Genomic DNA, 57,479 nt, shown 5'->3' with positions numbered 1-57,479 from the left:
ACCGCCCCGCAGCCCAGGTCCGCGCACTCGGGGCAGCCGTAGATGACGAACCGGCCGTCCGGGAGCGGCGGTTCGGCCTCCAGCAGCAGTGCGCGCACCTGTTCCGTGAAGATGGCGGGCGGGACGTCCGAGGCGAGTGGGGAGACGGCGTCAAGGTCGGACAGTTGGAAGAGCAGCGGACGGCCGTCCACGACGAAGTCCACGAAGTCGCGGTGGACCTGGTAGCCGCCGTCGGCGAGCACACCGCCGGCGCGGATCGCCGGAGCCAGGCCGAAGGTCGCGTATGCGCCAGACATGCTGTGAGTATCCCCACAGCGGCACGGTTGTGAGCGTGCCGGGCGAGAGTCGGCCGGACCGGACCGGTCCCGCCGGCGTGGACAGCGGGCCGAGCGGCGAAGTGACCGTGGTCGGGAGCGGAGAACCGGCGGACCGGCCCGGACAGCCGGGCGTACGCCTGGTCGACGGTGTACACCGCGGGGCCCGGCTGGACGAACCGGGCGCGTGGGCGGGCCGGACGGCGCAGCTGCGGGCGGTGGCCGGCGGGCCGGACGGCGCAGTTCCCCAAGGGGCGCGGGGAACTGCGCGACCGGCCACGACGGACCCGCGCCCGGCAGCGGTCAGGCACGCCTGAGACGCGAGCCGTTCAGCGCCTAGGCCGGGATGTGCCGGGCCGCGCGGGGCACGCGGACCCCGTCCAGACCGCCGGCCACGGCACCCGCGGCCGGGCCGCCGGACGTGGCTCGGGTGAACGCCGACGCGCCGCCGACCAGCGGCAGCCGGGCCGTCGTACCCGACAGGGACAGCGTGAGGGCCGGCGTCGTGGACGGCGGGTCGATGAGGTCCTTGTCGGTGCCCGCGATGATCAGGGCCAGCCGGTGGCCCTTGGGGACGACGTGGTCGGTGGCGGCGAGGCTGAGGGTGAGGGTGTAGGCCTTGCCCGGGGTGAGCGGGACGCCCTTGGCGAGCGAGGCGTAGTGGCCGAGGTCGGCCCAGCCGCGGCTGAACACGGTGTAGTCGACCTTGGCCGTCTTGGCCTTGGTCTCCTTGAAGCAGGCGCTGTCCCCAGCCGTGCTCGCGCCCCAGCAGGTGCGGTCGGTGAGGGTGGTGATGCCCTCGGCCGCGTCGGCGTAGTCGCGGATGGTGTCCGGGCCGAGGTCGACCAGGACGGCGGACAGGTGGGCGGAGGTGGTGGTCGGGGTCGCGGTCACCGTCACGGTGGACGAGCCGGACAGCCGCAGGTCGTGGGTGAGCGGCCCGGTGAGGAATCCGGACTTCTCGGGCGTGGACGTGGTCAGGTGCGCGGCCCAGTCGGTCTCGCTGAGCTTCGGGTCGTCGGTGAAGGTCTCGGTGCCGGTCGCGGGCCGCAGGCCGAGCGTGCCGACGCCGGCCCGGGTGCCGGGCGCCGGGTGCAGGACGGTGCCGCGGGTGGCCTGCGGGGGCCAGACGCGAGAGGTGACCCACTGGTCCGGGTGGCGTTCGATGTCGGCCATCGGCTCGCGGTCGATGCCGTTGTCGTAGCCGAGCAGTTCGTGGTCGAACCAGCGGTGCAGGGTGTCGACCCAGGCGCCGCGCCGGTAGTCGAAGGGGTCGACGTGCCCGGTCTGGGACAGCCAGATCTTGCGCTCCACCCCGTGCTTCGCGAGGGCGTCCCACCACTGGCCGAAGTGCTTGGTGCGGACGTTGAGGTCCTGCATCCCGTGCACCAGGAACACGCTGGCGCGTACCTTCGCCGCGTCCTTGACATAGTCCCGCTCGGTCCACAGCGGGGTCCAGTCGCCGCTGCGCGGGCTGCCGTCGGTGAGTTTCTTCTGTACGGCCGCGCAGTGGGGTTTCGCCGCGTCGCTCTCGACGTAGCCGGCGAGGTCGGCGGGCCCGCCGTCGTACAGCGGGGCGCCCTGCGCGAAGTAGTAGTCGTACCAGGAGGAGATACCGCTGATCGGGACGATGGTCTTCAGACCCTGGACGCCGGTCGCGGCGACGCCGTTGGCGATCGTGGCGTCCCAGCTCTTGCCGATCATGCCCGTTCTGCCGTTGGTCCAGGTGGCTTTGACGGTCTGTGTACCGGTCCTGCTGGTGTACGCCGTGGCGCGGCCGTTCAGCCAGTCGATCACGGCCTTCGCGGACCGGATGTCGGAGCGGCCGCCGACGTCGACACAGCCGTCGGAGCGGTTGGTGCCGGCGAGGTCGACACCGACGAAGGCGTAGCCGCGGGGCACGAAGTAGTTGTCGTAGAACAGCGGCATCTGGACGACATGGCCCTGTGCGTCGTACGTCTTGCGCTGGTTCTCGTTGCCGCGTCCGCAGCAGGAGTAGTAGGGGCTCGCGTCCATGATGACGGGCACCTTGCGGCCCTGCTGGGCGGGTTCGGCCGGCCGGACGATGTCGGCGGCGACCCGGTCGGGCTTCCCGTCGCCGTCGCCGTCGAGCCCCGTGTCCACCCAGACGGACTCGCGCAGGGCGTGGGCGTAGGAGTAGACGGGCCGGCTCTCGCGGACCGACCGGCCTGGGTGGCCGGCGGCCTGGGCGGCGGCCGGGGTGAGGAAGGCGGCCGTCATGAGGACGGCGACCACGGTCGCGAGCGGTCTCCAGATCGTGAAGCGCCTGCGGATGAGAGTGCGAATCGGCATGCGGGGACGTTACTCCGGTGAACTCCCGTACAGAAGAGCACCCTACGGCGGCGCCCGGGCTCATGACGGCTGAATGGCGATCGTGTGACAGCAGGGGCCATGGACAGGTCAGGGGCCACAGGGACTGAATAGGCTCCGAACAGAGTTCTCCGAACGGACCTGCACTCCACACGACTTGGAGCTGACGTGCACCGCAGAATCATCGCGCCGGGCGCGCTCGCGGCGGCCTCCCTCCTGCTGGCGATCCCGGCATCGGCCGCGAGCTACTCCCCCGGCGCGCCGGGCATCGGCGACCCCTACTACCCCGACTACGGCAACGGCGGCTACGACGTCTCGCACTACGACCTCAGGCTGCAGTACCAGCCGAAGACGGACGAGTTGCAGGGCACGGCGACGATCCTGGCGAAGACCACACAGGATCTGTCCAGCTTCGATCTGGACTTCCTGCTGGACGTCAGCGAGGTGCGGGTCAACGGCGCCAAGGCCGCCTTCACGGCCTCTGGCCAGCACGAACTGGTCGTCACCCCGAAGACGCCGCTGGCCGAGGGCACGCCGATCACGGTGGTCGTCCGCTACAGCGGGGTGCCGTCGACGAAGAGCGCCTACGGCTTCAACACCTGGCACCGCACGCCCGACGGCGCGGTGGCCGCCGATGAGCCCGAGGCCGCCTGGTGGTGGTTCCCGAGCAACGACCACCCGAGCGACAAGGCCACCTACGACGTGTCGGTGGCCGTGCCGGACGGCACCCAGGCCATCTCCAACGGCACACTGCAGGCGACCAGTTCGAAGGCCGGCTGGACCCGCTACAGCTGGCGGCAGAACAAGCCGCAGGCGACTTATCTGGCCACGCTCGCCATCGGCAGGTTCGACATCACCACGGGCACCTCCGACGGCGGCGTGCCGGTCATCAACGCGTACAGCAAGGACCTCGGCGACAACGACGGGGCCGCGCGGGCGAGCGTGGAGCGCACCGGGGAGATCGTCGACTGGCTGAGCGGCTACTTCGGGCCGTATCCGTTCAGCTCGGCCGGCGGGTATGTGCCGAACACCACCACCGGGTACGCGCTGGAGACCCAGGGCCGGGTCTACTACAGCCCGAAGCAGTTCGCGAAGGGCTCCAACGTCTCGGTGGTCGTGCACGAACTGGCCCACCAGTGGTACGGCGACGATGTGTCGCTGAAGGGCTGGAAGGACATCTGGATCAACGAGGGCTTCGCGACGTACGCGCAGTGGCTGTGGTCCGAGCACGAGGGCGAGGGCACCGCCCGGGAACTGGCCGACTACGTGTACGCCTCGCACCCGGCCGACGACCCGTTCTGGACGGTCAAGCCCGGCGACCCGGGCCCTGACAAGCAGTTCGACAGCGCGGTCTACGACCGGGGCGCCCTCGCCATCCAGGCGCTGCGCAACGCGGTCGGTGACGATGCGTTCTTCGCCATCCTGAAGGGCTGGCCGCAGTCGCACGCGTACGGCAACGCCTCGGTGGCCGACTTCGAGCGGTACGCCGAGCAGGTCTCCGGCAAGCCTCTCGCGGCGCTGTTCGACACCTGGCTGTTCCAGCCGTCGAAGCCGGCCGCTTCGGCCGGACATGCCGCCTCGGCGGCGAAGGCGGGCGTGACGGTGGCCCGGCCGAAGTCCTGGAAGAAGATCGAGGCGGCCCACGACGGCCAGGAGGCTGTACGGCAGGCGCGGGGACGCTGACGCCGCCCCTCGGTCAGGTCGCCCCGCCGGCCCTCGTGCGGGCGGGCTGCGGGGTGGCCGGTCGCGGGGAGCACGACGCGCGGCGGTCGAGCTCGGCTCGCTCCGGGGCGGTCCGGGGCGGTCCGGCCTGTGTGCCGTCCCGGCGCCGTGACGTTCGGCCCCTGCCTCCGGACGGACGACGGGAGTTTGACGACGGGGCCTGGGGCCTGTCCGGCGGATCAGGGCGCGGGAAAGTGACGGTGCCTCATCGGCGCAGGTGAGCGGGGCGTGCCGGCCCCCGCGTCCGCGACAGGATCCGCCGGAGAGGCCCTAGGGTCTCGGTCCGGTGGCCGTCCGCTGGAGCAGTTCGTCCCGGCCTATCGAGTCCGCTAGGGAGGCCGGGACCGTGCAGGCGTAGGCGCCCGCGATCGCGCCGTAGTGGGCGCAGCGCTCGGGTGGCTCGCCGCTGAGGCGGCCGTAGAGGAACGCGGCGGCGAAGGCGTCGCCCGCGCCGTTGGAGTCCACCACCGGTGCGGGCGGCGGCACGGCGGGCACGCGGGTGAGCTCGCCGTCGGCCAGCAGATACGCGCCCTCGGCTCCGGCGGTGGCGACGACGGCGCGGGCCCGGCCCCGCTCGGCGATGCGCCGCAGGGTCCGCTCGGGGTCGCTCAGCGCGGCGGCCGACAGGAAGACGAGGTCCGCCGCGTGGGCGAACGGCTCGTGGTACGGGTTCTCGCCGTCCCAGTCGTGCAGGTCCGTGGAGAGGGGGACACCCGCCTCGGCCAGCGTCGGCAGGGCCTCGGCGCAGGGCTGGGTGATCGTCACATGGATGTGCCGGCTCGCCCCGGCCAGCCCGCGCAGCAGCTTCGGTGGGAAGCGGTCGCCGGGGCGGGCGCGGCTGGTGTCGTACAGGGACAGGCGGCGGCCGTCCGGGCCGACGAGGTTGACCGCCCGCTTGGTCCCGGCGGGCTGCGGCAGTGCGGTCAGCGCGATGCCGTGCTCACGGTGCAGGGCGCGCACCAGGTCGCCCTCGGGGTCGTCGCCGACGAGGTCGAGGTGGTGGGTGCGCAGGCCGAGTGCGGCGAGGCCCAGCGCGACGAAGTCACCGGTCTGCCCGGCCCGGGTGCGGATGCCGGTGTCGATCATGTAGCTGTCGGCGTACGGGAGGGGCAGTTCGGGGACGTGGATGATCGTGTCCACGCCCGATCCGCCCAGCACCAGGACGTCCGTCGCAGGGGTACCCGAGCTCATCCGCCGTCCTCCCCGAGGTCGTACACCGTCACCGTGGCGCCCTTGGCCGACGGCACGGTGGCGCCACCTCGGACACACAAGATCTCCGACATGACGCCACCGTAGGCGATGCCACTGACAGTGGCTCTCGGGTTCTCCGGGCTGCTGCTTCTTTCCCGGGCTGCTACTTCTTTTCCCCGGCTGCTACTTCGTCAGCTCGGACAGCTCCTGCTCGGTGTTCTGCGACACCCGGCGGCGGACGGCGTACCAGCCGACGACCAGCATCAGGGCGATCACCGGGATGAGCAGGAGGGTCTTGCGGCCGACGTCGGGGTCGTTCCACATCATGCCCAGGCAGACCAGCAGGAAGGCGATCGTGGCGATCTCGGTGACCGGGCTGAACTTCAGCTGGAAGTGCGGCCGGGTCACCAGGCCGGCACGGGCGCGGCGGACGAAGACCATGTGGCAGATCATGATGATCACCCAGGTGCTGATGATGCCGAGGGAGGCGACGTTCAGCACGATCTCGAAGGCCTGGCTGGGCACCAGGTAGTTCAGGCCGACGCCGAGGACACAGACACCGCAGGTCAGCAGGATGCCGCCGTAGGGGACCTGGCTGCGGCTCATCACACGGGTGAACTTCGGCGCGGAGCCGGCCATGGCCATGGAGCGCAGGATGCGGCCGGTGGAGTACAGGCCGGAGTTCAGCGAGGACATGGCGGCGGTCAGCACGACCAGGTTCATCACATCGCCGGCCGCCGGGATACCGATCTTGGACAGGACCGTGACGAACGGGCTCTGGTCGGCGGAGTACACCGAGCCGGGCAGCAGCAGCGCGAGCAGCACGACCGAGCCGACGTAGAACAGGCCCACCCGCCACATGATCGAGTTCACCGCGCGCGGGACGACCTTCTCCGGCTCGGCGGTCTCGCCGGCGGCCACGCCGACCAGCTCAAGGGCGGCGTAGGCGAAGATCACGCCCTGCATGACCAGGACGACCGGCATCATGCCGTGCGGGAAGACACCGCCGTGGTCGCTGATGACGCTCAGGCCCGGCGTGGTGCCGTCGACCTTGTGCTGGGTGGCCAGCAGGAAGATGCCGACGAACATGAAGCTCACCAGCGTGGCGACCTTGATGATCGCGAACCAGAACTCCATCTCGCCGAAGATCTTCACCGAGATCAGGTTCACGGCGAGGACCACCGCGAGGGCGATCAGCGCGAGCACCCACTGCGGGATGGAGGTGAAGAAGCTCCAGTAGTGCGTGTAGAGCGCGATCGCGGTGATGTCGGCGATACCGGTGGTCGACCAGTTCAGGAAGTACATCCAGCCGGCGACGTAGGCGCCCTTCTCGCCGAGGAACTCGCGCGCGTAGCTGACGAAGGAGCCGGAGGACGGGCGGTACAGGACCAGCTCGCCCAGGGCGCGTACGACGAAGAACGCGAAGACGCCGCAGACCAGATAGGCGAGGGCGAGCGCCGGGCCCGCGTTGTGCAGGCGGCCTCCGGCGCCCAGGAAGAGACCGGTGCCGATGGCGCCACCGATGGCGATCATGTTGACGTGGCGGGCCTTGAGGTCCTTGCTGTAGCCGGCGTCGCCCGCGTCCGCGGGCGCCTGGGCCGCTCGGGGGGCTGCGGCCTGTGCCGATTCCACGGCGTCGTTGCTCACGGGTGGTTCCACTTCCTGGTGCGCCCGGGCCTTGTGGGTCCGGGGGTCGTGCAGGGATCGGCCCGCACCACCCTGTCGAACGGCGGCACAGACCAAGGCAGCAGCTTCCCAGAAAGATCCGCGGATAAGCGGTGGCCCATGTCACAGAGCGTCGCTTCTCACACGATCCGCCCGGAGGTCACCTGACGTTCACCGACGGTTTCACGCCATGGGTGAGACAGCGATACTGCTGCATATGACGACCGATGCCGGGCAGACGCCCCTCACCATCGACGAGCTGGCCGCCCGGGCGGGCGTCACGGTCCGCACCGTCCGCTTCTACGGCAGCAAGGGTCTGCTTCCCCCGCCGGTGATCGGCCCGCGCCGGGTGGGGCACTACGGGCCGGAGCACGTGGCGCGGCTGGCCCTCGTCGAGGAGTTGCAGCAGCAGGGCATGACGCTGGCGGCGATCGAACGGTACGTGCGGCAGCTGCCCGCCGATCTGAGCCCGCACGATCTGGCCATTCACCGTGCGGTGGTGGCGTCCTGGGCGCCGGACACGGTGGACACGGTGTCCCGGCGGGAACTGGAACGGCGGGCGGGCCGGCCGCTCACCTCCGAGGACCTGCAGCGGCTCGCGGCGATGAACGTCGTCATGCCGGCGGACGACGGCGCCTTCCGTGTCGACTCGGGACTGCTCCGGCTCGGGGTGCAGCTCCTCGACGTACCGCTGTCGCAGGAGGCGATCCTCGCGGCGCGCAAGGTGCTCATCGAGCACTCGCGCGCCGCGGCTCACGAACTCTCCCAGCTCCTGCGCGGCGAGGTGGCGGAGCGGGACGCCCAGGACGTGAAGTTCCTGTCCGCGCACATGCACCCCTTGGTGGTGCAGGCGCTGCTGACCACGTTCCAGCGCTCGCTGCGGGAGGAGCTGGGCGAGTGGGTCAGCGGACCGGACGTCAGCGGGCCGGACGTCAGCGGATCCGACGCGGACGTCAGTCGCTGAAGCGCTCCCCCTTCTCGGCCTTCGCCACGAGCAGCGCGGGCGGGGTGAAGCGGTCGCCGTAGGCCCCGGCGAGTTCCCGCGCGCGGGCTACGAAGCCGGGCAGGCCGCCTTCGTAGCCGTTGATGTACTGGAGCACACCGCCGGTCCAGCCCGGGAAGCCGATGCCGAAGACCGAGCCGATGTTGGCGTCGGCGACCGAGGTCAGGACGCCTTCCTCCAGGAGCCGTACGGTGTCGAGCGCCTCGGCGAAGAGCATCCGCTCCTGCATGTCGCGGAACGGGATCTCGTACCCGGGCTTGCCGAAGTGCTCGCGCAGGCCGGGCCAGAGTCCGGCGCGCTTGCCGTCCTCGCTGTAGTCGTAGAAGCCGGCGCCCCCGCTGCGGCCGGGGCGGCCGAACTCGTCGACCATGCGGTCGATGACCGCCTCCGCCGGGTGCGACGTCCAGGTGCCGCCCGACTCCTCAACAGCCCGCCTGGTCTCCTTGCGGATCTTGCGCGGGAGGGTGAGGGTCAGCTCGTCCATGAGGGAGAGGACCTTGGCGGGGTAGCCGGCCTGGGCGGCGGCCTGCTCCACGGACGCCGGCTCGATGCCCTCGCCGACCATGGCGACGCCCTCGTTGATGAAGTGGCCGATCACCCGGGAGGTGAAGAAGCCCCGCGAGTCGTTCACGACGATCGGCGTCTTGTTGATCTGCCGGACCAGGTCGAAGGCACGCGCGAGGGCCTCGTCGCCGGTGCGCTCGCCCTTGATGATCTCCACCAGCGGCATCTTGTCGACCGGCGAGAAGAAGTGCAGACCGATGAAGTCGGCCTGGCGCTCCACGCCCTCGGCGAGCGTGGTGATGGGCAGGGTGGAGGTGTTGGAGCACAGCAGCGCGTCCGGGGCGACGACAGACTCGATCTCCTGGAACACCTTGTGCTTGAGCGAGGTGTCCTCGAAGACGGCCTCGATCACGGCGTCGCAGCCCGCGAGGTCGGACGCCTCGCCGGTGGGCGTGATCCGGGCGAGCAGCGCGTCCGCCTTCTCCTGGCTGGTACGGCCCTTGGCGACGGCCTTGGCGCACAGCTTCTCGGAGTAGGCCTTGCCCTTGGCGGCGGCCTCCTGGGAGACGTCCTTCAGGACGACGTCGATGCCCGCGCGGGCGCACGAGTAGGCGATGCCGGCGCCCATCATGCCGGCGCCGAGGACGGCGACCTTGCGGACCGGGCGGGGCTCGATGCCCTTCGGCCGGTTGGCGCCGGAGTTGACGGCCTGGAGGTCGAAGAAGAACGCCTGGATCATGTTCTTCGAGGTCTGACCGGCGGCCAGCTCCACGAAATAGCGGGCCTCGATGACCTGGGCGGTCTCGAAGTCGACCTGGGAGCCCTCGACGGCGGCGGCGAGGATGTTGCGCGGGGCGGGGTAGGGCGCGCCGTTCGTCTGCTTGCGCAGGGTGGCCGGGAAGGCGGGCAGGTTGGCGGCGAACTTCGGGTTGGCGGGCGTACCGCCCGGGATCTTGTAGCCGGGCTTGTCCCAGGGCTGCTGCGACTCGGGGTTCGCGTCGATGAAGGCGCGGGCCTTCGCGAGCAGTTCCTCGGGGGTGGCGGCGACCTCGTGGACGAGACCGCCCTCCTGGGCGCGCCGCGCGTTGTACTGCTGCCCCTGGAGGAGCACCTTCAGCAGGGCGTCGGCGATGCCGAGCAGCCGCACGGTGCGGACGACTCCGCCGCCTCCGGGGAGCAGGCCGAGGGTGACCTCGGGGCAGCCGATCTTGGTGCCGGAGGTGTCGAGGGCGACCCGGTGGTGGCAGGCGAGGGCGAGTTCGAAGCCGCCGCCGAGGGCCGCGCCGTTGATCGCGGCGACGACCGGCTTGCCGAGGGTCTCGATACGGCGCAGATCACGCTTGATGGCGAGGCCGCCGTCGAAGAGGTCCTGGGCGGTCTCCGGGGTGACCCGGATCAGGTCGCGCAGGTCGCCGCCGGCGAAGAAGGTCTTCTTGGCGGAGGTGAGGATGATGCCGCGGATCGAGTCCCGTTCGGCTTCGAGCCGGTCGGTGATCGCGGCGAGGGATTCGCGGAACGCCTGGTTCATGGTGTTCGCGGACTGGCCCGGGTCGTCGAGGACGAGGGTGACGACACCGGTGTCGTCCTGCTCCCAGCGGATGGTGGTGCTCTCGGTCATGACAGTCGTCTCCGTTGAAGTCTCTGAAGTCTCGTGATTCCGCGGGGAGTTCAGATGCGCTCGACGATGGTGGCGATGCCCATGCCGCCGCCGACGCAGAGGGTGGCGAGACCGTAGCGCTTGTCCTGGCGCTCCAGTTCGTCGATGAGCGAGCCGAGGATCATCGCACCGGTCGCGCCGAGGGGGTGGCCGAGGGCGATGGCGCCGCCGTTGACGTTGACCTTGTCGAGGCTGAGGCCCATGTCCTTCACGAAGCGCAGGACGACCGCGGCGAACGCCTCGTTGATCTCGACGAGGTCGATGTCGTCGATGGTGAGGCCGGCCTTCGCCAGGGCCTTGCGGGTGGCGGGGGCGGGACCGGTGAGCATGATGGTCGGCTCGGAGCCGGAGACGGCCGCGGAGACGATCCGCGCGCGCGGGGTGAGGCCGTAGCGCTCGCCGATCTCCTGGGAGCCGATCGCGACGAGCGAGGCGCCGTCCACGATGCCGGAGGAGTTGCCCGCGTGGTGGACGTGGTCGATCTTCTCCACCCAGTGGTACTTCTGCAGCGCGACGGCGTCGAAGCCGCCCAGTTCGCCGATGTCCGCGAACGACGGCTTCAGTTTCCCGAGGGAGTCGGCGGTGGTGCCGGGGCGCGGATGCTCGTCGTGGTCGAGGACGACCAGGCCGCTGCGGTCCTTGACGGGGACGACCGAGCGGTCGAAGCGGCCCTCCTTCCAGGCCGTCGCGGCGCGCTCCTGGGACAGGGCCGCGTACTCGTCGACGTCCCGGCGGGAGAAGCCCTCGATGGTGGCGATCAGGTCGGCTCCGATGCCCTGCGGCACGAAGTTCACGGCGAGGTTGGTCATCGGGTCGTTGAACCAGGCGCCGCCGTCGGAGGCCATCGGCACCCGGGACATGGACTCCACGCCACCGGCCAGGACGAGGTCCTCGAAGCCGGAACGGACCTTGGCCGCGGCCATGTTGACGGCCTCCAGGCCAGAGGCACAGAAGCGGTTCTCCTGCACGCCCGCGACCGTGTCCGGCAGTCCGGCGGCGATCGCGGCGATCCGGGCGATGTCGGAGCCCTGGTCGCCGACCGGTCCGACGACGCCGAGCACGATGTCGTCGACGGCGGCCGGGTCGAGGCCGGGGAAGCGGTCGCGGATCTCGTGGATGAGACCGACGACCAGGTCGATGGGCTTCGTGCCGTGCAGGGCGCCGTTCGCCTTGCCGCGGCCGCGCGGGGTGCGGATCGCGTCGTACACGTACGCTTCGGTGCTCACTGGTGTGCCTTTCGGGAGGGTGGGCCGAGCGGGGTGGGCGGGGTCAGTCGGCGTCGGTGACCGGCTCGTCGTTCACGGATGCGGGTATCCCCCAGTCCCGCGCCACCGCCTCCGTGTCCGCGCCGGGCAGGGCGGGGCCGGTGCGGACGGCGGTGGGGGTCGCGGAGAACCGGGGGGCGGGTGCCGGCTGGGTGATGCCGGCGTGCTCGGTGAAGGTGCCGCGGGCGGCGAGGTGCGGATGGTGCGGGGCCTCGCGCAGGGACAGCACAGGGGCCACACAGGCGTCCGTTCCCTCGAAGACGGCCGTCCACTCGTCGCGGGTGCGGGACGCGAAGCGGGCGGTGACACGCTCGCGCAGCTCGCCCCAGCGGGTCCAGTCCTTGTGGGCGGCCGCCAGGTCGTCCAGGCCCAGCAGACGCAGGAACTCGTCGTAGAACCGGCCCTCCAGGGCGCCGACCGCCATGTGCTTGCCGTCGGCCGTCTCGTAGGTGCCGTAGTAGGGGCAGCCGCCGTCGAGGAGGTTGGCGGCGCGCCGGTCCTGCCAGCCGCCGGCGGCCAGCATGCCGTGGATCATCGCGGACAGATGGGCGGTGCCGTCGACGATGGCGGCGTCGACGACCTGGCCGGTGCCGCTCGCGCGGGCGTGGTGCAGGGCGGCGAGGACGCCCACGACCAGATAGAGGGAACCGCCCGCGTAGTCGCCGAGCAGATTCGCGGGGAAGGCCGGGGGCTGGTCCGGGCGGCCGATCATGCCGAGAGTGCCGGTGAGAGCGATGTAGGCCACGTCGTGGCCCGCGCGGTCGGCGAGCGGGCCGTCCTGGCCCCAGCCGGTCATCCTGCCGTAGACCAGGCGGGGGTTGCGGGCGTGGCAGTCCTCGGGGCCGACGCCGAGCCGCTCGGCGACGCCGGGGCGGTAGCCCTCGATGAGGATGTCGGCCCGCTCGGCGAGGTCCAGCACGCGCGCGGGGCCGTCCGGTGCCTTCAGGTCGACCACGACGGAGCGCTTGTTGCGGTTGGTGACGTCGTAGGCGGGGTCGATCCCGAGGCCGGGGCCGCCGGGGCGGTCCACCCGGACCACATCGGCGCCCAGGTCCGCGAGGAGCATGGCGGCGAACGGGCCCGGCCCGATGCCGGCCAGCTCGACCACGCGCACGCCGCGGAGCGGACCGGCACCCGGCGTCGCCCGCGTCTCTGCCGTCGTCATGCGACCTGCCCCCAGACATGTGTGACACAACTGATGTAACACCGGCGATGCTAAGAACACGTTCCACCGGACACAAGACCTAACGAGCAAGCGCTTAGCCAAGTGCCCGGCCCGGCGCGGATCACCCGGGAGAGTCCGCTGTTCTCACGCTAGCCTCAGCCACCGACAGCGGCGCGAGCTGCGCGCAGCGACGGGTGGCGTGAACGGGCCGTACGGGGCGGGCGGCGCCTACGACCCCGTGCTCTCGCGGGCGGCGGCCCGAAGGGCCCGGCGGCACAGGGCGTCCGCCCGGCGCGTGGTCTCCGGCAGCCGGTAGCTCGGGGTGAGGGCCAGGGTGTGGGCCAGGGCGTTGCCCAGGCTCACCCGATGGCCGACGGAGACGAAGACCGGCTTGACCCCGTCCCGGGTGCGCAGCGCGCGGCCGACCTCCTCGGCCCCCGCGAGCAGCGCGGCGGACGCGCCCCGCTCCGCGCCGGGATCGTCGTACGTGAAGGTGAACGGGTTCTTGGCGACACCGATGACCGGCAGGCCGGTGAGCACCCCGAGGTGGCTCGCGAGACCGAAGCGGCGCGGATGGGCCAGGCCGTAGCCGTCGCAGACGACCAGGCCGGGCGGGCAGGGCAGCCGCTCCAGGGCGGCCCGCACGGTGGGGATCTCACGGAAGGCCAGCAGGCCGGGCACATACGGGAAGGAGACCCGGCCGACGGCCGTCGCCTCGGCCACCACGTCCAGGGTGGCGGCGTCCAGCACCACGGCAGCGGCGGCGACCAGGTCGAGGTCGTCGTCGTAGGCGACGTCGACGCCCGTGACACGGCCCGCCCCGGGCTCCGGTCCGTGCTCGTCGAGCACCACCCGGCCACGCAGCTCGTCCTGTACCGCGCGGGCCTCTTCCTCGGTCGCGGGCCAGCCCGCGGGTACGCCTACGGTCGTCATGGTGGCCTCGACTGTACGGCTCCGTGGCGGGTTGTCGGAGCCGGGGGGTACGCTCGCGATCATGTTCGTACTGGAGCTGACGTACACCGCGCCCCTCGACGCCGTCGACGCGCTGCTGCCGGACCATGTGGCATGGCTGGAGGAGCAGTACGACCAGGGCTTCTTCCTGGCCTCCGGGCGCAAGAACCCCCGGGACGGCGGGGTGATCATCGCCGTCGCCGAGGACCGCGCCCGGATCGAGGAGCTCATCGCGGCCGACCCGTTCTCCGTCGGCGGCGTGTGCACCTACCGCATCACGGAGTTCGCCGCCACGAAGACGGTTCCGGAACTGGAGCGCCACCGGCAGACGCCGGGCTGAGCCCACAGGGTCAGCCCTTCTCGGCGTTCAGCGCGCGTTGCAGCTGCGCCTTGTTCATCTCCGAGCGGCCCTCGATACCGCGCTGCCTGGCCTCGTTGTACAGCTGGTCGTAGGTCGGGCCCCCGGAGCCGTGGCCCGACCGCTTGCCGCCGCGCTCGCCGGACGACATGTCCTTGAGCGAGGTGCGGCTCGCGGTCCTGGACTCGCCGGCGCGGGCACGCTCCTTGTTCACGGTCCGCGCGGCGATCTCCTCGGCGCGCTCGGTGCTCTCGCCCCGGTCCTGCGCGCTCTTCTTGATGTGCTCGTACTGGCGCTCTCGCTTGGAGCTGGAGCCGGCGGGCATGATCGCTCCCTTCGTCCCGCGGCACGGGCGGCACGCGCCGCTTCAGGGGCGGCGCTCCCGCCGCTTGCCGTACGGGACGAGTACCCGGGTTCCGGACGCTGACGTCAGCGTTCCAGCCGTGCCACCCTGCCCTTCTCGCCGGCCGCCCAGCAGCCGAGGTCGGGTGTGCAGGCCACGGTGTCGTACGAGCCGGTGTCGATGGTCCGCCAGGTGCGGCCGGCGTCCGTGGTCAGGTCGGTGCCGGTGGGGCCGACGGCGAGCGCGGCGGTGCGGCTGTGCGGCAGCCAGGCGGCCCCGGAGCGGTAGGCGGGCGGGGGCGTGCCGGACGGCGTCCAGGTGCGGCCGCCGTCGGCGGTGACGGCGGCGGAGTGCGGCGAGGGCTGGTCGGACCGGTAGTCGCCCCCTACGGCGAGGCCGTGGCCGCGGTCGCGGAAGGCGAGCGCGAAGACACCCCTGGCCGGATCGCCCGCCGGGACCGGCGTGTCGGCGGCCGTCCACGTCAGTCCCCGGTCGTCGGAGTGCAGCACGCGCGCATGGGCGCCGCCGCCGGTGGCCAGCCAGACGTCCCCGGGACCCGAGGTGACCAGGCACTGACCGCTCGCGGCGAAGCCCGCCTCGCCGTCCTGGGCGGGCGGCATGCCGTCGGCCGGCAGCACCCGCCAGGAGCGGCCGCCGTCGTTCGTGGACAGGATGCGGAACTTTCCGTCCACGGGGTCGCTCATCGCAAGGCCGTGCCTGCGGTCGAAGAAGGCCATGCAGTCGTAGAACGCCTTCGGGTCGGTGTTGCGGAAGGACTCCGTCCAGGTCGCCCCGCCGTCGTCGGTGCGATACACCCGGGAGGCCTCGCCCTCGCCGATCGCCAGCACCACCGCGCGCCGCGCGTCGAACGCCTGGACGTCGCGGAACTCCAGGCCCGCCGCACCCGGCGGAGAGACGTTCCGCCAGCGCGCTCCGCCGTCCGTGGTGCGCAGCACGGTGCCGCCGGTACCGGCCAGCCAGGCGGTGCGCCGGTCGACGGCCGCCAGGCCCCGGAAGCGGACCTGCGGGGTGCCCGGGTCCTTCGGTGCCCAGTGCGGACTCCCGTGCCCGAGGGTCCCGGCCTCGGCCGTGGGAACGGTCAGCGCAGCCAGCGCCGCCCCGCACGCCACCCCCGCCGCCACCAGCCTGCTCCTGCGTCTGCCGCGTCGCGTGCTCCCCAAGCGCCTCATGGCGGGCGAAGCTAGCCCACCGGTCCGGCGCCGTCCAGAGGGCGGCGGCCCGTCGTCGCGGCCGGCCCACCGGTCTTGTCACCCCGCGGGAACATGGTGACCGACGTCACTCCGTCTTCTTGTGCACGCATCGGCTGGATCCGTCGTCTTTCCCCATGCCGGGTGCCCCGCACCCGGGCGTAGTCCAGCTGTCACGAGGGAGCAAGGCGTTGTCCACCGTCATCGAGCAGCCCGTAGAGGCCCGTCTCGTCGCCGCCGCACCGCGCATGCCGAGCATTCCCGCGACGCTGCGCTACGACCGGCGCGACCCGTTCGCCGTCGTCATGACCTTCCCGGCCCCGGCCACCCTCGAAGGGGTGGAGGTGTGCTGGACCTTCTCGCGCGAGCTGCTGGCGGCCGGACTGCACGGACCCGAGGGGCGCGGGGACGTCCGGGTGCGGCCGTACGGCTACGACCGTACGGTGCTGGAGTTCCACGCTCCCGAGGGCACCGCGATCGTCCATGTGCGCTCGGGCGAGATCCGGCGCTTCCTGGAGGCGGCCGACGAGCTGGTCCCCGTCGGTTTCGAGCACCTTCAGCTCGACCTGGACCACGGCCTCGCCGAACTGATGAAGGACGCCTGCTGAGCGCCACGGTCCGGGGCTGATCGCCTCGGCGCCCCGCGGGCTTCCTCGACACCCGCGGAATTTAATCGCGTTGACAGCCTCCGGCACCCCTCCTACCGTTGGTGACGGTTCTGTTGCCGTCGATTGGAGAAGGACGTTGCTCGTCTGAGGTCCCGAGACATCGCGTCGCACCGGTTGAGGTGTGCGCGGCGTACGACCTTGGCGTCCGAGCCGTCCCCCGGCACAGGCCTTTTTTCATGGCCTCCTTGTGCCCCACGACTTTTCGGTTCCCGCCTCGCGGTGTCTCGACATGCGCCCACCAGACCGCACGACACCCCTGCGAGGCCCTCATGTCAGCTTCCCTCACCTGTACGTCCCTCTCCTTCACCTGGGCCGACGGCACCGCCGTCCTCGACGGGCTCGACATCGCCTTCGGGCCCGGCCGCACCGGGCTCGTCGGGGTCAACGGCTCCGGCAAGTCGACCCTGTTGAAGCTGCTCGCCGGCGAACTCACCCCGGACGACGGCACCGTCCAGATCTCCGGCGAGGTCGGCCACCTCCCCCAGAACGTCACCCTCGACACCGCGCTCCGCGTCGACCAGGCCCTCGGTATCGCCGCACAGCGGGCCGCACTGCACGCCATCGAGGCGGGCGACGTCGCCGAGGAACACTTCGAGACGGTCGGCGACGACTGGGACGTCGAGGAGCGCGCGCTGGTCACCCTCGGCGAACTGGGGCTCGGCCACATCGGCCTGGACCGCACGGTCGGCGAGGTCTCCGGGGGCGAGTCGGTGCTGCTGCGGCTGGCCGCACTGCTGCTGCGCCGCCCCGACGTACTGCTGCTGGACGAGCCCACCAACAACCTCGACGTGTACGCGCGCCGCCGGCTGTACCAGGCCGTCGCCGCCTGGCCGGGCGTGCTGGTCGTGGTCAGCCATGACCGCGAACTGCTCGAACTGGTCGACCAGATCGCCGAACTGCGCTCCGGGGAGGTCACCTGGTACGGCGGCAACTTCTCCGCATACGAGGCGGCCCTGGCCGTCGAGCAGGAGGCGGCGGAGCGGATGCTGCGCGTCGCCGAGGCCGATGTGCGCAAGCAGAAGCGCGAACTGTCCGACGCCCAGGTCAAGCTGGCCCGGCGCAAGCGGTACGGCCAGAAGATGTACGAGCAGAAGCGCGAGCCGAAGATCGTCATGGGCGCCCGCAAACGCGCCGCCCAGGAGTCGGCGGGCAAACACCGCATCCTGCACGAGGAGCGGCTCGCCGAGGCCCGGGAGCGCCTGGACGAGGCGGTGGAGGCGGTACGGGACGACGACGAGATCCGCGTCGACCTGCCGTACACGGCCGTACCGCCCGGCCGGCAGGTGCTCACGCTGGAGAACCTGACGACGGCCTACGGAGCGCGCGTCAAGGGCATCCTCGATCTGCGCGGCCCGGAGCGGATCGCGCTGGTCGGCCGCAACGGCGCCGGCAAGACGACGCTGCTGCGGACCGTGGCCGGGGAACTGGCACCGGTGTCCGGCGAGGCGCACGCGCATGTGCCGCTGCGCTTCCTGCCCCAGCGGCTGGACGTGCTGGACGACACGCTGAGCGTCGCGGAGAACGTGGCCCGGTTCGCGCCGGGCGCCACCAACAACCGGGTCCGGGCGCGCCTGGCCCGCTTCCTGTTCCGGGGTGCGCGGGCCGATCAGCAGGCGGCCACCCTGTCCGGCGGCGAGCGGTTCCGGGCGGCCCTGGCCGCGCTGCTGCTCGCCGAACCGGCACCCCAGCTGCTGCTGCTCGACGAGCCGACCAACAACCTCGACATGGCGAGCGTGCGGCAGCTGACCTCGGCCCTGGAATCGTACGAGGGCGCACTGCTCGTGGCCGGCCACGACCTGCCGTTCCTGGAGTCGATCGGCATCACCCGCTGGCTGTTGCTGGAGGAGGGGGAAGTGAGGGAGATCGCGCCGGAGGCCGTCCAGGGCCTCGGTGAGGCATCCGCACAGGGCGACGGCCCTGTGCAGAGCACGAGGAGGTGACATCTCAGGAGGGGCACAGCCTGACAACGAGGGTTTTGTCCTGGCCGGAGCGGACTGCATGATGGCCAACCGGCATCGCGTTCACCGGTGCCGACCACCGCACCATCGATTCGAAAGGTCCCTCGTGCCCAGCAAGAAGGCCCTCGTCCGCCGCCCCAGCCCCCGCCTCGCCGAAGGCCTGGTGACGCATATCGGGCGGGAGAAGGTCGACGTGGGTCTCGCCCGCGAGCAGTGGGAGGCCTACGTCGAGGCGCTGCGCGCACACGACTGGGAGACGGTCGAGGTCGACCCGGAGGACGACTGCCCGGACTCGGTGTTCGTCGAGGACACCGTCGTCATGTACAAGAACGTGGCGTTGATCACCCGGCCCGGCGCGGAGTCCCGGCGGGCGGAGACCGTCGGCGTGGAGGAGGCGGTGGCCCGCCTCGGCTGCTCGGTGAACTGGATCTGGGAGCCGGGCACGCTGGACGGCGGGGACGTCCTGAAGGTCGGCGACACGGTGTACGTCGGCCGCGGCGGACGCACCAACGCGGCCGGTGTGCAGCAGGTGCGGGCCGCCTTCGAACCGCTGGGCGCGCGTGTGGTGGCCGTGCCCGTGAGCAAGGTGCTGCACCTGAAGTCGGCGGTGACCGCGCTGCCCGACGGCACGGTGATCGGGAACATACCGAAGGTCGACCGGCCGTCGCTGTTCCCCGGCTTCCTGTCGGTGCCGGAGGAGTCCGGCTCGCATGTGGTGCTGCTGGGCGGCCACAAGCTGCTGATGGCGGCGAGCGCCCCGAAGACCGCGGAACTGCTGACCGATCTCGGCCACGAGGTGGTGACGGTGGACATCAGCGAGTTCGAGAAGCTGGAGGGCTGTGTGACCTGCCTCTCGGTACGACTGCGGGAGCTGTACGCCTGATCGGTTGATCCCGTCACTCCGACGGCCCCGGGATCGTTGGATCCCGGGGCCGTCGGCATGCCCGGGACCGCGGCCGAACGTGCCGTGGAACGGCGCCACGCCACACCAGGAGGCGACTCTGGCCACGCTGATCAGCGATCTTTACAGCGAACTTAACCTACGGCTTCGTAACCTACGGCTTCGTAGCCTACGATCTCGTAGGTTTCCGGCACCGCTCGCCGGACCGTCCCGCTTGTCTCCCCGTTGTTCGGCGTCTCCCTGGAGTTCTCGTGACGATCACCACCCCTCACCTCGGCAGCCCGTCCGCATGGACCGACGCGCGTCTGCTGTTCGCCCTGGAGGAAGTGGTCGAGAAGGAGCTGAACCGGCATATCACGGTCGCCAAGGACTGGATGCCGCACGAGTACGTGCCGTGGAGCGACGGCCGTAACTTCCCGGGCCTGTTCGAGGACGGGGAGGCCTGGGACAAGGACCAGTCCAAGGTCACCGAGATCGGCCGTATCGCCCTCGTGGTCAATCTGCTCACCGAGGACAACCTGCCGAGCTACCACCACGAGATCGCCACGCTCTTCGGCCGTGACGGCGCCTGGGGCACCTGGGTGCACCGCTGGACGGCCGAGGAGGGCCGGCACGGCATCGTGATGCGCGACTACCTGCTGGCGTCGCGCGCGGTGGACCCGGACAAGCTGGAACGTTTCCGCATGGCACATATGAGCGAGGGATTCGAGTCCGACAACAGTCACTCGATGCTGCACTCGATCGCCTACGTCGCCTTCCAGGAGCTGGCCACCCGGATCTCGCACCGCAACACCGGCCATCAGTCGGGCGATCCGGTGTGCGACCGCATGCTGGCCCGCATCGCCACCGACGAGAACCTGCACATGGTCTTCTACCGCAACCTGCTGAAGGCGGCGTTCGAGCTCGCGCCCGACCTGACGATGCAGGCCGTACGCGACGTCGTGGTCAACTTCCGCATGCCCGGCCACGGCATTCCCGGCTTCGAGCGGGCCGCCGCGCAGATGGCCATCGGCGAGGTCTACAACCTTCGCATCCACCACGACGACGTGCTGCAGCCCGTGCTGCGCTTCCTGAAGGTCATGGAGATCGACGGCCTCGGCCCGGAGGGACGCGCGGCGCAGGAGGAACTGGGCCTGTTCATGGGCGGCCTGGACGCCGAGGCCCTCAAGTTCGACGAGAAGCTGGCCGCCCGCAAGGCCCGCATGGCGGCGCGCGCCGCAGCCTGACACGCCCGGGGCCGGAGCGGGATCAGTTGGACGTGCGGCGGAGGGCGAGACGCTCCTTCTCGGACAGGCCGCCCCAGACACCGAAGCGCTCGTCATGGGCCAGCGCGTAGTCCAGGCAGGCCGGGCGCAGCTCGCACATGGCGCAGATGCGCTTCGCCTCGCGCACCGAGCTGCCGGGCTCGGGGAAGAAGAAGTCCGGCCCGGTCTGCGCGCACAGCGCCTGTGCCTGCCAGGTGTCGTCGGCCGGGGTGATCGTCTCGAAGTGCATGACGAGGATCGTGCCGCGCGGCGAAAAACGTTCGATCAACGCCGGGTCAACGCCGCCGGCAGGGCCTTGGGCCGCCTCGATGATGCTCCCCCGGGTCGCTGCCGCGCACGGCGGCGCGCGGGGCGGGGCGAAAACCCGGAGAACGCGCCCGGTCACCGATCGTGAGAGCGGGGCCGGTCCGGTCCCGTGGCTCACGGCGCTCCGGCGGCGATTGCGCTCCGGCGGCGATTGTCAGTGGGCGGTGCCAGACTCGGCAGTGCACTGGACGGGACCCTTCTGAGGAGGGCGAAGATGCTCACCACCCGTTTCGTCGACGGCGCCCCGAACTGGATCGACGTCACCACGTCCGACATCGACGGCGCCCGCTCCTTCTACGGCACTCTCTTCGGCTGGCAGTTCCGGTCGGCAGGACCGGACGCCGGCGGCTACGGCTTCTTCCAGCTGGACGGCAGGACCGTCGCGGGCGGCGCGCCGGCCGGCCCCGAGCAGGGCCCGCCGGCCTGGACGGTGTACTTCCAGAGCGAGGACGCGCAGGCCACCGCCAAGGCCGCCGAACTGGCGCACGGCAGAGTGCTGTTCCAGCCGATGGATGTGATGGGCCAGGGACATATGGCGGTCCTCGCCGACCAGGCGGGTGTGCCCTTCGGGATCTGGCAGCCGGGCCGGACCAAGGGTGTCGACGCGGCGAACGAACCGGGCGCGCTGTGCTGGGTCGAGCTGTACACCCCGGACATCGCGGCGGCCGCCGCCTTCTACCACCAGGTGCTCGGCCTGGAGACCTCCGCCGTGCCCTTCCCGGGCGGGACGTACACCTGCGTCAACCCGGCCGACGGCGGGGACGACACGATGTTCGGCGGGATCGTGCCGCTGGCCGACGCCCCGTCCGAGGCCGAGGGCGGCCCGTACTGGCTGCCGTACTTCGAGGTCGAGGACACCGACGCGGTGGTCGACAAGGCTCAGCAGCTCGGCGGGCAGGTGCGCATGCCGGCGACGACCATGGAGGGCGTCGGCCGCATGGCCAAGTTCACCGACCCGTACGGCGCCCGCTTCGCGGTGATCAGAAGCGAGTCGCCGCAGGGCTGAGCCGGCCGCCCGGACCGGGGGCCGCTCGCGCGGTGGCTATGCGGAGGCCCGCCGTATCAGGGTGGTCGGGAGGATCACGCCGCCCGCGGGCGGCGGCTGCGCCATGGCCGCGCTCCGGTCGCGGCCGTCGGCCAGGCCGCGCAGCAGCAGCCGGGCCATGAGCCGGCCCATCTCCTCGATGTCCTGGCGGACCGTCGTCAGCGGCGGATCGGCCTCCATGGCGACGGGAAGCATGTCGTCGAAGCCGATGACGGCCACGTCCTCGGGGACCCGCCGGCCGCTCGCCCGCAGCACGCGCAGGGCACCGAGCGCGGTGAGGTCGTTGGCGGCGAACACGGCGTCCACGTCCGGGCACCGGTCGAGGAGTGCGCGCATGGCGCGTTCGCCACCGCCCGGGGTGAAGTCGCTCTCCACCACCAGCCGGGGATCACTCGCGCCCGGTACCCCGGCCATGACGTCCCGGTAGCCGTCGAGCCGGTCCACCGCCGACGTCTGGTCCAGGGCCCCGGTGAGGTGCGCGATCCGGGTGCGGCCGAGGTCCACGAGATGGCGTACGGCCGCGCGGGCCCCGCCCCGGTTGTCGCAGTCGACGTACACCACGCCCGGGCCCTCCCCCGTGGAGCGCGTGTGCCCGGCCGCGTCGCCGTCGTCGCCCCAGCCGGGCCGGCCTCCGAACACGGTGGGCACGCCGGCGTCGTGGATCAGGCCGGGCAGCGGGTCGTCGAGGTGCAGGGAGAAGACGAGGGCGCCGTCGACATGGCCCCCGGCGAGATACCGGGCCACACGCGCGTGATCGTCGCGGCCCTCGGTCAGGAGCAGTACCAGTTGGTTGTCGTGGGCGGTCAACTCCTTGCTGATCCCGCGCAGTTGGAGGGCGAAGAAGGGGTCGGCGAAGACCCGGGTCTCGGGCTCGGCGATGACGACCGCGACGGCGTCGTGCCGCCTGGTGACCAGGCTGCGCGCCGCCTGGTTGGGCACGTAGCCCAGTTCCGCCACGGCCCGCCGGACCCGTTCGGCCAGGGGTTCGCGCACCCCGTCGCCGCCGTTGACCACCCGGGACACGGTGGCCCGGGACACACCGGCCCGCGCGGCCACGGCCTCCAGCGTGGGACGCGACACTGCCTCGGTCACTTCGGCACTCCTCATCGGGGGCTGCCGGCCAGGATAACCACGCGGCAGCCGTGACGAGGATGCCTCGTATCGCGGAAGCCGGCACCGATCGGCCGGCTCACAGGCGTCTGATGGCCGAGCGACGGGCCCCGTCCGCGCGGTGGGCCGGCCACGTCGGACCGGGGGTCAGTCCAGCAGATCCAGGGTCGTTCCCACACCCCGGCGCTCGGCCGCCCGCCAGGCGAGCCAGGTGAGGGCGAGGTCCTGCCAGGGCAGCCCGACGGGGGCGTACACCGTGCGCTGCCCGGCCGAGGTACGTCCGGGGTGTGCGCCGCCCAGGACGTCCGTGAGGGTCGCGTCGGCGGTGGCCCGGTTGATGTCAGGTGCCGACAACACCCCTGCCTGTACGGCGAGTTCGGGGTCGTCGACGACGAGGAGCGCGGTGTCCAGCAGGTCGGGGGCGAGTTCCCGCTTGCCGGGCTCGTCGGTGCCGAGGCTCGTGAAGTGCTGTCCGGCGCGGGTGTCCGCGAGGGCGAGCAGCGGGGCCCGGGACCAGGTGGCGAGCAGCACGGTGTCCGCGGCCTCGGCGACCGCGCGGGCCGAGTCGAGCACCCGGCCGCCGTGCCGGGCGGCGAACGCTGTGGCCCGACCGGGGTCGGTGTCGTGGACGACGAGTCGAGGGGGCCGGCGCTCGCTCGCCAGACCGCGCAGGGTCAACTCGGCCTGGGCACCGGCTCCGATCACGCCGAGTACGTCGTATCCGGCCGGTGCCAGGAGTCCGGTTCCGAGGGCGGCGGCCAGCCCGGTCCGCCAGGCCGTGACGGTCGCGGAGTCCAGCAGGGCGAGCAGTTCACCGTCCGCGCCGCTGTGCAGGCAGATCACACCGCGCAGGGCGGGCCGGGCACCGGGGAACTTGGCGTTGACCTTCACGGAGTAGGCGTCGACGCCGGGCAGCAGGCCGGGGACGAGCACGGTGGCGGTGCCCGGGAACGGCAGATCGGTACGGACCCGGAGACCGGGTACGGCGGTGCTGTCGGACGCCCTGTCCGCCGTCCTGTCGGACGTCCCGCGGGCCGTACGAAAACCGTCGCGCAGGGCGGCGAGACAGGCCGCGGGTTCGAGCACGGCCTCCAGATCGCTTCGGGTCAGGACGCGGGTCATGCCCGCATGATCCCTTGCTCCGGGGCCGTTGTCAGTGCCGTCGTGCATGCTGTGATCAGTGGCGGACGGAGGCCATGGACCAGGGGAGGACAGGGTGTTCAGGGGGGATCGAGTACATCGAGGACGTCGACAGGGCGCGATGCCTTCAGGAGGTCTTCTCCTGCCGGGCCCGGCTCGGCTGGACCCGCTTGGGTTCGCCGGGCATCTTCGGGTACTCCGGCGGGTACGGCAGATCGCCCAGGCCGTGGTCGTGTTCGTCGCGGCGGGCCAGTTCCAGCAGTGCCTCCAGAGAGTAGGCGTGGTCGTCCATGTCGGCGTGCACGTCGCCGAGTTCGGCGAAGCGGGCGGGCATGGTGGTGAGGTCGAAGTCGGCGGGGTGGGCCACGCCGACCTCGTCCCAGCGCAGGGGTGCCGAGACGGGGGCGTGGGGGCGGGGGCGCACGGAGTAGGCGGAGGCGATGGTGCGGTCGCGGGCCGTCTGGTTGTAGTCCACGAAGATGCGGCGACCCCGTTCCTCCTTCCACCACTTGATCGTCACCTGGTCTGGCATCCGGCGTTCGAGCTCCCGGCCGACGGCGATCGCGGCGCGGCGCACCTGGGTGAAGGTCCAGAGGGGTTCGATGGGGACGAAGACATGCAGGCCCCGGCCGCCGGAGGTTTTCGGCCAGCCGCGCAGTCCGCCGAACTCGTCGAGGACGGCGCGCAGTTCATGGGCGGCGCGGGCGGCGTCGTCGTAGTCGGTGCCGGGCTGCGGGTCGAGGTCGATGCGGAGTTCGTCGGGGCGGTCGACGTCGGTGGCGCGCACCGGCCAGGGGTGAAAGGTGAGGGTGCCGTACTGGGCGGCCCACACCACGGCGGCCTCCTCGGTGGGGCACATCTCGTCGGCGCTGCGGCCGCTGGGGAAGGTGATGTGGGCGGTCGGGATCCAGTCGGGCATGCCCTTCGGGGCCCGCTTCTGGTAGAACCACTCGCCGCCCACGCCGTCCGGGTAGCGCTCCAGGGTGGTGGGGCGGTCGCGCAGCGCGCGCAGGATGCCTGGGCCCACGGCGATGTAGTACTGCGCGACGTCCAGCTTGGTGAAGCCCCGTTCCGGGAAGAAGATCTTGTCCGGGCTGGACAGTCGTACGGTCCGGCTGCCCGCCTGAAGTTCCACCGCGTCGCCCATGCGGCCACGGTAGGCGCAGCCCGCACCGCTCGCACACCGGGCGGCACGGGGCATATGCGAGCAGAATCGGACCATGGATCTGCCGGTGATGCCACCCGTGAAACCCATGCTCGCCAAGTCCGTGGCGAAGATCCCGCCGGGCATGCACTACGAGGCGAAGTGGGACGGGTTCCGGGCGATCGTGTTCCGGGACGGGGCCGAGGTCGAGCTGGGCAGTCGTACCGGAAAGCCGTTGACCAGGTATTTTCCCGAGCTGGTGACGGCGTTGCAGGAGCGGGTGCCCGAGCGGTGTGTGCTGGACGGGGAGATCGTGATCGCGCGGGACGGGCATCTGGACTTCGACGCGCTGACCGAGCGGATCCATCCGGCCGACTCACGGGTGCGGATGCTGGCCGAGCGGACGCCGGCCTCGTTCGTCGCCTTCGACGTGCTCGCCCTGGACGACCGGTCGCTGCTCGCCACCCCGCTGACGGACCGCCGGGCGCTGCTGGAGCGAGCCCTCACCGCGGCGACGCCGCCGGTGCATCTGGCGCCCGCGACGACGGAAGTCGATGTGGCGCGGCAGTGGTTCGAGCAGTACGAGGGCGCCGGTCTCGACGGGGTCGTCGCCAAGCCGCTCGCCTTGCCCTACCTGCAGGACGAGCGGGCCATGTTCAAGATCAAGCACGAGCGGACGGCGGACGTGGTCGTGGCCGGGTACCGCTTCCACAAGAGCGGTCCGGTGGTCGGCTCGCTGCTGCTCGGGCTGTACGACGACGGGGGCAGACTCCAGCATGTGGGCGTGTCGGCCGCCTTCGCCATGAAGAAGCGGGCGGAACTGGTCGAGGAGCTTGAGCCGCTGCGCATCGACGACGTGACCGGACACCCGTGGGCGGCCTGGTCGGACGAGGCCGCCCATGAGACCGCCCGGCTGCCGGGCGCGCCGAGTCGCTGGTCGGGCAAGAAGGACCTGTCGTGGGTGCCGCTGCGGCCGGAGCGGGTCGCCGAGGTGGCCTACGACCACATGGAGAACGGCCAGCGCTTCCGGCACACCGCGCGCTTCCGTCGCTGGCGCCCGGACCGCACACCGGAGAGCTGTACCTACGCCCAGCTGGAGGAGCCGGTGCGGTACGACCTCGCGGAGATCCTGGGCGAGAGCGACCCCGGCTGAGGCAGGCAGGACGTAGCGCGCGGGCGGCATGAGGATCGCGCGGCCCGGCCGGCCGGGACCCGGCCGCCGCGAGCGACCGGCGTGAGCTGCTGGCATGAGCCCGGTACGGCCATCCGCCGCCCGCACGGGTCATCTCTCGGGCCCGTTCGGCCCACTGAGCGCGCAGGACCGTTTGCGTTCGGGTAGGGCCAGCGCTGACCCGATGAGCGCACAATCCGACAACACGAACGGGGTGGCCGCAGTGGGCATGAGACACAGGGCGCACACGAGGAGCACGGCACTGACGGCGGCCGTGCTGGCCGCATCGATGTCGGGCTCGCTGACAGCCGGCTGCGCCCGCCCCGACCGGGACGACAGCCGCGCCCCGCAGCACACCGCCACCCCCGTCGCACCGCCCACTCGGACACCCCCCGTCGCGGCGGCCGGGTCACCGCTCGCCGTGAAGATCGACAACGTACCGGTGGCCCGCCCGCAGAGCGGCCTCGATGCGGCGGACGTGGTGTACGCCGAGCAGGTGGAGGGCGGGCTGAGCCGGCTGCTGGCGGTGTACGCGACCAGGCTTCCGCGGACCGTCGGGCCGGTGCGCAGCGCCCGCGAGTCCGATCTGGAGCTGCTGCGCCAGTTCGACCGGCCGACGCTCGCCTTCTCCGGCGCCCAGCACAAGCTGCTGCCGCTGATCGGCAAGGCACCACTGCGGGCGCAGTCCGCCGACGAGGACCCCACGGCCTATTTCCGGGCCGCCGGCAAGGCCGCCCCGCACAACCTCTATCTGCGCCCGGCCACGCTGCTGCCGGCCGCCCCCGGCAAGGCGGCGCTGACGACCGGCTTCCGCTATGGCCCGGCCCCGTCCGGTGGCAGGCCCACGGCCTCGCGCACCGTCCGCTACCCGGCTGCGCGCTTCACCTTCACCTGGTCCGCCGAGCGGCACCACTGGCTGATCGCCATGGACGACACGCCCATGGCGACGGCGGACGGCGCGCAGGTGGCGCCGAGGACGATCGTCGTGCAGCACGTGCGGATCCATGACTCCACCTACCATGACGCGCTCGGCAGCCCCACGCCGTACACCGAGACGGTCGGCTCGGGGAAGGCGGAGGTGCTGCGTGACGGCCGGTCCTTCGACGCCTCCTGGTCACGGCCGAAGGCGACGGACGGTACGGCGTTCACGACGGCGGACGGCGGCCGGATGAACTTCGCCGACGGCCAGGTGTGGGTGGTGTTCGCACCGGCGTCGTGAGACGGGGGGATCAGTGCCGCGGGGGGATCAGTGCCGCGCCGCCACCGGCTCCGCCGGACTGCGCAGCCCCTCCGCCGCGTCCGCCACCCGCCGGATCAGATCGAGGAACACCGTCTGTTCCCCGGGCGAGAGGGGGGCGAGGAAGACCTGGTTCATCCGGGCGGTGCGCACGGTCAGCTTGCGGTGGGTGCGCAGGCCGTCGTCGGTGAGGCGGAGCAGAAAGCGCCGGCCGTCCTGCGGGTCGCGCTCCTTGGTCAGCAGTCCCCGGCGCCCCAGCCGGCTGATGACCTCGGCGATGGTCGACCGGTCCAGACCCACCCGCTCCCCCACGGTCCGCTGATCGAGGCCCGGTTCGGCGACGAGCGCGTTCATGACGGCGAACTGCGGCGAGGTGATCTCCTCGGAGACCATCGTGTTCCACAGCAGGTAGTGCGCCTGCTGGAGCCGCCGGGCCAGATGCCCGGGATGGATGCCGAGGTCCACGGCGGCCATACGCGCTCCCCTGATCGGCTGATCAATTAGTTGGTGCACTGAACAATACCGACAGTCAGCCCGACTGTCTGCCTGCTGTCCACCCATCGATGGGCCTGCACACTGGGGCCTTGACGGCTCCCGGCCCCGGTGGCAGCGTGAGGAGCGCTTCACCGAAATACTCAGTGCCCTGATTAATTGATGACATTGATTGATGAGATGGGGCTTCACGGATGGACAAGGTGGTCGCCACGGCCGCGGAGGCGGTGGCCGATGTGCCGGACGGTGCGTCACTGGCGGTGGGCGGGTTCGGGCTGAGCGGTGTGCCGAATGTGCTGATCCAGGCGTTGTACGAGCGTGGGACGGGTGCGCTCCGTGTGGTGTCGAACAACTGCGGGGCGATGGAGTCGGGGCTGGCGGTGCTGCTGGCGGCGGGGCGGATCGCCCGGGTGACCGGCTCCTATATCGGCGCGAACAAGGAGTTCGCCCGCCAGTACCTGTCCGGTGAGCTGGAGGTGGAGCTGATTCCGCAGGGCACGCTGGCGGAGCGGTTGCGCGCGGGCGGAGCCGGGATCCCCGCCTTCTACACGCCGGCCGGAGTGGGTACCCAGGTCGCCGAGGGCGGACTGCCGTGGCGGTACGACGGGCAGGGCGGGGTGGCGCTGGCATCGCCCGCGAAGGAGGTGCGGGAGTTCGACGGCACCGAGTACGTCCTGGAGCGTGCCATCCGTACCGACTTCGCGCTGGTCAGGGCCGCTCGGGGCGACCGGCACGGGAACCTGGTGTTCAACCGGTCGACCCGGAACTTCAACCCCCTCGCGGCCATGGCCGGGAAGGTCACGATCGCCGAGGTGGAGGAGCTGGTCGAGCCCGGCGCGATCGACCCCGATGCCGTACACCTGCCGGGCGTCTTCGTGCAGCGGGTCGTGGCGCTGACGCCGGAGCAGGCGGCGGACAAGCGGATCGAGCGTCGGACGGTGAGTGTCTGATGGCGTGGTCGCGTGAGCAGATGGCCGCGCGGGCGGCACGCGAGCTGCGGGACGGCCAGTACGTCAATCTCGGTATCGGGCTGCCGACGCTGATCCCCAATCATCTGCCCGAGGGAGTGGAGGTGGTGCTGGAGTCGGAGAACGGGATCCTGGGCACCGGCCCCTATCCGACCGACGACCAGGTGGACGCGGATCTGATCAACGCGGGCAAGGAGACCGTCACCGTACTGCCGGGGGCGTCCTTCTTCGACTCGGCGCTGTCGTTCGCGATGATCCGCGGCGGGCACATCGATGTGGCCGTGCTGGGGGCGATGCAGGTCTCCGCCGGTGGTGACCTCGCGAACTGGGCGGTGCCGGGCAAACTGGTCACCGGGATCGGCGGGGCGATGGACCTGGTCCATGGCGCGCGGCAGGTGATCGTGATGATGACGCACCTCGCGAAGGACGGCTCGCCGAAGATCCTCAAGGAGTGCACGCTGCCGCTCACGGGGAAGGCGTGTGTGAACCGAGTCATCACCGATCTTGCCGTGCTGGATGTCACCGGGGACGGGCTCGTGCTCGTGGAGACCGCGCCGGATGTGAGCGTGGACGAGGTCATCGCCCGGACCGACGCCGAACTGACCATCGCCGAGAACCTGCTGTGAAGCCGCTGTGAACACCGCTCACATGCTCGCCGCCCGAGGAAGCGTCAGGTAGCCCCATGAGCCTCACCCAGCAGGACATCGACCGGGAGATCGCCGCCCGGCACGCAGCGTACGAGAAGCGGCTCGCCGACGGCGCCCCCGTCGAGCACCACCCTCGCCGCGACTACACGCCCTACCGCTCCTCCGTGCTCCGCCATCCCGTGCAGCCCCCGGTCGCCATCGACAGCGCCCAGGACCCGGAACTGGTGGAGCTGTACTCCCCCGCCTTCGGGGAGCGTGACATCACCGAGATCGACAACGACCTCACCCGGCACCACCGGGGCGAGCCGGTCGGCGAGCGGATCACCGTCTCCGGGCGGCTGCTGGACCGCGCCGGGCGCCCGGTGCGCGGCCAGCTGATCGAGATCTGGCAGGCCAACTCCGCCGGCCGGTACGCCCACCGGCGCGAACAGCACGACGCCCCGCTCGACCCGAACTTCACCGGAGCGGGCCGCACCCTCACCGACGCCGAGGGCCGCTACCGCTTCACCACGATCCAGCCGGGCCCCTACCCCTGGCGCAACCACGTCAACGCCTGGCGCCCCGCCCACATCCACTTCTCGGTGTTCGGCGCGGCGTTCACACAGCGGCTGGTGACGCAGATGTACTTCCCGAACGACCCGCTGTTCCCGTACGACCCGATCCTGCAGTCGGTGACGGACGACGCGGCCCGGCAGCGGCTGATCGCGACCTACGACCACGGTCTGTCGGTGCCGGAGTTCTCGCTCGGCTACCACTGGGACATCGTGCTGGACGGCCCGTCCGCCACCTGGACCGAAGAAGGGCGCTGACCCCCATGACGAAGACCGACACGAGCGGCCCGGAGCAGGTGCCGCCCACCCCGTCCCACACGGTCGGCCCCTTCTACGGCTATGCGCTGCCCTTCCGCGGCGGCGAGGACATCGCACCGCTCGGCCACCGGGACACGATCACCGTGCACGGGTACGTCCTCGACGGCGCGGGCGAGCCGCTGCCGGACGCCCTGGTGGAGCTGTGGGGTCCGCGCCCCGACGGCACCGTCCCCCAGGTGGACGGCTCGCTGCGCCGCGATCCGGCCACCGGCGGCCATCTGGGCCGCAACGGCGTGGAGTTCACCGGCTGGGGCCGCAGCCAGACCGACGCCGACGGCCACTGGTACGCCCGTACCCTGCGGCCCGGTGTCCGGGGCCGGGGCGCCCCGTACCTCAGCGTCTGTGTCTTCGCGCGCGGCCTGCTCATGCATCTGTTCACCCGGATCTATCTGCCGGGCGACGAGGCCGCACTCGCCGCCGACCCGCTGCTCGTCCGGGTGGGCGACCGGCGCGACACGCTGATCGCCGGCGACGAGGGCGAGGGCGCCTACCGTTTCGACATCCGCCTTCAGGGCGAAGGCGAGACGGTCTTCCTGGAGTACCGGTGACACCTGACGACAGTGACAGCAGTGACAGCGGTCTGCTCGCCCCTGGGTGGGCCGGCTCCCCCGCCGCGCACGCGAGCGGCGACAGCGCGTATCTGCGGGCCCTGCTGGACGCCGAGGCCGCGCTGACCCGTGCCCAGGCGGCGCTGGGCCTCGCCCCGGCCGAGGCCGCCGACGCGGTGGCCCGCGCGGCCGAGCCCGCCCGTTTCGATGTGCGCTCCCTCGCCGAACGCGCCCGCGCCGGCGGCAATCCGGTGATCCCGCTCGTCGCCGACCTCACCGCCGCGGTGGGCGAGCCGTACGGCCCGTACGTCCACCGGGGCGCGACCAGCCAGGACATCCTGGACACCGCGACCATGCTGGTCGCCGCGCGCACCCTGGAGCCGGTCCTCGCCGACCTCGCCCGCACCGAGCGCGCGCTCGCCGCGCGGGCCGCCGCACACCGGGACACCCCGATGCCCGGCCGCACACTCACCCAGCACGCCGTGCCGACGACCTTCGGCCTGAAGGCGGCCGGCTGGCGTTCGCTGGTCCTCGACGCACGGGACCGTCTGGCCCGGGTGCGCGCGGCACTGCCCGCCCAACTCGGCGGTGCCGCAGGCACGTTGGCCGCATTCGAGGGGTACGGCGCCCGGGACGCGACCGCGCTGACGGAGACGTACGCCCGTGCGGTGGGGCTCGCCGCGGCGCCGTTGCCCTGGCACACCCTGCGCACTCCGGTCGCCGATCTGGCCGGCGCCCTGGCCTTCACCGCGGGCGCCCTGGGCAAGATCGGCGAGGATGTGCTGACGCTGTCGCGCACCGAGCTCGGTGAGGTGGCCGAGGGCAGCGGCGGCGGTTCGTCCGCCATGCCGCACAAGGCCAACCCCGTGCGCGCCACGCTCCTCGCGGCCGCGGCCCGGCGCGCTCCGCAGCTCGCGGCCACGCTGTACGGCTCGCTCGCGGCGGGTGACGAGCGCCCGGCCGGGGCCTGGCACGCCGAGTGGGAGCCGCTGCGCGAGCTGCTCCGGCTGACCGGGGGCGCGGCCCGGGACGCGGCCGAACTCGCCGAGGGCCTGCAGGTGAACACCGGCACCATGCGCCGGAACCTGGACCTCACCGGGGGACTGATCGTCTCCGAGCGCCTGTCCGCCGTACTGGCGCCCCGGCTCGGCCGCGCCCGCGCGAAGGCGCTGCTCACCGAACTCGCCCGCCGCGCCCGCACCGAAGACCGACCACTCGGTGAACTTCTCTCCGAAGAACCGGAGCTGACCGATCTCGACCTGGCCGGCCTCACCGATCCCACGCAGTACACCGGGTTCGCCGGTGCGCTCACCGACCGTGCCCTGGAGCGACGTTGACCGTGAAACTCCTCGACCACCTGGCCGAAGGCCCGGCCTCCGCTCCCCCGCTGCTGCTCGGACCCTCGCTCGGCACCTCGTACGCCCTGTGGGACGCGGTGGCGCCCGAGCTGTCGGCCGGCCACCGCGTGGTGCGCTGGAACCTGCCCGGGCACGGCGGCTCGGCACCGGACCTGATCGGGCCGGGCGCGACCGTCGGCGACCTCGCGGCGCTGGTGCTGGCCCTCGCCGACGGGCTCGGCATCGACCGGTTCGGCTACGCGGGCGTCTCGCTCAGCGGCGCCGTCGGCCTCCATCTGGCCGTGCACCACCCCGACCGGCTGACCTCGCTGGCGGTCATGTGTTCCGCCGCCCGCTTCGGCGGCGAGGCACCCTGGCGGGAGCGGGCGGAGCGGGTGCGGCACGAGGGCGTGGAGTGGCTGGCGGCGAGTGCCGACGCACGCTGGTTCACTCCCGGGTTCACGGTGCCGGGGCTGGTGCGGGACCACCGGGAGGCCGATCCGCGGGCGTACGCCGCCTGCTGCGACGCGCTCGCCGCGTTCGACCTGCGGGACCGGCTCGGCGACATCGCCGTACCGACGCTCCTGGTGGCGGGCAAGGAGGATCCCTCGACCCCGCCCGCACGGCTGCGGGAGATCGCCGACGCAGTGCCCCGCGCCACACTGGTGGAGCTGCCCGGCTGCTCCCATCTGGCGCCCGCGCAGTGCCCGCGGGCCGTGCTGACCGCGCTGCGCGCCCAGCTCGACGGGCCGCCGGCGAGCGGGACGGCAGTGCGCCGGGAGGTGCTGGGCGATGCGCATGTGGACCGGGCGCAGGCCCGGCAGACCCCGTTCACCGCCCGCTTCCAGGACTTCATCTCCCGCTACGCCTGGGGGGAGATCTGGACCGATCCGACGCTGTCCCGCCGCGAGCGGAGCATGATCACGCTGACCGCGCTGGTCGCGCACGGCCACACCGACGAGCTGGCGATGCACGTCCGCGCGGCGCTGCGCAACGGGCTCACGCCGCCGGAGATCGCCGCGGTGCTGCTGCAGACGGCCGTCTACTGCGGGGTGCCGGCCGCCAACTCCGCGTTCGCGACGGCGCAGCGGGTCCTCGACGAACTCGCGGAGAACGCGGAGAACGACGAGGGAGCCGGCGAAGGGGACGGCGAGGGGGATGGCGCATGCCGGGGCCGAGGGTGACCCTGCCGCTACCGCAGTCCCCGTCCCGTCTCCAGCACCTCCCTGGCCTGGGCCACCAGGCCCTCCGCGCCGCAGGCCCGGGCGAGGTCCAGGCCCCGGGTGAGTTCCGCGGCGGAGCGGGCGGCGATGCCGTACTCGACGCGAGCCGCCGCGTGTTCGTACTGACAGGGTGAGGCTTCCAGGTAGGTGACGGCGCGGGCGGCGAGCTGGACCGCACGGCCGCCGGTCTCCAGGGCGGCGGCACAGCGCAGGGCCTCGCCGATCGCCGTGTCCGTGCCGAAGCGCTCGGCCTGCCGGCGGGCGTCGGCGGCGAGCTGTGCGGCGCGGGCCGGGTCCTGGCCGGCGACGGCCTTGGCGAGGTCGATGGACCACGGTGACAGGACGGGGTTGTGGCCGCCGCGCGAGGCGGCCGTCTTCTCCGCGGCCTCCAGTTCGTGGATGCCGTCCTCGCTGCGGCCGACGGCGAGCAGCAGCCGGCCGCGGACACAGCGGATGTCGGGCAGCACGATCGTGGAGGGGTACGGCGGTGCGAAGCCGTACTGCTCGGCGACCGACCAGGCCTCGTCGACCCGGCCGCGGGCCAGCAAGGTGTCGACCAGTCCGCAGGTCGCCGACCAGTACAGCGGCAGCCGACGGCCGACGCGCTCGGCGAGGACGAGGGCCTCGCGCAGGGTGGTCTCGGCGTCGCGCAGCCGGCCCTGTCTGCGGTAGGCGAGTCCGAGGAAGGCGTTGGCGAGGGAGAGGTGGCCGCCGCGCCAGCCGGCGCTGGTGTAGGCGCGCAGGGCCTCGGCGAAGAGGCTCTCGGCGCGGTCGAGCCGGTCGGCGTAGGCGTACGCGCTGCCCAGCATCATCAGCAGCTCGATGCCCCACTCCTGGCCGGTCCAGCCGAGGCCGGGCGCCAGACGGCCGTTGACGAGGGCACGGTCGCACAGTTCGAGGACCTCGTCCGCGCTCTCGCCGTGGGTCATGGCGTCGAAGCCGCGCAGGATGAGCAGGGCGCGTTCGGCGTTGTCGCGGCCGGTGCAGGTGCGCGCCAGTTCGGCGAGGCGCGCGGAGCGGGCCGGGGAGACGGTCTCGCCGTGGATGCCCTCCCACATGAACTGCACGGCCTGCAGCCGCAGCTTGACCGGGCCCGGTTCATGCCGGGCGGCCTCGGCCTCGACCGTGCGGACGGCCTCCTCCAGCTGGTCGTTGTGGAGCAGCGCCTGGGAGAGCCGGACCACCGCGTCGACCCGCCGCTCGCCGTCGAGGCCCGGGCTGCCGAGGGCGTGCCGGAGGTGTTCGACGGTGACGGCGGGTGCGGTGAGCAGGGTGGCGCAGCCCAGTTCGTACAGGACGTGTGCGTGCACCTCGGGGAGCGGCGGCTCCTGCAGGGCGCGTTCGAGGCAGGTGCGGGCCGCGTCGGGCGCGCCGACGGCGAGGTGTTCGCGGGCCGCCTCGCGCAGCTGCTCGACGAGTTCCTCGTCGCCGTCGGGGTGCACCTTCAGCAGGTGCCGGGCGGCCTGGGCGGCGCCGCGGTCCAGTTCGGTGATGATCTGGGCGGCCACGCCGTGCATGGCGGTGCACACGCCGGACGGGATGGAGTTGTAGACGGCGGTGGCGATGAGGGGGTGGACGAACTCCAGCTCGCCCTCCTCGCGTTCGGCGCCGACGACGCGCTCGGGTTCGGTGAGGATGCGGGCGGTGCAGAGCAGTTCGGCGCAGTGCCCGGCGATGGCCTCGTCCATGGTGGCGAGGCGGGCGACCATGTCGACGGTGATGTCGGTGCCGAGGATGGCGGCGGCCCAGGCGAACTGGGTCGCCTCCAGGCCGGAGCCCCTTGAGCCGGTCGACCAGTCCGCCGCCGCGGGCGGCGCGGTTCAGCGCGCGCAGTTCCCCGGCCCGTGCCTCGACCGGCTGCAGTTCGCTGTCCTGCACCTTGGCGAGGAGCTCGACGGACTCGTAGGGGTTGCCCGCGGTGACGGCCCAGACCTCGCGGCAGAACGCGTCGTCGGCGTGCCGGCCGAGGGTGGCGCGGGTGAGTCCCGCGGCGGCGTCGGGAGTGAGGGCCCGGAGGGTGCTGACGGGGCGGCCCGCGGCGGCGGCCACCGCGTCGAGGTGGCGGGCGCTGTCGCCGCTGACCTCGCCGGGCCGGCGGGCGACCAGCACGAGGACGGAGATGTCGTCCAGGCGTTCGACGAAGGCGGCGAGCCAGCGCAGGGTTTCCTGGTCGGCCCAGTGCGCGTCGTCGATCAGCAGCACGAGCGGCCAGTCGCGGCGGGCCAGCCGGCGTACCGCCGCGACGAGTCCGTCGCACACGTACTGCGGGTCGGCGCTGCCTTCCTGCGGGTCGACTATGCCGAGGGCGGGGCCGGCGATGTCGTACCAGTCGCCGAGGTACTCCCGGGCCTCCTCGGGCAGCAAGGAGAGCAGGGCGGGCTGGAGCAGCTGCCGCACCACGTTGAACGGGACGGACTTCAGGGTCTCCGCGCCGCGGGCGGACCACACGGCGCAGCCGCGGCGTTCGGCCATGCGGCGGATCTCGGCCAGCAGCGCGGTCTTGCCGAGTCCCGCCTCGCCGCGGACGACCAGCAGGCTGCCCGCCGACGACTGGTCGGCGCACAGGAGGTCGAGTGCCTGCGCGACGGTGGCGATCTCCGCGTCCCGCTCCCACAGGGGAGCCGGCCCAGTCGTCGGCGGCCGTCCCTCCGTCATCCCGATACCTCCCCAGGTCGCCCGAATGACGTACAGACCACGAGCCTAGCCGTCCGGTGGGATGTGTGGTGGCCGGTCGGGGCAGCTGTTGCCCCGGGGGGTGAAAGTGGGTGCGGGCAGGCGACGCGTCCCCGGACAGAGCAGCCGGTCAGCAGCGGACGGAGCGTCAACCATGGCTGGCACGACCCCGGTTTCGGGTGTCCGCGCCCTCGCGCGCGGGCCGGCGGTGCGCGCGGTGGCGGCGGGGTCGGTGGGCAATCTCGTCGAGTGGTACGAGTTCGGGGTCTACGGCTTTCTGGCCACGGTGCTGGCCGAGCGGTTCTTCGCCCCGGCGGGCGGCGGCGGTGCCGAGGCGCTGGTGCGGACGTACGCCGCGTTCGCGCTGGCGTTCTTCTTCCGGCCGCTCGGCGCGGCGCTGTTCGGCGGACTGGGCGACCGGTGGGGGCGGCGGCCGGTGCTGATCGCGGTGGTCGCCCTGATGACGGGTACGACGACCCTGATGGGCGCGCTGCCGACGTACGCCTCCGCGGGCGTTGTCGCGCCGTGGCTGCTGACCTTTCTGAGGGTGATTCAGGGACTTGCGGCGGGCGGGGAGTTCGGTGGTGCGGTGGCGGTGCTGACGGAGTTCGCACCGCCGGGGCGGCGGGGGCTGTACGGGGCGTGGCAGTCGTTCACGATGGCCCTGGGGCTGCTCTCCGGCGCGGGCGTGGCGGCACTGACGGCCACTCTGCTCACCGCTTCCCAACTCGCCGCCTGGGGATGGCGGTTGCCGTTCCTGCTGGCACTGCCGCTCGGCCTGGTCGCGCTGTGGCTGCGGACCGGACTGACGGAGACCCCGTCCTTCCTCGCACGCGCGCAGGACCCCGGCGCGCGCACGGTGCGGCTCGGGTGCGGGACGCTGCTGCTCGCGGCGGCGCGGGTGACGGGCTGGGCCGCGGCCGGCTGCACCTTCCTCGTGGTGGTGCCGTCGTACCTCCAGGTCACGCTGCACGCGGACGTCCGGCAGGCGCTGGTCCTCGCGACCCTGGGCAACACCGGTTTCGCGGCGGCGATCCTGCCGGCGGGGCTGCTCAGCGACCGCGTCGGCCGGCGGCCGGTGCTGCTCGCGGGGACGGTGCTGGTGACGGTGACGGCCGTCCCGCTCCTCGATCTGCTCCAGGACGCGGGCACCTCCGGTGCGGTGAAGGGGGCGGCGCTCGTCGGCGCGGGCGCGATGGTGGGCCTGATGGCGGGACCGGGGCCCGCGCTGCTGGCGGAGACGTTCCCGACCCGGGTGCGCTGGACGGGCCTAGGACTCGCCTACGCCCTGGCCAACGCGGTGTTCTCCGGCTGCGCGGGCCTGTTCATCACCGAGGCGGTACGCCGCACCGGCGACCAGGACATCCCCGCGTACTACGCGGCGGCGGTCTGCGCGGCCAGTGCCCTCGCCCTGCTGAAACAGCCTGCTCGGAAGGGGAGTTGACCGGTGCTGGTGATCGGGCTGATGTCGGGGACGTCGTACGACGCGGTCGACGCCGCGGCGGCCGTGCTCCGGCTCGACGGTGACACGCTGCTGCTGCGCCCACTGGGGATGGTGAGCACCCCGTACGACGACGCTCTGCGCGCGGTGCTCACCCGGGCGCTGCCCCCGGCCGCCGTACCGCTCGCCGAGGTGTGCCGGCTGGACACCGCCATCGGTCGGGCGTTCGCGGCGGCGGCCGTCCGGGCCGACCGTGAACTGTGCGACGGCCAGGCCGAGTTGGCTGCCTCGCACGGCCAGACCGGCTACCACTGGGCCGAGGGCGGGCGGGTGCACGGCACGCTGCAGCTGGGGCAGCCGGCGTGGATCGCGGAGGCGAGCGGGCTGCCGGTGGTCGCCGACTTCCGGGCCCGGGACGTCGCGGCCGGCGGCCAGGGCGCGCCGCTGGTCAGCCTGGTCGACCTGCTGTGGCTGCGCGGCAGGCCGGGCCGGGCGGTGGCCCTGAACATCGGCGGCATCGCCAATCTGACCGCGCCGGACGGGACGGCGTTCGACACCGGTCCGGGCTGTGCGCTGCTGGACGCGGCGGTGCGGGAGTTCAGCGGCGGGCGGGCGGCCTACGACGCGGACGGCGCGCTGGCCGGGCGCGGGCGGCCACGACGGCGGCTGCTGGAACGGCTGCTCGCGGAGCCGTACTACGCGCTGGCACCGCCGAAGACGACCGGCAAGGAGGTGTTCCACACCGGGTATCTGCGCGCGGCCGGGCTGTTCGACGGCGTCCGCCCCGAGGACGCGCTGGCGACCCTCGCCGAGCTGACGGCTCGGACCGTCGCGGACGCGGTGCGGTCCGTGGGGGCCACCGAGGTGATCGCGTCCGGCGGGGGCCTGCGCAACCCGGTGCTGACCAGGATGCTCCGGGAGCGGCTCGCGCCGGTGCCGGTGCACGCCTCGGACGTGCTGGGACTGCCGGCCGCCGCGAAGGAGGCGTACGCCTTCGGGGTCCTCGGCTTCCTCACCGTCCACGGCCTGCCCGGCACCGACCCGCGCAGCACGGGCGCCCGCCGTCCGAGCGTCCTCGGGTCACTGACCCCGGGCAGAAACGGGTTCCGCCTGCCACCGGCCGCGCAGCGCGCACCGGTGCGGCTGGTGGTGGAGAGGTAGGGGTGGGGGTGGGGGTGGGGGCGGGGGGCGATAAACACAGGTCCGCCATCGACAGGTCCGCCGTCGTCCACAGCGCGGCGGCGGAAAATTCCCGGCGGTGAAATGTCCGCTCCGGCCGTTTGGCGGCGGATCCTCTCATCCCGCTTTCACCGTCGCCTCGTACGGTGGGGCCATGACGCAGGTGACTCCTCCCGGGTGGTACCCCGACCCCGGGCAGACGAACGACGGTCCGCCCACCGAGCGCTGGTGGGACGGCAAGGCCTGGACGGACCAGACCCGCCCCGCCCAGGCGGCCGCCCCGTGGGGTCCCCCGACGCAGTCGCCGACGGCCGGCGACCCCGGGTACGGCGCGCAGCCGGGGTATCCGGCCTATCCGGGCCACCCCGCCCCGCCGCAGGCCGGGGCCCGGCGCGGGCTGCGTACCGGTATCGCCGTCGCGGTGGCGGCCGTGGTGCTGGCGAGCATCGGGGTCGGCGTCTACGCCCTCTCCAAGGGCGACGGCGGCGGCAGCGCCCGGGCCGGGGCCGGGTCGCGTCAGGGGGCCGGCGGCGGCCAGAACGGCGGGCCGGGCGGCGGCTTCGGCGGACCGGGCGGATCCGGAGGCCCGGGAGGCTCGGAGGGCTCGGGAGGTTCGGACGGCTCCGGAGGTTCCGACGGCTCGGACGGTCTCGGCGGGCCCGGTGGGTCCGGTGGGGCCTCGCCGTCGCCGGGCCAGTCCGAGGCACCCAAGATCAAGGGCGGTGGCACGGTGCCGGACCCGGTCAACGGCATCAGCCTGCCGGTGCCGAAGGGCTGGACCGGGCAGACCATCAGCGTCGGCGCGCAGGTGACCTCCGACGACTCGTACAAGTGCCCGGGCAACTCGACGCAGAACTGCACCTCGGGCGGCGCCTACACGGCTCCGGCCCAGGCGCTGGGCACCGACGGCACCACGGCCGAGGAGGTCGCCAAGGCGGACATCGCGGCCAACGCGAAGGAGTCCTACGGCGGCACCACGTACGGCAGCATGACCTCGCACCAGGTACTGGGCTCCGGGGCGGTGACGGTGGCCGGGCAGAAGGGGTACATGGTGCGGTGGAAGGCGGTCACCAGCAAGGGCGCCGACGGCTATGTCGAGTCGGTGGCCTTCCCCTCGCCCGACGACGCCCAGCGGATCGTGGTGGTGCGCTTCGGCGTCGACGTCGGGCAGCAGACGTCGGTCATCGACGAGATCCTGAAGGGGATCAAGGTCTCGGCCGGCGGCGGGAACGGCCAGGACGTCTGACCGGCGGCCCCTTCGGGGGCAGATCCGGGGGCGGATACTGCAGCCGGGCGGGGTTCCCTCCGCTCAAGGGGAACCCCGCCCGGCCGGGGGGAGCGCCGCCCCCGTCCCCACGGTGCGGCGCCGACAGGTCGCCGTTCAGTCATCCCGTGAACGGCGGCCTGGGTCTTGTGTCAGCCCGAGCGCGGGCAGCACGGTGGCCTCCACGAACCGGGCGAGATAGTCGGCGTCGGCGTACTGGCCGCTGAGCACCGGCCGGACGCGCAGCACACCGAACATCATGGCGGGGATGTACTCCAGCGCCGGATGGTCCGCCCGGACCTCGCCCCTGGCCACCCCCCGCGCCAGCATCTCCTGCAGCGCGGCGATCTCCGGATTGACCAGCGCCTCGCGCAGCGCCTCGGCCAGTTCCTTGTCGGCCGTCCACGCGTGCCCGAGGGCCTGCAGCAGCCTGGTGTCCTTGCCGGACCAGTCACCGGCGGCCCGCGCCGCCTGGCGCAGGTCCTCGGCGAGCGACCCGGTGTCGATGCCGGCGAAGCGCACCCGGCGGCTGGCGCGCAGCGCGGCCGCGACGAACTGCGGCTTGGTCTTCCACTGCCGGTAGAGCGTGGACTTGCTGCACCGGGTGCTGGCGGCGACGCCCTCCATGGTGACGGACTCGTATCCGCACTCGCGGATCTGCTCCAGCACGGCGTCGAAGAACTCCCGCTCACGCTCGGGCGTGATCTTGGAGCGGCGCGTGGCGGCGACCGTCTCCGGTCCGTCCGCGGCCTGCGACGTCATGTGGTGCTTCCCCTCGCTCGTGTCCTGCGGGTCGCTGACTCATGGCTCGGCTCATGACCCGGCTCCTGGCTCGCTGAAGCGTCGCTCTAGCGGCGCTTCCGACTCTGTCTCCAGCGTCTTCCGACCCGGTCTCCAGTGTGTCGCACATCAATCGATACGCCAGTGTACCGGTACTCCATCGTATCGGTACACTGGCGTATCGGTACGGAGACGTATCGATGAGCCTCGGCCCCGCGCCGGGGCTCGTACGCACCACCACACGCACCACCGTCAGCGAGGGGGTCGGGGGATGAACGCCCGAACCGAGCCTGCAGAGGCAGAAGCGGAGCCGCCGGACGCGATAGCGCGCCCGCCGCTCCTGCGCGAGCTCCTGCTCGTCGCGGGCCTCTTCCTCGTCTACAAGCTCGGCCGGCAGCTGGCCACGGGCCACACCGGCAACGCCTTCCACAACGCCCGCCGCGTGTGGGATCTGGAACGGGCGCTGCGTCTGCCCCGCGAGAACACCGTGCAGTCCGCACTGCTGCACGGCGACACCCTCGTCCACCTCGCGAACACCTACTACGCCACCGTCCACTTCCCGGCGACGATCGCCTTCCTGGTCTGGCTGTATCTGCGCAGGCCCGCGCACTACCCGTGGGCCCGCAGGGTCCTCGCGGCCGTCACCACGGCCGCGCTCGTGCTGCCGTTCACGTTCCCGCTGGCGCCGCCGCGGATGCTGGGCGGCACGGGCCTGGTGGACACCGCCCGGCTGTACGGCCCGTCGGTGTACGGCCCGCCGTCCAGCGACCATCTGTCCAACCAGTTCGCGGCGATGCCCTCGCTGCACTTCGGCTGGGCGCTGATGGTGGCGGTCGGCCTGATCGTGGCCACCCGGTCCCGGTGGCGCTGGCTGTGGCTGCTGCACCCGCTGATCACCCTGCTGGTGATCGTGGGCACGGCGAACCACTACTGGCTCGACGCGATCGTCGCGACGGCCATGCTCGGCATCGCCCTCGCGGCGATCCGTCCGCCGCGCCGGAGCGCCCGCACGGCGGGGCGCGCCGCCGGCCGGCTCGCGCCGCATGAGCGCGCCCTCGTGGGAGCGGGCCGATGAGCGCCGCCGCGGTGATCGCCGTCGCCCTCGCCCTCGTCTCGGCGATCGCCTACGCGCTGGCCGCCGTCGCCCAGGAGCGCCTCGCCGCCCGCACCCCCGGCACCGGCCTGCTGCGCCTGCTCGGCACCGGCGCCTGGTGGTCGGCGGTCGGCCTGAACGCGGCCGCCGCCCTGCTGCACGTCGTCGCCCTCACGTGCGGCCCGCTCACCCTGGTCCAGCCGCTGGGCGCGCTCACCCTGGTCGCCGCCGTACCGCTCGGCGCCCGGGCGGCCGGCCGCCGGGTCAGCCCGGTGGAGTGGCGCGGAACGGCACTGACGCTGCTCGGGCTCGCCGCGCTGCTCGTCACCGCCTCCGGTCCGGCGCCCGCCCGGGCGCTGTCGCTGACCGAGGCACTCGCGGTCGCCGGTACGACGGCGGCGGCGATCGGCATGCTGTCCCGGCCCGGCGCCCGGCCGGGCCTGCGGCACGCCACGGCGTCCGGTTTCGCCTCCGGTGTCGCCTCGGCACTGACCCAGACGGTGACCGTGGCGGCGACCGACCGCTCGGGCCCGCTGCTGAGCACGGAGGTGATCGTGGTCGCCGTGCTCGTCGCCGCGTTCGCCGTCGCCGGGCTGCTGCTGTCCCAGACCGCCTACCGCGGCGGCCTCGGCGCCCCGCTGGCCGTGGTCACCCTGTCGAACCCGGTGGCCGCCGCGGTCATCGGCCTCACCCTGCTCGGGCAGGGGCTCCGGGGCGGCGCCGAGGGCGTGCTGCTGGCCCTCGCCGGCGCTGGCCTGGCCTCCTGGGGTGTGGTCCTGCTCACCCGGGTCACCGCGGACGTCGCGCCGCCGATCGCCCCGGTGGTCATCCCGACGCCCGCCCCGCCACCGTCGGCCGAGGACGACGACCACCCCGTGGCCGCGGTGCTCGCCCTGGAGCCGGGCACGGCGACCGCCGAACCGTCGCCGGTGCCGCGCCGGCCCGGACAGCCGGGGCACCTCACCTCGCTCTGAGACACACGACGGCGGCCGGTGCGTACGCTGTCCGCGCGCACCGGCCGCCGTCGGCCGTGCTGGTCCTGCCGTGCTTCTCCCCCGTCGGGGCCGGCTCAGTTCCAGCCCCGCGAGTCCTGCTTGAGAGCGGTGTCGACGGTCAGGGCCGTCGCCACCACGAGGCTCAGCAGCGGCTCGGGCAGCTGGTAGTGGATCTGCAGGACGTAGTTGTCCGCGGTCGTGAAGAGCGTCTTGGCGAGGCCCTCCCAGGTCTTGGTGATCCGGGCGACCTCGTTGTCCGCGTGGTCGACGATCGCGAAGTTCCAGGCCCGCCAGTTCTCCGCCTTGATCGCGCCGACCTGCTGGCCGTTCGCGTTCATCGCGAAGTTGATCTTGCCGATCATGTTCTGCTGGACGATCTCGCCGACCTGCGAGCCGTCCGGGCGCGTCACGATGACCCGGGACTTGAAGATCTTCGCGGGCCGGGTCAGCAGCAGCTGCGGCTGGCCGTAGGCGTCGCGGATCTCCAGCTTGTGGGTCAGGAACTGGTCCCAGTTGGAGATGAAGCGGAAGATCTTCCGCAGCACGCCCTGGCCGACCTCGGTCACCGCGCCGAGCTCACGGCCGTTCTGATCCATGACCTTGTACTCGTTGGTCACCTCGATCAGCTTGGCCTTCTGGTTCACGACCAGGACCGGCTCGGTGAAGAGGGTGCCGCCGCCGGGGCCGCTGGCCGCGAGCCCGGCCTGCTGCTGCACCTGGCGCTGCACCTTGGGGTCGGCGGCCTGCTGCTGCGGGGCGCCGTACTGCTGGGGAGCGGCCTGCTGCTGCGGCACGGCCTGCTGCTGGGGGACGGCCTGCTGCTGTGGTACCTGACCGGCGGGCGCCTGGCCCGGGTTGGTGTGCTCGGTCCACTGCGCGCCGTCCCAGTAGCGGAGCGTCTGCGGCGCTCCGTGCGGATCCGGGTACCAGCCTGCGGGAGTGTTCGATTGCGTGGTCACCGGGGCACACTACCCTGATGTGACCGGTACCTGACCAGTTCGCACGGAGCGCCGCTCATCGCCCGCTCACGCCGTCGCGATGGCCGGGTCGCTGACGCCGGGACGCCCGTTCTCGACGTGCCCGGCGAAGCCGCGCAGGAAGGCCGGGTCGGCGTCACAGGTGACCGTCACGTCGTACCAGCGCCTGCTCGCGGTGAGGTCGACGGTGTGGTGCACGGTCGCGCCGGGCCGTACGGTCACGGTGGCCGGGTGACCGCCGTAGCCGCTCGTCACCTTCAGCTTCACGGTGCCGGGGCCCTTGTTGGTGAAGGTGAGCTCCAGGTGGTCGCCGACGTGCCGGGCACTCGCCTCGGGCCCCGCCGTCTTGCCCTTGCCCTTGAAGACACGCAGGAAGCCGTTCGGGCCGTGCACGGTGAGGTCGTGGCTGCCGCCGGACCACATCGAGTTCCAGGTGTCGGAGAGGGACTTGCCGGCCTCGGTGGTGTAGGTCCAGGGGCCGTCGCCGCGGTTGCCGGAGGTCACGAGGAAGCCGGCGCCCGCGTGCGCCCCCGAGGCGAACGTGAGCGTGAAGGTACCGGCCGAGGTGTCCGCGGAACCGTCCACCACCGGGGCGTACTTCAGCGGGCGGGTGGGCCGGTGGCCGCGCTCCTGCTTGGGCAGGGAGGGGTTGGCGGGCGGCTTGGGCACATAGTCGGGGTGGCGGTTGTGGTCCGGCGGCACATAGGCGGCCGTGGACGGCAGCGCGACCGCCTTGGTGTCCTTGCGGGAGAAGTCGAAGGCGCTGGTCAGGTCGCCGGTGATGGCGCGGCGCCAGGGCGAGACGTTCGGCTCGTGCACACCGAAGCGGCGTTCTATGAACCGGATGATCGAGGTGTGGTCGAAGGTCTCGGAGCAGACGTAGCCGCCCTTGCTCCACGGGGAGACCACGAGCATCGGCACCCGCTGGCCGAGGCCGTAGGCGCCGGCGACATGGCCCATGTCGCCCTTGAACAGGTCGAGCGAGGCGTCCACGGTGGACTTGCCCTGGGCGCCGGAGGCCGGCGGGAAGGGCGGGACGACGTGGTCGAAGAAGCCGTCGTTCTCGTCGTAGGTGATGAACAGCGCGGTCTTGGCCCAGACGTCCGGGTCGGCGGTGAGCGCGTCCAGGACCTGGGAGACGTACCAGGCGCCGTAGTTGGCCGGCCAGTTCGGGTGCTCGGTGAAGGCCTCGGGGGCGACGACCCAGGAGACCTGGGGCAGCTTGCCGGCCTTGACATCGGCCTTCAGCTGGTCGAAGAAGCCCTCGCCCTTCTTGGCGTCGGTGCCGGTGCGGGCCTTGTCGTACAGCGCGTCGCCGGGCTTGGCGTCACGGTACTGGTTGAAGTAGAGGAGCGAGTTGTCGCCGTAGTTGCCGCGGTAGGCGTCCTGGATCCAGCCCCAGGAGCCGTTCGCGTCGAGGCCGTCGCCGATGTCCTGGTAGATCTTCCAGGAGACCCCGGCCTGCTCCAGACGCTCGGGGTACGTCGTCCAGCCGTAGCCCTTCTCGTCGTTGCCGAGGACCGGGCCGCCGCCCTTGCCGTCGTTGCCGACGTACCCGGTCCACATGTAGTAGCGGTTCGGGTCGGTCGAGCCCATGAAGGAGCAGTGGTAGGCGTCGCAGAGCGTGAAGGCGTCGGCGAGCGCGTAGTGGAACGGGATGTCCTTGCGGGTCAGGTACGCCATGCTCGTGGAGCCCTTGGCCGGCACCCACTTGTCGTACTTGCCGCCGTTGAAGGCCTGGTGCGTGTCGTTCCAGCCGTGCGGCAGGTCCTGGATGAAGGCGAGACCCAGGTCGTCGGCGTCGGGGTGGAAGGGCAGGATGTCCTTCGTGCCGTCGGACTGGTTCCAGACGGACCTGCCGTTCTGCGAGACGGACCGGGGGTCGCCGAAGCCGCGGACGCCGCGGAGCGTGCCGAAGTAGTGGTCGAAGGATCGGTTCTCCTGCATGAGGACGACGATGTGCTCGACGTCCTTGACCGTCCCGGTGCGGTGGTGCGCGGGCAGGGCCGCGGCGCGCTGGATGCTGCCGGACAGCGCGGAGAACGCCGTGGTGGCACCCGCGAGTTGAAGGAAACGGCGCCGGTTGACTTCGGGCATGAGTGTGAGGGTCCTCTCGTCCTGACGTACGTGATGCCGTCGTGATGCCGTGCAAATGACGGAATCTGCGCGCAGCGAGTGTTCCAAGAGCAACAAACGTCAGGGAAGGGCCTGGTGGCATCTGTGTGAAACTCGACAGTCCGTGTGGTGCGGGGCGGGGCGCTCAGCGCGGGGCGGCGGCGGGCTTGTTCTCCTCCTGCTCGGCCTGCAGGACTTCTTCTGCCGTCCTGACGAGGTGGGCGGGGTTGCCGAGCAGGACACGAGTGGTGGCGTAGACGCGAGGGTCCATGGTGATGTAGCGGACCGGGCGCTCAAGGATCTTGATGGCGCCGTCCTGGAGGATGACGACCTTGTCGATCCACTGGAACCGCGGATTGGGCCAGAACTGATCACCGAAGATCGACGGGAGATCGAAGGTCACGTTCGGAGTCTTCGCCACCACAAGCGTGGACGCCTGCTTGCCCTTTCCGACGTCCTTGATGTTCCTGAGGACGTTCTTGACGCTCTTGGCCCTCTCCACGCGGTAGAGCTCCGCGAATTCGTCACCCCAGACGGTGTCGGCATACTTGACACCATTGACCTGGGGCATTTTGGCCTCCGGGTTCCTGGCAAGGTCCCGTACGAAAGCGTCGTAGTCCTGCGGATGCATCTCCGGAATCGACACGACACGCTTGCCGCTCAGCTTGCTCAGTTCCTCCATCATCGCCCGTTCGTGCGGCTCGACGAGGACGTTGGGCGGACGCTTGAGAGCGCGTACGTCCGTGAAGCCCTTCCCCAGGTCCCGCTCGATGATCCTCAGCCACTGGGCCAGGCGCGAGGAGAGGTTGAGGCGCGAGACATAGAAGTTGAAAGCCGTCTGCTCCTCCGGAGTCAGCTTCTCGACCATGCGGATCATCCGAAGGAAGTTCTCGAACGCATCCTTGGGAAACGAACGCAGAGCGATCACCATGTCGACGGTGAAGCGGTCGAGGTTCGCGGCGACGGAGCCCGGGATGCGCCTCGCCGCATTCACCCGGAAGTTCCGCAGAGCGACGCCCGCCCGTGGAATCTGCTTCACCAGTGCGCCGAGTACGGGAGGGATGACGAGCCCCAGGAAGGCCATCAGCTGCTCGGGCTTCGACAGCTCACGGCCGCCCACCAGCTGCCGTTTCATGACGACCTCGTACGCCAGCACGAACTCACCGACCACGGGCACCATGCTGAGCACGAATTCGGCGAAGTCGTGCAGCACCCCGTCGGGCCGGCCGATGGCCGCTTCCGGCAACGGGAGTTCGCCCTCGATGACCTGGAGCGGTTCGAACGCGGAGTACAGCCACTGGAGCCAGACCAGCGGCCAGGCGCCCCGCAGCGACCTGACCTGGCCGGCACCGGGAGGAGACGCGTCCAGGATCTGGCGGGTCTGTTCCTCCAGATGCCGGGTGGCATCGGACGCGGCGTTCATCGTCAAACGGACACCGAACTCACGGTGGCCCGGCCAGGGCACCGTGTAGTACCGGTTCTGCCACTCCACGAACAGCGCCCGGACCTCGACGGCGATCAGATGCGCCGCCTCTATGTCCTCGCGCGGCACCGTGCGGGTCTCCCGCTCCCGCAGCAGCGCCACCCTGTTCGGGCTCCGGTCGATCTCGGCCTGTTCCGCCGCGGTGATGCCGCGAGCCAGCATCACCGCATGCTTGTAGGAGGTGAGCGCCTCGGCGACCAGCCCCCAGCGGACCTCCGCCCCGGCCCCGTCGGCCACCGGGTCAGGCTCCGCTGCCCAGGTCGGAGCCGATCTCGATATCGGTGCCCGAGGACGGGGTGTACTCGTTCCACTCGGCGATCAGCGCGCCCTTGGTGCCGGGCTGGAGCACGGCGAACGGGGTCACCGAGCCGTCGTGGGCCCGGTCCAGCCGGCCGACCGTGATGTGGGTGGTGTCGGGGATCGCGGTGATGAGCTGGCTCTCCTGGACGACCCTGCCGTCGGCCGGGTCGGTCTTGTCGGCGGAGTCGATGACGACCAGGGCGCCGACCAGGAAGTCCTTGCTCGAATCCACCTTGATGCTCACCGGGTTCGCGGTCTTGGCCAGGACGTCCCGGGAGGTCGCGTAGACGGCCTCCTCCAGGCGCACCGCGCTGCGGCCCGGGTTGGCCGGCGGGATGCCCGGGTAGTTGCGGTCGTCGTAGGCGGCGATCTCCCGGGCGATGGTGAGGTACTGGGAATCCGGGGCCGTCGGCGGGGACTTGAAGCCACCTTCGGCGAAGCTCACCCAGTCCTCCTCCCAGCCCTTGCGCACGGTCAGGACGACGCGTGCGCTGCCGGACCGCAGGAACGCCTGCCGGTTCGCGTCGGGGTGCCGCAGCCGGCGGACGAAGTTCCAGCTCTGCGGTACGTCCCAGAAGTACGAGTACAGGAACGTGACGACGTTCTCCCACTCGATGGCCTGGTTGATGAACCGGACGACGTCCTCGTGCTCGCGTACGGTGGCCCACGCGGTGGCGTCCATGCCGAGGTCGTTCTCGTCGAAGCCGATGCCGTGCTCCAGATCGACCCGGGCCTTGGCGAAGGCGGCGACGACCTCCGGCGGCATGAAGGCGAAGTCCGGGCCGAGCAGGAAGCGCAGCACTCCCTTCATGATCTCCTCGCTCTCCTCCCGGCGGAGGGTGAGCGTGTCGACCTGCTCGATCTGCTCCTGCAGCGCCGCGGCCTTGGTGGCGATGTCCTGCTGACGCTCGTAGTACTGGCTCTGCGCCGCGTCCCGCAGCAGGTTCCAGACGTCCGACTGCCACTTGTCCCGGATGCGGTCGCTGTGCGCCGGCTTGGTCGGGTCCGGGTCGGGCTGGATGGGGATCGGCTCGATCTCGGAGGTGACCCTGATCGTCGTGTTGCGGTTGTTCACCATGTCGAACGAGATGTAGACCTTCCCGGTCGCATGCAACATGAAGTTGCCGTAGGCGCCGGAGGTCAGCTCGAAGGGCCCGTAGTCACCCTGGGTCTGGTCCTGGATGTACAGCGGAGTGCCCAGCACCTTGAAGCTGAACAGGACGTCCTTCTTGCTTGTGGTGTCGAACCACATGTTCAGGGTCTTGACGCGATACCCCTCCGGAACCTCCAGGGGGTCAGGGGTGAAGATGTGCCAGCCCTCCTCCTGCTGCGGTGCGCCCACGCTGAACTGCGGGGCCGGCGGCGGCAGCGGCGGGTCGGGCACCACCGCTCCGTACCGCTCGGCCAGCACGCGGTAGTGCGGCTGGGTCTCGCCCGGCAGGATCGCGTCGGTGATCTCCGAGTGCGGCAGGCCGAACTGGAACGGCCCCAACTGTCCCTTGAGATCGGCGAGTTCCTTGTGCATCCGGCGCAGACCGGCGCCGGGCTCCGGGATCACCAGGTCGTAGGTCAGCCGCAGCCCGTGCCGGTACAGCCGCACCCGCCACTTGCGCATCAGGCTGAAGTAGTCGACCCGCATCGCCGAGACCTGGCTGGGGTTCTTCAGCACCCGGGTCGAGGTCTCCTCGCTGCCGGTGACCGTGGTGGTGGAGATGGTGATCTTGTGTTCCTGCTTGGCCCGCGCGGAGGCCTTCCTGGTCAGCTGCGTGGAGTGCTTGGTGCTGTCCGTCGCGGACTGCGACTTGGAGTCCTGCGAGGTGAAGCCGGACTGGGCCGAGCCGTTGATCACCGGGATTCCGCCGGTGACCGTCGCGGTGACATTGAACTGGTTGGAGTGCTGGGCCTGCGAGGACGTCGACTGGGACAGCTCGGTGTTGTCGGTGACCCCGGTCTCGCTGACCGTCTCCAGGGAGTCGGTCACGATGGAGGTGAACTCCTTGCTGCGGACCGACCATTCCTTGTGGCTGACGGCCGTCTCCTCCAGCGGGGCCAGCGGAACGGTGGCGATCAGCTCGCCTCGCTCCAGCCCGGCCGGCGCCATCTCCAGGCGCTCCAGGTTCAGCATGCCGAGCGGTGTCGCCCTGGTGTTGGCCAGCAGGCCCCGGACCGCGACCAGCGCGCTGCGCACGTCCTGCTGGGCAAGGCCCTCCAGGTCCGCCGGCACCGCCTCGGCGGTCGTCGCCCCGGCCCGCTCGGCGGCCAGTCGTGCGGCCCGCTGCCGCCGCACCTCGACCAGCGCGTCACCGAACGCCTTCAGCGCCTGGACCGGGACGTCGACGAAGGTGCTCGGCGGCGGCAGGAGCGAGGGCTGGGTGCGCTGTTCGTAGGCCGCGAGCAGATCGATGAGGTCGTCGGAGACCTCTTCGGCACTCCGGAGGTGATCGGTGCTCCGGAGGTGTTCGGTGCTCCGGAGATGGTCGCGGACGGTGCTCGCCTCGTCCGGCCGCAGTCGGAGCTGGCGCACATACGCCGACTTGATCAGGGCCTGCCCGGTCGGCGGCACGGGAAGCCGCAGCTGTACCAGGGTCGCCTTGGAGATCTCCCGGGCGGAGCCCGTGAGCACCGGCGGCGAATCCGGCAGCGCCCCCTCGGTCCCGACCCTGCCCTCGGTGCGCGGTACGTCCTGCGAACCGCCGTGCTCAGCACCCGATGCGTCCAGCTCGCTCAACTCGGCCTCCACACAGCCCTGGTTGCGACTACCGCTCACTGAGCGTGACGCACAGGAGTCACAAACTCGACACGATCGCCTGAATCTTCACAGAAGCTACGCAGCGTGGCGATCGGTGGGAAATATGCACGGAGCCTTCCTCCTCGCCCTCGTCCTCAACGAACTCCGGCACGCCAAGGCGTTCTGGGCCACCGCTTCGACCCGGCCACCGGAAACACGGCCACCGTCGCCCTGCCGAGCAGCGCGAACCTGCGCTACCTCCGGATCGCGAAACCGGCGAGCAGGGCCGGCAGGGTGAAGGTGAGGGTGTGGCGCCAGGCGGCGTCGGACTCGGGGTCGCCGAGGACGCGGGTGAAGTCGGCGGTGCCGGCCCACTGGGGTTTCGAGCCGGGCGTGTACTTCTGGAAGGCGATGACGACCGCACGGATCGCCGGGTACCAGGAGAACAGGGCGAAACAGATCAGGCCGCCGAGGAGGAAGGCGTAGGCACGGGCCTGGTCGACGAGGCGGCGCCGCCTGCGGCCCCCTGCCGGGGGCGGCGCCGGGACCGGCTGGACGGGGGCCGTCGCCGTCGGCTGCCGCTCGGCCGTCTTCGTCATCGCGGTCAGCTCCGGGTCAGGATGCCGTCGATCTTGCCGGACGCGTCCTTGAGGAGCTGGTCCACGTCTGCGTCCGTCTGGGCGATGAGGCCGGGCGATGCCTGCCTGAGGCTCTCGGAAATACTGGTGTGAGGCTCTCGGACCCGGCGCCGCCGGCGACCTGAACGCCGGCGGTGCCGGGTCAGTCCTTCGGGACGCGGACGACCGTGAGATGCCCGGCGGTCGCCCGCAGTGCCCTGGGACGGCGCGTGCGACGTGCGGGCGTGGCCGCCCGGCGGTTCTCGCGCAGGACCAGCGACAGGCGCCGGTAGCCCAGCTCGCGCAGGATCTCGGGCGTCTCCTCGACGATGCGGCACTCGGTGGGGCCGCGGCGCGGGTCGGGGTGGTGCAGCAGCCGGACGGCCCCGTCGAGCCGGGTCGCGCTCTCGCCGACGGCCCGGATCCAGTGCGGCAGCCCCTGGCGGTAGGCGGCCTCCATGAGCGGGTCCTGGGCGATGTCGCGGCGGATCGCCTGGAGGTCGTGGTCGTGGCCGTACGCCTCCAGGGCGGACTTCAGATGCGCCAGCATCGGCAGGCACCAGCCCTGCTCGTGCTCGCCGAGGACGTCACCCGCGTCCGGGTGGAAGAGGACGAAGCGCAGGAAGTTGTCGCCGGGCATGGCCGTCGCCTGGGGGCGCATCCCGCGGAAAAGTGACGCGAACGCGTCGTTGGCCATGACCACGTCCCAGCGGTGGTCGACGACCAGGGACGGGCAGGCGAGAGCGTTCAGCAGGGCGGCGTAGTCCTGCAGATACGCCTGGGTCTCGCAGGTCTCGGGGACGGGCCGCGGTGCCGGCCGCTGCCCTCCTGCCTGATGTGCCATCGGGAGGTCACCCCTCTTGCCTCTGCGGCCTTCACGCGGCTCTGCGATCCTGCGGCCCCCGACAAGTCCGTGTCAACTATCGTGGCATTTCATGCCCGTTGACGGCTGAAATTCGCCACAGTTGTGGCGAGACCTGGATGTGAGTTCGAGGCACCCGCTACTCTCCGGGAAGTTCACGGCGATCGCTCGTGAGAATGACACGTACGGACACATCTGAAGCCCTTGAGAGACGTAGGAGTTCTGTCGGTGACGGATGGCTACGAGGATCCGGGCGCCACGGCGACCGCCCAGCTGCCGGCCGTCGTCGCCCGCGTCACCGCGCTCGCCGACCGGCTCGGCGTGCCGCAGGCCGAGGTGTTCGGCGTCGGGCGGCTCTCCGTGGCCTGTGGCGTCCCGGAAGCGGTGGTGAAGGCCCTGCTCACCGGTCGCCCCGCCGGCGAACCGGACGTCCAGGCACGCTTTCTGCAGCGCCTGGGCCTGCTGCGCCGGACCCGGCTGAAACCCAATGGGCGCAAGTACACCCAGCAGGAGATCGCCGACGGCGCGGGCATGTCCCGGCAGCAGGCCGGCGCGCTCATCAACGGCGACCGGCGGCCCACCATGGAGCACTGCGACGCGTTGCAGCGCTTCTTCCGGGTGCACACCGGCTTCCTGACCGCGGAGGACCCCGAGGCGCTGGCGGGCGCGCTGCAGCGCACCGAGCAGGAACTGCTGCAGAAGCTCGCCGACCGGGAGCGGGCCGCCGCGAGGGCCGACCAGGATCCGCTGGAGCGGCTGCTGCAGGACCACGGGGTGCGCGGCATAGCCTGGCGGGCCGCGCAGTTGCCCACCGACCAGCACCGGGACAAGGTCGCCGAGTGGCTCGACATGCTCCTGGAGAGCGTCAAGCGGCCCGAGTCGTGAGCCAGGGGAGGACTGTGGGCATCGGCAGGGACATGCGCCGGCTGTGCAACGAGCTGGTGGGCGGGCTGACACTGCCCGCGCCGGCGCAGCCGTGGGAGCTGTATCGCGCGCTGTGCGAGGCGATGGGCCGCCGCCGTGGCCGCCCGGTGCACTTCCGCGCGGCCGCTTTCCCGCCCGGTACGGCGAGCGGACTGTGGCTGGATCTGAGTGACCGTGACCTCGTCGTGGTGGAGGAACGCACCGCGCCCGACCACCAGTTGGTGATCCTCGGCCACGAGCTGTGGCACATGCAGGCCGACCACCGCGGCCACCATGTCGACGGCATCGGCGTCGCCACGCGGCTACTCAAGGACGACACCGACCAGGACGCGCTGGAGGCCACGGTGCGGCGGGTGGCGGCCCGGACCCGATTCGACCTCGCCGAGGAACGCGCGGCCGAGACCTTCGGTCTGCTGCTGGCCAGCAGGTGCCGCACCTGGCTGGCCGGTTCGGCGCTGCGCGGCCCGGTGCTGCGGGACGACGTGGCGGGCCGGATCGAGGCGTCCCTCGGATATCCGGGGGCACAGGGCTGACACGAGGGCGGTGGCGGGCCGGTCCGAGGGGCGTTGCCAGTGGTGGGCGGCAAGCTGGAGGGGTGCGCCGCAGCGCGCGTGACCGTGCCGCCTACCCGGGGAGAGCCGACCGATGCCCACCGCCGTACTGACCGACCGTGAGCGCACCGCCGTACAGGCCTATCTGCGGCTGTTGCACACGGTGCGCGCCGCCTTCGACGGACCAGCGGACGGCGGCCGGCCCGTCGTGGTGCCGCCCGCCGTGCTGGCCGAGGCGGAGCAGGCCCTGACCCGAGCGGGTCTTTCGGGCAACGAGGCGGAGTTCTTCCGGCTGCTGCGCGACTGGTGCCCGCCCGCATGAGCGGACCGGCCGCCGCGGGTCCGGCGGAGGTCAGCCGCGGTCCGGCGGACGTCAGGCGCGGTCCGGCGGAGGTCAGGCGTGCGGGACGACCACGGCGGTGGCGATCAGTTCGTCGCGTACGAGCCACCGGCCGTCGAAGACCTGGAGCCGGCGGCCGGCGACCCAGGGCCCGGGGACGAGCAGTTCGGCGCGCAGGGTGCCGTGCCGCTCGTCACCGGGACTCGGCCACAGGGTGATGTCGGCCTCGGAGAAGTCCAGCCACGCGCCGGTGAGCGGGAACCACGCCTTGTAGACGGACTCCTTGGCGCTGAACAGGATCCGTTCCCAGTGCACGGCGGGCCGCTCCCCGGCGAGCCGGGCGAGCCGCTCGGCCTCGGCGGGCAGGAAGACCGAGCCGGCGACGTCGTCCGGGAGCGGGCCGTGCGGCTCGGCGTCGATGCCGAGGGAGACCAGCTCGCCGGCGCGGGCCAGGGCGGCGGCGCAGTAGCCGTCGCAGTGGGTCATGCTGCCGATCAGGCCGTCCGGCCAGCGCGGTGCGCCCCGCTCGCCGCTGAGGAGCGGCTGCGCCGGCACACCGAGCTTCTCCATGGCACGCCGGGCACAGGCGCGTACGGCCGCGAACTCGCGGCGCCGCTTGGCCACCGCACGCGCGACGAGCGCCTCCTCCCCGGGGTAGAGCGGGGCGTCCCACAGCGCGTCGTCACCGTGTGCCTCCACGGTGACGACCGACTCCGGGAGCAGCTCCTCGATCACCGGCTTCGACCTCCATCGGCAGGATGCGGCGCAGTCTCCCCGGCGGTTCCGGACGCTTGCGCCATTCGCGGGGATAGCCTACGGAGACTTCTTCGAAGCGGACTCCGTCGCGCCAGGTGGTGCGGGGGATGTGCAGATGGCCGTAGACCATCGCGGCGACCGGGAACCGGCGGTGCCAGTCGGCGGTGAGCTCGGTGCCGCACCACATGGCGAACTCGGGATACCACAGCACTTCGGTGGGGTGCCGGTGCAGCGGATAGTGGTTGACCGGTACGACGGGCAGGTCCGCGGGCAGCTCGGCGAGCCTGCGCTCGGTCTCGGCGACCCGCGCCCGGCACCAGGCGTCGCGGCTCGGATAGGGGTCGGGGTGCAGCAGATACTCGTCGTTGCAGATGATGCCGGTGCTCTCCGCGTACGCCAGGCCCTCGGCCTTGGTGGCCTTGCCGGGCGGCAGGAACGAGTAGTCGTACAGCAGGAACAGCGGGGCGACGGCGACCGGACCGTCTGGGCCCTGCCACACCGGGTAGGGGTCCTCGGGTGTGACGACGCCCAGCTCCCGGCACAGCTCCACGAGGTGTTCGTAGCGGGCGACGCCGCGCAGGGTGACGGAGTCCTTCGGGTGGGTCCACAGCTCGTGGTTGCCGGGGACCCAGACCACCTTGTGGAAGCGGCTCGCGAGCTTTTCGAGGGCCCAGCGGATGTCGGCGACCGTCTCGGCGATGTCACCGGCGACGAGCAGCCAGTCCGCCTCGCTCGTGGGCCGCAGGTCCTCGACCAGGGCGCGGTTCTCCGGATAGCTGATGTGCAGGTCGCTGATGGCCAGCAGCTGCCCGGCCCCGGCCCCAGACTCCACCCCGCACCCCTCTTCCGATGATCCTTCACCGTGACCAACAAGAACATATTCCCGGACACCGGACAAGAGCTGTCTGGCGGTGCGTCACGTTCCGGCCGAAAGCGGACGGCCCGATCGCTTCAGAAACCGTCTGGACAGCCGCCGGGAATCCGTAACATCCGCGTTGCACGCGCGGGCTCCCGAAAGCCGTATGCTCGCCGCGACACCGACGCCCCAACCCCCCCTTCCGCAGGGGCTGTTTGGTGTCCCTTCCTCCCTCCTGCCCGGGCACGGGCCGCCGAGTCCTGCCCGAAAGCCCCGAAAGGCGGCCTGCATGCTCTCTCGCGTACGCGTCTGGTTCAACCGCACGTACGCGGAGAACGTGTTCTTCATGGATCAGCTGCGCAGAAATCCCGGCGACCGTGCCGTGGAGATCCATGCCACGCACGGGGACCCCGACTCCCCCGTGCTGGCCGCCGCCGACACCGCCGACCTGGAGCCGGAGGGTCTGTCCCCGGCCGCGTACGTCGAGTACGCCCTCGACCAGTGCGCCCGGCGCGGCATCGATGTGTTCGTGCCCCGGCTGCACCAGGCGGCGATCGTGGCGCACCGCGCGGAGTTCACGGCGGCGGGTACGGCGCTGCTGGCGCCGACCCCCGAGGCGGTGGCCGTCTTCGAGGACAAGGCGACCGCGTACGAGGCGGTCTGCTCGGTCGGCGTGCCGGTGCCGCCGTGGTGGCGGGTGCGTACGGCGGACGAACTCCTCGATGCCGTGGCCGAGTTGGAGGAGGCCGGGCACAAGGCGTGCTTCAAACCGGCCGTCGGCGCCGGCGGGGTCGGCTTCCGGGTGATCACCCGCAACCCGCTCTCGCTGGCCGGCCTCGCGGGGTTCCCGAGCCCTTATGTCCAGCTGGACCCGGTCGTCGAGGCGCTGCGGCGAGCCGGGGAGCCGGTGGACTGGCTGGTGATGCCGCGCCTGGAGCAGCCCGAGGTGTCGGTGGACTGCCTGACCGGCCGGGACAACCGGCTGCGGCTCGCGGTGGGCCGTACCAAGAACGGCCGCCGGCGCGGCTTCACCCTGGACGAGCGGTGGCTGGAGCCGGCCCGGCTGATCGCGGAGGGTTTCGGGCTGCACCATCTGTCCAACATCCAGTTCCGGATGTTCGGCGACCGTCCGGTGCTGCTCGACGTCAACACACGTCCCTCCGGAGGCCTGCACCAGTTGTCGCTGTGCGGGGTGAATGTGCCGTGGGCGGCCGTGCGGTTGGCGCTGGGCGAGGACCCGGGGGTGATCGAGCCGCCGTTCCTCGGGCAGGACTACACGGTGGTGTCGGGGCCGCGGTCGCTGTTGCCCCTGGCGCTCCCCCGGCAGCGGGACACGGAGATCACACTGCCGGCGACACCCGTCCCCGTCCATCCGGCTTCTCCGGCCGAGGCCCTGCCCCTCTAGGGCCTGTCGAGCCCTGGGCCCGTCCGATCGGGGGGGATCAGGTCGGGGTGCGCTGGAGGTCGCGCTGGGTGCGGGCCGTGGCCATCAGGCCGTCCAGCGCGTCCCGGGTCCGCACGAGGTCGTCGATGTGCGCGGAGAGGCGCTCGCGCTCCTGCGCCATCCGCTCCAGAGCGGCATCGGAGTTGATCTCGCTGGGGGTGTCGACGCAGGGCAGCAGCTCGGAGATCGTACGGCTGGACAGGCCGGCCGTGTACAGGCGCTGGATGAAGCGCACCCGCTCCACCTCGGCCTCCGTGTAGTGCCGCTGCCCGCTCGGGCTGCGGCTGCTGATCAGCAGCCCCTGCTCCTCGTAGTAGCGCAGCGACCGCACGCTCACCTCGGTCCGCGCCGCCAGCTCGCCGATCCGCACGACCGCCTCCTCCGGTGAACCACGC

49 protein-coding genes and 2 pseudogenes (1 of these 51 cut by a window edge) are annotated in these 57,479 nt (G+C 71.9%); 25 read left to right on the top strand and 26 right to left on the bottom strand.

Annotated features, from left to right (window positions below):
* Positions 1–296, bottom strand: partial view of an oxidoreductase gene (locus IE277_RS21500; protein WP_189954821.1) — the 5' portion only. The gene continues 736 nt to the left of window position 1, outside the view; 296 of the gene's 1,032 nt are visible here — the first part of the coding sequence; its start codon is at positions 294–296; its stop codon lies off the left edge, out of view.
* A 354-nt stretch (positions 297–650) separates the two neighbouring features.
* A complete protein-coding gene (locus IE277_RS21495) occupies positions 651–2,627 on the bottom strand; it encodes a Xaa-Pro dipeptidyl-peptidase (protein WP_189954819.1) in 1,977 nt (658 codons plus the stop codon).
* Positions 2,628–2,813: 186 nt separating this feature from the next.
* Between IE277_RS21495 and IE277_RS21490 the strand changes: the two genes are divergently transcribed.
* A complete protein-coding gene (locus tag IE277_RS21490; protein ID WP_189954817.1) occupies positions 2,814–4,328 on the top strand; it encodes a M1 family metallopeptidase in 1,515 nt (504 codons plus the stop codon).
* Between the two features lie 309 nt (positions 4,329–4,637).
* Here the strand turns inward: IE277_RS21490 and IE277_RS21485 are convergent, their stop codons facing one another.
* Positions 4,638–5,558 carry a PfkB family carbohydrate kinase gene (locus tag IE277_RS21485; protein ID WP_189954815.1) on the bottom strand — a complete coding sequence of 307 codons (921 nt, stop codon included), beginning with the start codon at positions 5,556–5,558 and terminating at the stop codon, positions 4,638–4,640.
* A gap of 183 nt (positions 5,559–5,741) precedes the next feature.
* Positions 5,742–7,205 (bottom strand): amino acid permease, encoded by a 1,464-nt coding sequence (locus IE277_RS21480; protein WP_189954814.1) that lies wholly within the window; start codon positions 7,203–7,205, stop codon positions 5,742–5,744.
* 235 nt (positions 7,206–7,440) lie between these two features.
* Between IE277_RS21480 and IE277_RS21475 the strand changes: the two genes are divergently transcribed.
* A complete protein-coding gene (locus IE277_RS21475) occupies positions 7,441–8,187 on the top strand; it encodes a MerR family transcriptional regulator (RefSeq protein WP_189954812.1) in 747 nt (248 codons plus the stop codon).
* On the opposite strand, the gene IE277_RS21470 is transcribed toward IE277_RS21475, so the two are convergent.
* The 4 genes from IE277_RS21470 to IE277_RS21455 all read right to left on the bottom strand — a co-directional run bounded on the left by IE277_RS21470 (position 8,177) and on the right by IE277_RS21455 (position 13,750).
* Entirely contained in the window at positions 8,177–10,348 is a 2,172-nt protein-coding gene (locus IE277_RS21470) for a 3-hydroxyacyl-CoA dehydrogenase NAD-binding domain-containing protein (protein ID WP_189954810.1), read from the bottom strand. The two genes, IE277_RS21475 and IE277_RS21470, sit on opposite strands and share 11 nt — an antisense overlap.
* 50 nt (positions 10,349–10,398) lie before the next feature.
* Positions 10,399–11,613: an acetyl-CoA C-acetyltransferase gene (locus IE277_RS21465; RefSeq protein WP_189954808.1), complete on the bottom strand. Its 1,215-nt coding sequence runs from the start codon at positions 11,611–11,613 to the stop codon at positions 10,399–10,401.
* A gap of 43 nt (positions 11,614–11,656) precedes the next feature.
* Positions 11,657–12,817, bottom strand: coding sequence for a CaiB/BaiF CoA transferase family protein (locus tag IE277_RS21460; RefSeq protein WP_189954806.1), 1,161 nt, complete (start codon positions 12,815–12,817; stop codon positions 11,657–11,659).
* A 228-nt stretch (positions 12,818–13,045) separates the two neighbouring features.
* Positions 13,046–13,750, bottom strand: a complete 705-nt coding sequence (locus tag IE277_RS21455) for an endonuclease V (protein ID WP_189954804.1) — start codon at positions 13,748–13,750, stop codon at positions 13,046–13,048.
* A 61-nt stretch (positions 13,751–13,811) separates the two neighbouring features.
* On the opposite strand from IE277_RS21455, the gene IE277_RS21450 reads away from it, so the two are divergent.
* Positions 13,812–14,108 (top strand): YciI family protein, encoded by a 297-nt coding sequence (locus tag IE277_RS21450; RefSeq protein ID WP_189954802.1) that lies wholly within the window; start codon positions 13,812–13,814, stop codon positions 14,106–14,108.
* 10 nt (positions 14,109–14,118) lie between these two features.
* Here IE277_RS21450 and IE277_RS21445 read toward each other — a convergent pair whose 3' ends face one another.
* Together IE277_RS21445 and IE277_RS21440 are read right to left on the bottom strand one after the other, a co-directional pair.
* Positions 14,119–14,451, bottom strand: coding sequence for a plasmid stabilization protein (locus IE277_RS21445; protein WP_189954800.1), 333 nt, complete (start codon positions 14,449–14,451; stop codon positions 14,119–14,121).
* 104 nt (positions 14,452–14,555) lie between these two features.
* Positions 14,556–15,659: a WD40/YVTN/BNR-like repeat-containing protein gene (locus IE277_RS21440; protein ID WP_189954798.1), complete on the bottom strand. Its 1,104-nt coding sequence runs from the start codon at positions 15,657–15,659 to the stop codon at positions 14,556–14,558.
* Positions 15,660–15,868: 209 nt separating this feature from the next.
* Here IE277_RS21440 and ssgD point away from each other — a divergent pair, with 209 nt between their 5' ends.
* The 4 genes from ssgD to IE277_RS21420 all read left to right on the top strand — a co-directional run bounded on the left by ssgD (position 15,869) and on the right by IE277_RS21420 (position 20,430).
* Positions 15,869–16,285, top strand: coding sequence for a spore wall synthesis regulator SsgD (ssgD, locus tag IE277_RS21435; protein WP_189954796.1), 417 nt, complete (start codon positions 15,869–15,871; stop codon positions 16,283–16,285).
* Between the two features lie 329 nt (positions 16,286–16,614).
* Complete coding sequence (locus IE277_RS21430; protein ID WP_189954793.1) at positions 16,615–18,285, top strand: ABC-F family ATP-binding cassette domain-containing protein; 1,671 nt, start codon at positions 16,615–16,617, stop codon at positions 18,283–18,285.
* Between the two features lie 124 nt (positions 18,286–18,409).
* Complete coding sequence (gene ddaH, locus IE277_RS21425) at positions 18,410–19,186, top strand: dimethylargininase (protein WP_189954791.1); 777 nt, start codon at positions 18,410–18,412, stop codon at positions 19,184–19,186.
* 269 nt (positions 19,187–19,455) lie between these two features.
* Positions 19,456–20,430, top strand: a complete 975-nt coding sequence (locus IE277_RS21420; protein ID WP_189954789.1) for an acyl-ACP desaturase — start codon at positions 19,456–19,458, stop codon at positions 20,428–20,430.
* Positions 20,431–20,452: 22 nt separating this feature from the next.
* Here IE277_RS21420 and IE277_RS21415 read toward each other — a convergent pair whose 3' ends face one another.
* The gene (locus IE277_RS21415) at positions 20,453–20,698 is read right to left on the bottom strand and encodes a WhiB family transcriptional regulator (protein WP_189954787.1); all 246 of its coding nucleotides are present in this window, start codon (positions 20,696–20,698) and stop codon (positions 20,453–20,455) included.
* Positions 20,699–20,989: 291 nt separating this feature from the next.
* Between IE277_RS21415 and IE277_RS21410 the strand changes: the two genes are divergently transcribed.
* Positions 20,990–21,781 (top strand): VOC family protein, encoded by a 792-nt coding sequence (locus IE277_RS21410; RefSeq protein WP_189954785.1) that lies wholly within the window; start codon positions 20,990–20,992, stop codon positions 21,779–21,781.
* 36 nt (positions 21,782–21,817) lie between these two features.
* Here the strand turns inward: IE277_RS21410 and IE277_RS21405 are convergent, their stop codons facing one another.
* The 3 genes from IE277_RS21405 to ligD form a co-directional block, all read right to left on the bottom strand.
* Positions 21,818–22,912, bottom strand: coding sequence for a LacI family DNA-binding transcriptional regulator (locus tag IE277_RS21405; protein ID WP_189954783.1), 1,095 nt, complete (start codon positions 22,910–22,912; stop codon positions 21,818–21,820).
* A gap of 165 nt (positions 22,913–23,077) precedes the next feature.
* Complete coding sequence (locus IE277_RS21400) at positions 23,078–24,052, bottom strand: ornithine cyclodeaminase family protein (protein WP_189954781.1); 975 nt, start codon at positions 24,050–24,052, stop codon at positions 23,078–23,080.
* 145 nt (positions 24,053–24,197) lie between these two features.
* The gene (gene ligD, locus IE277_RS21395) at positions 24,198–25,217 is read right to left on the bottom strand and encodes a non-homologous end-joining DNA ligase (RefSeq protein WP_189954779.1); all 1,020 of its coding nucleotides are present in this window, start codon (positions 25,215–25,217) and stop codon (positions 24,198–24,200) included.
* 73 nt (positions 25,218–25,290) lie between these two features.
* On the opposite strand from ligD, the gene IE277_RS21390 reads away from it, so the two are divergent.
* Together IE277_RS21390 and IE277_RS21385 are read left to right on the top strand one after the other, a co-directional pair.
* A complete protein-coding gene (locus IE277_RS21390; protein ID WP_189954777.1) occupies positions 25,291–26,367 on the top strand; it encodes an ATP-dependent DNA ligase in 1,077 nt (358 codons plus the stop codon).
* A 202-nt stretch (positions 26,368–26,569) separates the two neighbouring features.
* Positions 26,570–27,604, top strand: a complete 1,035-nt coding sequence (locus tag IE277_RS21385; protein ID WP_373310836.1) for a DUF3048 domain-containing protein — start codon at positions 26,570–26,572, stop codon at positions 27,602–27,604.
* 27 nt (positions 27,605–27,631) lie between these two features.
* Here IE277_RS21385 and IE277_RS21380 read toward each other — a convergent pair whose 3' ends face one another.
* Positions 27,632–28,096, bottom strand: coding sequence for a MarR family winged helix-turn-helix transcriptional regulator (locus IE277_RS21380; RefSeq protein WP_189954775.1), 465 nt, complete (start codon positions 28,094–28,096; stop codon positions 27,632–27,634).
* A gap of 212 nt (positions 28,097–28,308) precedes the next feature.
* Here IE277_RS21380 and IE277_RS21375 point away from each other — a divergent pair, with 212 nt between their 5' ends.
* From IE277_RS21375 to pcaDC, 6 genes are read left to right on the top strand one after another with little or no spacing between them, the layout of a single operon-like run.
* A complete protein-coding gene (locus tag IE277_RS21375; RefSeq protein WP_189954773.1) occupies positions 28,309–29,064 on the top strand; it encodes a CoA transferase subunit A in 756 nt (251 codons plus the stop codon).
* Positions 29,064–29,708: a CoA transferase subunit B gene (locus IE277_RS21370; protein WP_189954771.1), complete on the top strand. Its 645-nt coding sequence runs from the start codon at positions 29,064–29,066 to the stop codon at positions 29,706–29,708. Before IE277_RS21375 ends, IE277_RS21370 begins: the two co-directional genes overlap by 1 nt.
* 56 nt (positions 29,709–29,764) lie before the next feature.
* On the top strand, positions 29,765–30,538 hold the full coding sequence (gene pcaH / locus IE277_RS21365) for a protocatechuate 3,4-dioxygenase subunit beta (RefSeq protein WP_189954769.1): 774 nt from the start codon (positions 29,765–29,767) through the stop codon (positions 30,536–30,538).
* A gap of 5 nt (positions 30,539–30,543) precedes the next feature.
* A complete protein-coding gene (gene pcaG, locus IE277_RS21360; protein ID WP_189954767.1) occupies positions 30,544–31,146 on the top strand; it encodes a protocatechuate 3,4-dioxygenase subunit alpha in 603 nt (200 codons plus the stop codon).
* A complete protein-coding gene (gene pcaB, locus IE277_RS21355) occupies positions 31,143–32,483 on the top strand; it encodes a 3-carboxy-cis,cis-muconate cycloisomerase (protein ID WP_189954765.1) in 1,341 nt (446 codons plus the stop codon). Before pcaG ends, pcaB begins: the two co-directional genes overlap by 4 nt.
* Positions 32,480–33,667: a bifunctional 3-oxoadipate enol-lactonase/4-carboxymuconolactone decarboxylase PcaDC gene (gene pcaDC, locus IE277_RS21350; protein WP_189954763.1), complete on the top strand. Its 1,188-nt coding sequence runs from the start codon at positions 32,480–32,482 to the stop codon at positions 33,665–33,667. Before pcaB ends, pcaDC begins: the two co-directional genes overlap by 4 nt.
* A gap of 8 nt (positions 33,668–33,675) precedes the next feature.
* On the opposite strand, the pseudogene IE277_RS21345 reads toward pcaDC, so the two are convergent.
* Positions 33,676–36,361 (bottom strand): annotated as a pseudogene (locus tag IE277_RS21345) (ATP-binding protein).
* A 172-nt stretch (positions 36,362–36,533) separates the two neighbouring features.
* On the opposite strand from IE277_RS21345, the gene IE277_RS21340 reads away from it, so the two are divergent.
* The 3 genes from IE277_RS21340 (at position 36,534) to IE277_RS21330 (ending at position 40,245) form a co-directional block, all read left to right on the top strand.
* A complete protein-coding gene (locus IE277_RS21340; protein ID WP_189954761.1) occupies positions 36,534–37,823 on the top strand; it encodes an MFS transporter in 1,290 nt (429 codons plus the stop codon).
* Positions 37,824–37,826: 3 nt separating this feature from the next.
* Entirely contained in the window at positions 37,827–38,981 is a 1,155-nt protein-coding gene (locus IE277_RS21335; protein ID WP_189954759.1) for an anhydro-N-acetylmuramic acid kinase, read from the top strand.
* A 172-nt stretch (positions 38,982–39,153) separates the two neighbouring features.
* On the top strand, positions 39,154–40,245 hold the full coding sequence (locus tag IE277_RS21330; protein ID WP_189954757.1) for a DUF2510 domain-containing protein: 1,092 nt from the start codon (positions 39,154–39,156) through the stop codon (positions 40,243–40,245).
* Between the two features lie 135 nt (positions 40,246–40,380).
* On the opposite strand, the gene IE277_RS21325 is transcribed toward IE277_RS21330, so the two are convergent.
* A complete protein-coding gene (locus tag IE277_RS21325) occupies positions 40,381–41,025 on the bottom strand; it encodes a TetR/AcrR family transcriptional regulator (protein ID WP_189954755.1) in 645 nt (214 codons plus the stop codon).
* 289 nt (positions 41,026–41,314) lie between these two features.
* Between IE277_RS21325 and IE277_RS21320 the strand changes: the two genes are divergently transcribed.
* Both IE277_RS21320 and IE277_RS21315 read left to right on the top strand, forming a co-directional pair.
* A complete protein-coding gene (locus tag IE277_RS21320; protein ID WP_189954753.1) occupies positions 41,315–42,118 on the top strand; it encodes a phosphatase PAP2 family protein in 804 nt (267 codons plus the stop codon).
* Positions 42,115–43,110 (top strand): DMT family protein, encoded by a 996-nt coding sequence (locus IE277_RS21315; RefSeq protein WP_189954751.1) that lies wholly within the window; start codon positions 42,115–42,117, stop codon positions 43,108–43,110. Before IE277_RS21320 ends, IE277_RS21315 begins: the two co-directional genes overlap by 4 nt.
* A gap of 95 nt (positions 43,111–43,205) precedes the next feature.
* On the opposite strand, the gene IE277_RS21310 is transcribed toward IE277_RS21315, so the two are convergent.
* From IE277_RS21310 to IE277_RS21285, 6 genes and pseudogenes are all read right to left on the bottom strand, one after another.
* Positions 43,206–44,090, bottom strand: coding sequence for an LURP-one-related family protein (locus tag IE277_RS21310; protein ID WP_189954749.1), 885 nt, complete (start codon positions 44,088–44,090; stop codon positions 43,206–43,208).
* A 66-nt stretch (positions 44,091–44,156) separates the two neighbouring features.
* Positions 44,157–46,205, bottom strand: coding sequence for a phosphocholine-specific phospholipase C (locus IE277_RS21305; RefSeq protein WP_189954747.1), 2,049 nt, complete (start codon positions 46,203–46,205; stop codon positions 44,157–44,159).
* Positions 46,206–46,368: 163 nt separating this feature from the next.
* Positions 46,369–47,943 carry a hypothetical protein gene (locus IE277_RS21300; RefSeq protein WP_189954745.1) on the bottom strand — a complete coding sequence of 525 codons (1,575 nt, stop codon included), beginning with the start codon at positions 47,941–47,943 and terminating at the stop codon, positions 46,369–46,371.
* 4 nt (positions 47,944–47,947) lie between these two features.
* A complete protein-coding gene (locus IE277_RS21295) occupies positions 47,948–50,734 on the bottom strand; it encodes a hypothetical protein (protein WP_229881888.1) in 2,787 nt (928 codons plus the stop codon).
* A gap of 263 nt (positions 50,735–50,997) precedes the next feature.
* A pseudogene (locus tag IE277_RS21290) lies at positions 50,998–51,333 on the bottom strand (sugar ABC transporter permease); the annotation flags it as partial.
* Positions 51,334–51,514: 181 nt separating this feature from the next.
* Positions 51,515–52,195 carry an MmyB family transcriptional regulator gene (locus IE277_RS21285; protein WP_189954744.1) on the bottom strand — a complete coding sequence of 227 codons (681 nt, stop codon included), beginning with the start codon at positions 52,193–52,195 and terminating at the stop codon, positions 51,515–51,517.
* Positions 52,196–52,441: 246 nt separating this feature from the next.
* On the opposite strand from IE277_RS21285, the gene IE277_RS21280 reads away from it, so the two are divergent.
* From IE277_RS21280 to IE277_RS21270, 3 genes are all read left to right on the top strand, one after another.
* Entirely contained in the window at positions 52,442–53,098 is a 657-nt protein-coding gene (locus IE277_RS21280; protein WP_189954742.1) for a helix-turn-helix domain-containing protein, read from the top strand.
* Positions 53,099–53,130: 32 nt separating this feature from the next.
* A complete protein-coding gene (locus IE277_RS21275; RefSeq protein WP_189954942.1) occupies positions 53,131–53,670 on the top strand; it encodes a toxin-antitoxin system, toxin component in 540 nt (179 codons plus the stop codon).
* Positions 53,671–53,782: 112 nt separating this feature from the next.
* Positions 53,783–54,010 carry a hypothetical protein gene (locus IE277_RS21270; protein ID WP_189954741.1) on the top strand — a complete coding sequence of 76 codons (228 nt, stop codon included), beginning with the start codon at positions 53,783–53,785 and terminating at the stop codon, positions 54,008–54,010.
* 72 nt (positions 54,011–54,082) lie between these two features.
* Here IE277_RS21270 and IE277_RS21265 read toward each other — a convergent pair whose 3' ends face one another.
* Entirely contained in the window at positions 54,083–54,763 is a 681-nt protein-coding gene (locus tag IE277_RS21265) for a 4'-phosphopantetheinyl transferase family protein (protein ID WP_189954739.1), read from the bottom strand.
* The gene (locus tag IE277_RS21260) at positions 54,711–55,616 is read right to left on the bottom strand and encodes a metallophosphoesterase family protein (protein WP_189954737.1); all 906 of its coding nucleotides are present in this window, start codon (positions 55,614–55,616) and stop codon (positions 54,711–54,713) included. The genes IE277_RS21265 and IE277_RS21260 overlap by 53 nt, the downstream gene beginning before the upstream one ends.
* Positions 55,617–55,929: 313 nt before the next feature.
* On the opposite strand from IE277_RS21260, the gene IE277_RS21255 reads away from it, so the two are divergent.
* Positions 55,930–57,045 (top strand): ATP-grasp domain-containing protein, encoded by a 1,116-nt coding sequence (locus IE277_RS21255; RefSeq protein WP_189954735.1) that lies wholly within the window; start codon positions 55,930–55,932, stop codon positions 57,043–57,045.
* Positions 57,046–57,082: 37 nt separating this feature from the next.
* Here IE277_RS21255 and IE277_RS21250 read toward each other — a convergent pair whose 3' ends face one another.
* A complete protein-coding gene (locus IE277_RS21250) occupies positions 57,083–57,454 on the bottom strand; it encodes a MerR family transcriptional regulator (RefSeq protein ID WP_189954733.1) in 372 nt (123 codons plus the stop codon).
* Positions 57,455–57,479: the final 25 nt, after the last annotated feature.

The organism is Streptomyces alanosinicus (assembly GCF_014650595.1).
Taxonomy (GTDB): Bacteria; Actinomycetota; Actinomycetes; order Streptomycetales; family Streptomycetaceae; genus Streptomyces; species Streptomyces alanosinicus.
Note: the sequence above shows the minus strand (reverse complement) of the source record. Positions and strands in the feature narration are given on the sequence as shown.

Bases quoted from the DNA above. Each gene is read 5' to 3' on its own strand.
- IE277_RS21390 (WP_189954777.1), top strand. From the start codon at position 25,291: ATGGATCTGCCGGTGATGCCACCCGTGAAACCCATGCTCGCCAAGTCC.
- IE277_RS21460 (WP_189954806.1), bottom strand. From the start codon at position 12,817: ATGACGACGGCAGAGACGCGGGCGACGCCGGGTGCCGGTCCGCTCCGC.
- IE277_RS21305 (WP_189954747.1), bottom strand. From the start codon at position 46,205: ATGCCCGAAGTCAACCGGCGCCGTTTCCTTCAACTCGCGGGTGCCACC.
- IE277_RS21380 (WP_189954775.1), bottom strand. From the start codon at position 28,096: ATGGCCGCCGTGGACCTCGGCATCCATCCCGGGCATCTGGCCCGGCGG.
- pcaG (WP_189954767.1), top strand. From the start codon at position 30,544: ATGACGAAGACCGACACGAGCGGCCCGGAGCAGGTGCCGCCCACCCCG.
- IE277_RS21440 (WP_189954798.1), bottom strand. From the start codon at position 15,659: ATGAGGCGCTTGGGGAGCACGCGACGCGGCAGACGCAGGAGCAGGCTG.
- IE277_RS21370 (WP_189954771.1), top strand. From the start codon at position 29,064: ATGGCGTGGTCGCGTGAGCAGATGGCCGCGCGGGCGGCACGCGAGCTG.
- ligD (WP_189954779.1), bottom strand. From the start codon at position 25,217: ATGGGCGACGCGGTGGAACTTCAGGCGGGCAGCCGGACCGTACGACTG.
- IE277_RS21410 (WP_189954785.1), top strand. From the start codon at position 20,990: ATGCTCACCACCCGTTTCGTCGACGGCGCCCCGAACTGGATCGACGTC.
- IE277_RS21415 (WP_189954787.1), bottom strand. From the start codon at position 20,698: ATGCACTTCGAGACGATCACCCCGGCCGACGACACCTGGCAGGCACAG.
- IE277_RS21495 (WP_189954819.1), bottom strand. From the start codon at position 2,627: ATGCCGATTCGCACTCTCATCCGCAGGCGCTTCACGATCTGGAGACCG.
- IE277_RS21325 (WP_189954755.1), bottom strand. From the start codon at position 41,025: ATGACGTCGCAGGCCGCGGACGGACCGGAGACGGTCGCCGCCACGCGC.
- IE277_RS21285 (WP_189954744.1), bottom strand. From the start codon at position 52,195: ATGGCACATCAGGCAGGAGGGCAGCGGCCGGCACCGCGGCCCGTCCCC.
- IE277_RS21275 (WP_189954942.1), top strand. From the start codon at position 53,131: ATGCGCCGGCTGTGCAACGAGCTGGTGGGCGGGCTGACACTGCCCGCG.
- IE277_RS21315 (WP_189954751.1), top strand. From the start codon at position 42,115: ATGAGCGCCGCCGCGGTGATCGCCGTCGCCCTCGCCCTCGTCTCGGCG.
- IE277_RS21375 (WP_189954773.1), top strand. From the start codon at position 28,309: ATGGACAAGGTGGTCGCCACGGCCGCGGAGGCGGTGGCCGATGTGCCG.
- IE277_RS21385 (WP_373310836.1), top strand. From the start codon at position 26,570: ATGAGCGCACAATCCGACAACACGAACGGGGTGGCCGCAGTGGGCATG.
- pcaH (WP_189954769.1), top strand. From the start codon at position 29,765: ATGAGCCTCACCCAGCAGGACATCGACCGGGAGATCGCCGCCCGGCAC.
- IE277_RS21340 (WP_189954761.1), top strand. From the start codon at position 36,534: ATGGCTGGCACGACCCCGGTTTCGGGTGTCCGCGCCCTCGCGCGCGGG.
- IE277_RS21330 (WP_189954757.1), top strand. From the start codon at position 39,154: ATGACGCAGGTGACTCCTCCCGGGTGGTACCCCGACCCCGGGCAGACG.
- IE277_RS21470 (WP_189954810.1), bottom strand. From the start codon at position 10,348: ATGACCGAGAGCACCACCATCCGCTGGGAGCAGGACGACACCGGTGTC.
- IE277_RS21430 (WP_189954793.1), top strand. From the start codon at position 16,615: ATGTCAGCTTCCCTCACCTGTACGTCCCTCTCCTTCACCTGGGCCGAC.
- IE277_RS21400 (WP_189954781.1), bottom strand. From the start codon at position 24,052: ATGACCCGCGTCCTGACCCGAAGCGATCTGGAGGCCGTGCTCGAACCC.
- IE277_RS21320 (WP_189954753.1), top strand. From the start codon at position 41,315: ATGAACGCCCGAACCGAGCCTGCAGAGGCAGAAGCGGAGCCGCCGGAC.
- IE277_RS21270 (WP_189954741.1), top strand. From the start codon at position 53,783: ATGCCCACCGCCGTACTGACCGACCGTGAGCGCACCGCCGTACAGGCC.
- IE277_RS21485 (WP_189954815.1), bottom strand. From the start codon at position 5,558: ATGAGCTCGGGTACCCCTGCGACGGACGTCCTGGTGCTGGGCGGATCG.
- IE277_RS21255 (WP_189954735.1), top strand. From the start codon at position 55,930: ATGCTCTCTCGCGTACGCGTCTGGTTCAACCGCACGTACGCGGAGAAC.
- IE277_RS21445 (WP_189954800.1), bottom strand. From the start codon at position 14,451: ATGCCCGCCGGCTCCAGCTCCAAGCGAGAGCGCCAGTACGAGCACATC.
- IE277_RS21450 (WP_189954802.1), top strand. From the start codon at position 13,812: ATGTTCGTACTGGAGCTGACGTACACCGCGCCCCTCGACGCCGTCGAC.
- IE277_RS21475 (WP_189954812.1), top strand. From the start codon at position 7,441: ATGACGACCGATGCCGGGCAGACGCCCCTCACCATCGACGAGCTGGCC.
- IE277_RS21455 (WP_189954804.1), bottom strand. From the start codon at position 13,750: ATGACGACCGTAGGCGTACCCGCGGGCTGGCCCGCGACCGAGGAAGAG.